This is a genomic window from Gordonia polyisoprenivorans NBRC 16320 = JCM 10675 (assembly GCF_000241325.1).
GTDB lineage: Bacteria > Actinomycetota > Actinomycetes > Mycobacteriales > Mycobacteriaceae > Gordonia > Gordonia polyisoprenivorans.
On sequence record NZ_BAEI01000044.1, the window covers coordinates 1 to 56,090 of the forward strand.

The window sequence follows — 56,090 nt, forward strand, 5'->3', positions numbered from 1 at the left end:
TCCGGGAACATCGCCACGACACCGGCCGGCGTTCGATCGCCCTTGTTCAGCCGGTCGGACGGTTCGACCATTCACAAGCCGCAGTTCACGTCGCGTAGCGGTCTCCTAGCAACCCGCCGCTTCAGCACTGCAACCTCGAACTATGACGCGCCGGCCGGGGAGCAGTGCTGGCCTGAGGATTCTGACAAGTTAGTGAGAACCCACAGGTGACAAGATCATGAGAAACCCCAGTTCGCGACTGACAAAGAGGATGAGATCCTACAAACGGGCGCGTTTGTGTGCCGACCCGGCCGATGTGTGTCCTGCAGGACACGCATTCCCGAAGTCGACCCACATTCAGGGATCGACCCGCCCTCCGACGCTGCTCGAGGCAGGTCGGGAAGGCCGACAGCGTGGAGGACTCACTTCCCGAACGCCCACCGGACCATCAGCGAGAGTTCCGTATTCCAGAACGCCCCACCGTGCGATCCGTCCCGCTCATGCATGACGACGTCCGCTCCGGCTCCGTGAAGTGCGGTCGCCCATCGCGCAGCGTTCTCGAGGAAGAACGATTCCGAGGTGCCCGCGACGAGATACACGCGCGGCAGTTGGACCGGCATGGTCACGGGCGGACGGTAACCGGCACCGGGCGACGCGCCGAGCGCCACGCCGTAGATCGACGGGTGCCGAAGCCCGAGAGCCAGCGCCAATTCGGCCCCGGCGGAGACTCCGAACACGGCAGTCCGCGCCGGCGGCAGGTCCACACCGAACCGCGACGCCACCCATCGTCGTACGTCGCCGACGAAGAACCTCTCATGCGCGGCGAACCGTTCCGGCGCGATCGGCGGCGAATACTCCTGCAGACGCACCGTTTCATCAGCCGATCGGTGCGTTCCGACCACCATGGTGGATTCGGCGGTGCCCGCGTCGAGCGCTTGCACCCGACGCCGGGTCGACTGACCATCGCCGGCGAAAACGATGGCCTCCGGCCTCGCCGGCGGGATATACACCGTGACGGGCCGACCACCATCGTAATCAAGTGTCTCGGTTGCGAATTCGCCAGCCATTGCAGCGTCGGTCGTCTCATCGTCCATCGTCACCCCTTGCCGGAGGCAAACGTGTGCGGACCTGGCGTCTGTGCGTCCTGCAGGACACACATCCCCGAAGTCGACACACATCCAGGAGATCGACGCGCCACCTCAAAACAACGTCCCCTGACCCGAACCCCGCGCGGAGCGTCGACGCGGGACCGGCGGAGGTGATACAGCAGGCCCATCCGCCATCTCCATACCGATCCAGCAGCACACCACGTCGCAGACGTAGTCGAGTTCCGCGGCCGTCAGCGCGCGTCCCGTCGCGATCCCGTGCAGTCGGTAAAGGCAACCCCGACAACAGGTTCCGGTGGCGTGCTGCGCACGGAACACCGGGTGACCACCCCACGGCGTCTGTTTTCCGTCGTTGCGCGGATATGCCGGGGCAAGTCGGGCACCCAGCAGATCGGCGGCGTGAATTCGAATGAGCTTCATGCCGTCTCGGGTGACGATGGCCTGCTCGTGGCGTCGCAGATGAAAGCGGGAGCGGAACCGATAGCCGGTGATCCGCTGCACGACGGCGCGGACCTCCTCGGTTGGCTGCTCATGCATGGGACCAGGTTAGAGGCGCGTGACGTCAATGGCTTCGGCTCGATGGTTGATCCGGCTCAGAACCGACGCGATATTGCCGTCACAATCTCCGATTGGCGTCAATTCGTCCGATCGGCAAAGCCTTCGGGCAACGCTCCCGGTGCCACCGAAATCACCGACTCGTCGTCGGCGCCGACGAATTCGAACAAGGTGATCCGGGCGAACTCGGGCACGACGAACATCGGATAGGTGGGCCCGGCGTCGCGCAGGGCGCGCATCTCGTCGAGGTGGTCGTTCTGGAACACGACGGTGGCGGAGCCGTTCTCCTCGACCCATCGTGGGAAGAAGATCGTTCCGTGCAGTCTGCGCTTTCCCGGCAGGACGTTGACGACGACGCTCGTTCCGGTTGGCTCGTTCCAGGACACCTTGTACACGTCGTCGTCGAGCTGCACGAGGTCGACGCGTTGATCCTTCACCCACCGACCACCCACCATCCCTGAATGAATGCGGTAGTCGATCGTCGACGCGTTCTTCACGTACATCTCGTACTGCCACCCATTGGCGTAGGTGTAGATGAAGCGATGCCCGACGAGTCCGGACAGGTCCTGGATCGGCTCGATGTTGCTCATGGTGCCGATTGTGCCCGCGTCCATCCAAGGCCCTTCCCACCCCGGGGACGACGCCTCCGAGTAAACGGACTAGAGTCCTGTTAGACCTATCGTTAGGAAGGTGAACCACCCATGCCTCGTACCTCGAAGAATTCCCGGGCACTCGATGCCGGCCTGCTGACCCTGCGCGTCGCGGTCGGGGCCACGCTGTTCGCCCACGGCACCCAGAAACTCGCCGGATGGTTCGGCGGCCCCGGCATCGACGGCACCGCCGCCGGGATGGAGAAGATGGGCTTCGAGCCGGCCAAGCCGTCGGCGGTGGCCGCCGGCATCAGTGAGGCCGCGGGCGGACTCGTCGTGCTCGGTGCGGGCACCCGGGTCGCGGCGGCCGTCGGCACCGCAGCGATGATCGCCGCCGCCGACGTCCACCGCCCGAGCGGATTCTTCTCGCAGAACGGCGGTTTCGAGTATCCCGCGGTTCTCGGATTGTCCTCTGCTGCAATCGTTCTGACCGGCCCGGGGCGCTACTCGCTGGACGCCGTCGTCAAGCACCCGCTCGCGCACGAGAAGGTCGGTGTCGCCGCGCTGCTGGCATCGGTCGGCGGCGCCTTCGGCGTCCTCTCACGCCGCAAGAAGGCTCTGGCCGCACAGTCGGCCTGAGCCCGCCATCAGATCACCGTGAACCGCACGGTGCACGTCACCGGCGCAACCGGCACCAACCCCTTGGGTTGAGCGCTGATCGACACGTCGAGCGGGCCCACCCCGGGGTGGAGGTAGAGCGTCGGCATGCTCGACATGTCGACGAAGGGCATCAGCAGCTGGTAGCGCTGAATCGTGTCGGAGAATCGTTGGGAGCCATGCTGTCCGGACACCGGATTGCGCCAGGTGAGTGTGCCGCTTGCCGAGTAGGGGGCGAGGAACGTCACCGGCTTGGTCAAGTACAGCGTCACGCTGTTGTGGACGATCGGCTTCTGGGTCTGCTGCACGCGGATTCCCACGCTGTAGGGCAAATCGACGATGTTGGGACTGACACCCTGACAAGTGCGGTCATCGAGCCGGCCGAGGGTGTCGTCGGCCGACGCGGTACCCGCGCCGATCAGCATTCCCGCCGCCGTGGCGACCGTGAGCGCTCCGGCTACCAGCCGGTTTCTCCATGTGCTGTTCATGTGCTGAGTATCGGCTGTGCCTTCACGATCGTTAACTCGACTAATCGAATCGTGATCCCGTCGTTCCCGAGACGCGACCCGACGACGGGAACCCCTACGGGATCGGCCAGTCGGTCGTGGCTCGCGCAGCCGCCACCACGTCGTCGGACAATTGCGACGGATCGACCCGCCGCGTCTTCTCCCACGCATGGTGCACGGGGCAACGCTGCACGCGCATCGGCCCGAACCGCGCGGCCTTGAACGAGCCCAACGGCCACCAGATCGTCGAGTAGTAGGCGCCTCGATCGCACCGGACGATCACCCTGTTCATCTCGACTCCGATCACCGAATATCCAAGGGTCGGTAAACCGCCGGAAAAGTGACCCCAAAGAGCTGGGTCGAATTGTCGCAGTTCTCCCAATCATTCTACGCCGCAATGCAATTGGTGAGAATAATCTCAGGCAATCCTTACCCCACGAAGGGCAGCCAAGGCATACCTTTCTTTCTCATGAACTGGGCTGACGCGGTGCCGAATCTGCTGATCGGACTCCGGGAAGGGCTCGAGGCCGGACTGGTCGTCAGCATCCTGCTCGCCGCCCTGCACAAGGCCAATGCCACCCTCCCCGCCGGACGGCAGGTATCGACCGCCGCGATCTGGCTCGGCGTCCTCGGTGCGGTCTCGCTGGCCGGCAGCTTCGCGGCGGTACTGACCTACTCCACCACCATCCTGTCGAGTTCGGCGCAGGAGGCGATCGGGGGCGCGCTCAGTGTGGTCGCGGTCGTTCTGGTGACCGGGATGATCTTCTGGATGCGCAAGACCGCACGGTCGCTGTCGGGGCAACTGCGCGGCGACGTCGAACGCGCGCTGGCCATCGGCGCGGGCGCGCTCACGCTGACCGCGTTCTTCGCCGTCGGTCGCGAGGGTCTCGAGACGACGCTGTTCCTGTGGACCGCGGTAAAGGCGTCGGGATCGACGGTGGCGCCGTTGATCGGCGCCGCCATCGGTATCGTCATCGCAATCACGTTGTGCTGGTTGCTCTATCGGCGAGCGATACACCTCGACCTCGGCAAGTTCTTCACCTGGACGGCACTGGCGCTCATCGTCATCGCGGCGGGCGTCCTCGCCTACGGCCTCGGCGACCTGCAGGATGCCGGACTCCTACCCGGAAGCTCGTGGGTCGCCTTCGACCTGTCGGCCCACATCGATCCCACCTCTTGGTGGGTGACGCTGATCAGCGGCACCACCGAGCTCACCCCCAAGATGACGGTCCTGCAGATCGTGGCCTGGGCCGTCTACCTCGTGGTGGTGCTGACGATGTTCTTGCGCGCCGACGCCGTTGTCCCGGCTGCCGCGAGCGCCCCTGAGGCGAACCTCGCCGCGCGCGACACCACCGAGCCGGCACGGCCACGATGGGAACGGTGGGCCCAGCAACGCACCCTGCCGGTTGCCCTGACACTGATCGCGGTTCCGGTGCTCGTCGCCGTCGTGGTCATCCTCGCCCTCCCCACTCCCACGTCGACCGACACCGCCGTGACGGTCACCGCGGACAGCTGTGCGCACGAATGGAATTCGGCGCATTCGGGTACCCAGAGCATCGACGTGGCGAACAAGTCCTCGCACGCCGGGGAGATCAACCTCGACGACGCGTCCGGCGGTGTCGTCGGTGAGATCGAGACACTGGGGCCGGGAACCACCGCAACGCTCACCGCCACGCTCGGGTCGGGGACGTACTCGTTCGTGTGTCTGATGCCGGGGGGCACCACCCGCAGCGCGGCGGTGACGGTGACCGGGCACGACGTCGCGAATGTCCTTGCCGTCAAACCGGTCACCATCGCCGACCTCACCGGCCCCAACAATGCCTATCAGGCGTATGCCGCGCAGACGCTGACGACCCTGGCAGGTGACGTCGCCGCCCTGCGTTCGGCGGTGGCATCCGGAGATCTCGCGGGCGCCCAAAAAGGTTGGCTGACGGCACAACTCGACTGGGAGCGGGTTGGCGCCTCCTACGACAGTTTCGGCGACAAGGGGCAGGCCGTCGACGGATTGCCCGATGGTCTTCCCGGCGGGGTGAACGATCCGGGGTTCACCGGACTGCACCGCGTCGAGTACGGCCTCTACCACGGTCAGGGACCGTCCCAGTTGCTGCCGGTGATCGACCAATTGACCACCGACATCGGCGTCGTCCGGCAGAGTCTGACGACCGACGACGAGGCCGGTGATCCGACCAACCTGCCGATCCGGGTCCACGAGATCCTCGAGGACGCCCAACGCGACCACCTCTCCGGGATCGACGATCTGGGCTCGCAGACCGCCTATGCGGCCACCTCCGCCGACACCCAGGTCACGCGCGTGGTGCTCGCCGAGGTCGCCCCGCTGGTGCAGGCTCGCGACCCCGGTTTGGTCGCCACCATCACCCGAGGTCTCGACACCCTCGACGCCGCGCTGAACACCACCCGCACCCCCAACGGCTGGCAGCCCAGCGACACGGTGACCCTGGCCCAACGTCAGCAGGTCAACGCCGCGCTGGGCGCCGTGCTGCAGTCGTTGTCCGACGAGCCCGGGCTGCTCGAGGTCCCGCCCAGCTCGTGACCGCCACCGACCTGATTCCTACTACCTTGTAGCGAGAGCCGAGAACCCCACATGCGCAAGCATTTCGACCCCAGCCCCTCCGCGGTGAACCGACGGAGTTTCCTGCGTGGCGCGGCCGCCGGGACCGCAGGTACCGCGTTGACCGCAGGGCTGATCGCCGGTGGCGTCGCCGCCGATGCACGCTCGGCGGACTCCGGTCCGTCCGAAAGTGATTCGTATCCTTTCCATTCCGAGCATCAGTCGGGAATCCTGACACCGGGCCCGGCCGACAAGCAGGCGTTCTCGGCCGTCGCCGCCTTCGACGTCGTCGACGGCACCTCGCGCGCCGACCTCGTCGATCTCATGAAGACGCTGACCACTCGTGCCCGCACCCTCACCGCAGGCGGCGCACCGACCGATTCCGGGGTGTCGGCACCGCCCGCGGATTCCGACGTGCTGGGCCCGCAGATGCCCGCCGACGGACTGACCACCACACTGGGTATGGGTGCGAGTCTGTTCGACGATCGGTTCGGTCTGGCGTCGTCGAAACCGGTGCAGCTCAAGCCGATGCGGGTGTTTCCCGATGACTCCCCGGATCCGGCGTGGATGCACGGCGACCTCTCGTTGCAACTGTGCGCCAATCACCCCGACACCATTCATCACGCGATCCGCGACATCACCCGTCACACCCGCGGCGCGATGCAGATCCGGTGGAAGATCGAGGGATACAACTCGCCGCCGCGCCCTTCGGGGACGGCACGGAACCTGTTGGGGTTCAAGGATGGTACCGCCAACCCGACCGGGTCCGAGGCGCAATCGCTGGTGTGGGTGGATGATCCGCGTGAACCGCGGTGGGCTCGGGGTGGCAGTTATCAGGTGGTGCGACTGATCCGGATGCTCGTCGAATTCTGGGACCGCGTGTCGATCAACGAGCAGGAGAACATGTTCGGCCGCCGCCGAGACACCGGTGCACCACTGGACGGCAACGCCGAGTTCGACACCCCGAACTACGCGGCCGACCCGAAGGGCACCGTCATCCCGCTCGACGCGCACATTCGCATCGCCAACCCTCGCACACCGGCCACCGAGAACCAGCGCCTCATCCGCCGCTCCTACAACTACGATCTGGGCGTCGACGCGAACGGCAACATCCAGGCCGGCCATGTCTTCCTCGCCTATCAGCAGGACGTGGTGCGCCAGTTCGAGACGATCCAGTTGCGCCTCGTCGGCGAGCCCCTCATCGACTACGTGCAGCCGTTCGGGGGTGGCTATTTCTTCGTGGTACCCGGTGTCCGCTCGGCCGACGACTGGTACGCCAGTGGCCTGCTGGCCTGACAGCGGTCAATTCCGCCGGTCGGTGATGGCTAGGATTGGTTGCACCACCATGGTCGTGTGCACACGGCCGTACCACCAGTACCTGCGGGGTGAGGATGCCGAAGTCACCGCAATCGGTCACCCCTGTCTCCACCGGGCTCGACCGCATATTCTCGCCCTGGCTACGCGTCGACGACCTCGATCCCGTCGGCCCGCTGTGGCGGGCCGCGCAGATCTTCCGGCTCGCATCCTTCTGCTATGCATTGGGCTTTCAGATCGTCGTGAACCACGACCTGGATCGGCCGGGCCTGACGTGGGCGTTGTTCGGCTTGTTGGCCGTCGCCAACATCTGGTGGGCGGCGGGCTATCTCGTGGGATTCGGCCGGCGCTGGTGGTTCGTGGCGTCGGAAGTCGCGGTCTCGGCGGTGATGATGCTGTCGACCTCCTACGTCGCCGACATGGCTTGGGTGGCGAACAACCAGACCTGGCCGACGACACTCTGGATGACCAATTGCGTTCTCTCCAGCGCACTTCTGGGCGGGCCCTGGTGGGGCCTGCTGGGCGGGGCCGCGGTGGGGTTGACCAACTTCTATGTGAAGGGCGAGATCATCCTCAACTTCGGCCGCAACGCCACCGCCTTGCTGCTGTTGATGACCGGCATGGCGATCGGGCTCGCCGCGTCGCGGGCGCGCGTCACCCATGAACGGCTGACCATCGCGATCCGCGCGGCCGCGCAGGCCGCCGAACGCGAACGCCTTGCCCGTGAGGTGCACGACGGCGTGCTGCAGGTGCTGGCACTGGTCGCCCGACGAGGCACCGAGATCGGTGGTGAGACAGCACAACTCGCGGCTCTGGCGGCCCAGCAGGAGCAGCGCCTGCGCCGGCTGATCGCAGCGCGGCCGGTCGACGGTGGCTCCGACGCGCAAACCGATCTCGCTGGAGCGCTGCAAGCCCTGGCCGCCGACGGGGTGTCGGTCAGCGCACCGCCCGATCCGGTTCCGCTACCGGCAACGGTTCTCGCCGAGGTCATGTCGGCCATCGACAACATCCTCACCAATTCCGCGCTGCACGCCGGGCCGGAGGCACACAGTTATGTCCTTCTCGAGGATCTCGACGACGAGGTGATCATCAGCGTCCGCGACACCGGGGTGGGGATCGCGCCGGGTCGGCTCGCGCAAGCGAGAAGTGAAGGCCGGATGGGTATCGATCGTTCGATCGTCGGACGCATCGAGCACCTCGGCGGCAGGGCACAACTACATTCGGCGCCGGGCATGGGAACCGAGTGGGAGCTGACGATCCCGGTGGAGAAAGGCCGACGGCGATGACAGTACGTGTGATGGTGGTCGACGATCACCCGATGTGGCGCGACGGGGTCGCCCGCGACCTGACCGACGAAGGGTTCGAGGTGGTCGCCACCGCCGATGGGGTGCGCGCGGCAACCGTCCGCGCCGCGGCGGTCCAGCCCGACGTGGTGCTGATGGACATGCAGATGCCCGACGGCAGTGGCGCGCAGGCGACCACCGAACTCCTCGCCGTCTGCCCGGGCGCCCGGGTGCTGGTGCTCTCGGCGTCCGACGAACGCGACGACGTCCTCGACGCCGTCAAGGCAGGTGCCACCGGTTATCTCGTGAAGAGCGCTCACCGCGACGAATTGGTGGCGGCGGTCCGCGCAACCGCCGAGGGGCAGGCCGTGTTCACGCCCGGCCTGGCCGGGTTGGTCCTCGGCGAGTATCGGCGGATCGCGCGCGATCCGGGCCCCGACACCCCCGTACTCACCGACCGGGAGACCCAGGTGCTGCGTGAGGTCGCCAAGGGTCTGTCGTCGAAGCAGATCGCCACGAGGCTGTCGATCAGCCCGCGTACCGTCGAGAACCACGTGGGCGCGACCCTGCGGAAACTACAGCTGGCCAACCGGGTCGAATTGGCCCGGTACGCCATCGAACACGGCCTCGACGACGACTGAACACCATCCGACCGAACGACGCCGACCAGGGCTCCTCCGCAGGTCAGCGGGCTTCACTCACGGCATCCGGGTAGATCTACTCAAGATCGGCAGCCTCCGGGCCAGCACAGTTGTCCCCATGAACCACACACCTGCCCCCGGCGGGCCCACGCCCGCCCCGAGTGACACGACGGTCACGGTCCTCGAGCGGATCAGCGGCCAGTTTGCCGACATCGCCCGCTCCATGACCTCCATCTCCGACGACATGACCACGTTGCAGAGCATCCTCGGTGCCGCGCCCGTCCCGCCGCAGCCGTCTCCTCAACCGGTTCCGCCGCAAGCCGTCCCGCCCTCGCCTCATCACCATCAGCCGATGCCTGCGCCCTATGCGATCCCCACCTATCAGCCGGTGCGGCCCGCACCGTACGCGATGCCGGCGGGACCGATGCCGGTCGGACCCATGCCGGTTGGGCCGATACCACCCCGTCCGCCCTATCCTCCGGCCGGCCATCGTCCACCGATACCACCGAGAAAGACGATGTCCGAACGGATCTCGCAGGCCGCTGAACGTGGACTCGTCGGCAAGCTCCTTGCCGCGGCCGGCGTCGGGATCACGTTGATCGGCGTGGTGCTGTTACTGGTTCTGGCCGCGCAGGCCGGTCTGCTCCGGCCGGAGCTACGGGTGGCCGGCGGCGCACTATTGGCTGTCGCACTCGTCGGCGTCGGTGCCGTTCTCGGCCGAGATGCCAGAAGGCGTTCGGGTGCTGCGGCTCTCGTTGCCACCGGCGTGGCCACCGCGCTGTTCGACGTGCTGGCGATCACCGCGATCTATCACTGGGTACCCGACTACGCCGCGCTCATTCTGGCGGCCGTCATTGCCGCAGGTGGTCTCGGGATCGCGCACTGGTGGGACAGCCAGGCACTGGCGTTGATGGTCGGAATCCCGCTGGTGGTGTTCGCGCCGTTCATCACCGGCGAGATCGACGACGTGCTCGTCGGTTTCTTGCTCGGTTACACCGCCGCCACTCTGTGGATTCAACTGGGACGCAACTGGATTGCGATGTTCGCAACCAATACGGCGGTCGCCACGCTCCCCCTGTGTTACGCGGTGGTCGAGGGCATGCTCACCTCCCCGGATGCTGTGCAGTGGTTCGTCGTCATCGCTCTGGGCCTCAACATGCTCCTTGCGACGGGCTCGGCGCTTGTCCTGCTTCGTAGTTCGACGCAACCGCTGATCGTGACGCTCGTCGCGAGCGCCACTTTGGTGCCGATGCTCGGGGCAACTCCGGTCGCAGGACCGATGGTCGCCTCGATCATGCTGGCGCTGACAGCCGTCGTTTTGGCGACTCTGGCGCTGGGTACCGACCACCTGCGCGGTGTCACATCCGCGGTACGGACGGTGTGGCTGGCGGCAGGTGCGGTTGCCACCTGCGGTGCGCTGATGGCCGGTCTCGACGGCCCCGGTCTCGTCATCGGGCTTGCCGGCGTCGGCTTCGTCGTCGCTGTTGGCGCTTGCGTCACAAATCAATTGGCGTTGCAGTTGCGGATCGTCGGCACCGTGTTCACCGGCCTCGCGCTGTTGGGGTCGATGTCCCTCGGAGCCATCGATCGCATGGTGCTCAGGAACTCGTTGTCAGCGACCACGCAGGCTCAGTTGGTGATCGTCGCGGCGGTATCGCTTGCCGCGGTCGCCACGCTGACCTGGTCGTGGGCCCGCGTTCGTCGCTGCGACGTGCCCACCATCGGGACCATCGGCAGCCTGATCTCTCTGGGACTGGTCACCGAGATCTGCGTCGGCCTCGGTGGCGCCATCAGTGGCGGCGCTGACAGCGGGTTCCGCGCGGGACACACCGTCGCGACCATCACATGGGTGCTGACCGCCGCAGCCGGCCTCATCTGGGCTCGTCGACTCCACGGCTCGTCCCGCACCCTCACGGTGACGGTGAGCCTGGTGATCGTCGCCGCCGCGGTCGCCAAGTTGTTCCTCTTCGACCTCGCCGCCCTCGACGGGCTGTTCCGGGTCATCGCCTTCATCGTCGTCGGATTGCTCCTGTTGACGCTCGGTGTGGTCTACGCACAGTCGTTGAACTCCGACGACGGCCGGGCGCATCCGAGGACCCCGTGACCGTCGTGGCCTCGCACTCAGCTGCCGGCCGCAACGATCTGCTCTGCCAGACCATCGAATTGGTGTCCACCCGAGGGATATTCATGGACGCGGCCCGACGGCAGCAGCGCAGCGTTGAGGGCGAGGTGATCGGCGCCGACGACCATGTCATCGCGGCAGTGGTGCAACGAGACGGCGATCGAGGGCTGCGGACTCGTGAGTGCGTATTCGGCGAGATCCCAGCCGTCGGGGCCCCAGTTGGGCATGGCCAACAACATCACCGACGCCGGGGTCGGTCGGGCCGTCTCCGCGAGAACCCGCAGCAGGATCGACGCTCCGAAGGAATGACCGACGACGACGTCATCGGCGCGCGTGCGCGAGAGCGCGATACGGACGGACTTCGCCCAGCTCTCGTAGGACATGTCGTCCGCAGGCATCCGCGGGTAACGCACCACCGCGTTGAGCGCGGCGCCGAGTTCGTCGGCGAGCGTGGCGTCGTCGACGAATCCGCCCGCTCCGTGCAGAAACAACAGTCGTCTGGTCATGATGGCCCCCTTGCGTCGGAGAGTTGCTCACGAGGTTGACCACCGGGACCGACAGAACTCATCGGCCCGTTTTCCCGACGGTTGAGAACTCCTTCCCCCCCGATGGTCAAGGGCTTTCATCACCCGACGCCTGGCCTTCCCCCGAAGGTCGAGCGCTTCCATCACCCGACGCTCGCCCCTTTCCCCGATGGTACGGATGACGGCCGTTTCCTGACCGATGTTCGACCGTTCCTCCCCGGTGGTCGAGGTGCGAGCCGCGTGCGGCGAGCCTCGAGACCCGGCGAGATGACAAGTATCGCAACCACATCGACGCCCACTTGACGCGCGCGGAAAGAGTTGTCCACAGATTTCTCGAGCCGCGCGATCGCCGCGCCGGTTTTGTCGGTACCCCTTCGTACACTTGTGCCCATAAGTTCGATCACCGATCGCGGGAGGGGGTATCTGATGTCGATTGTGTTGACGTTCACTGATCCGGATGCCGACGCTGCCGCGATCACATCGATGTCGCGCGACGAGCTCATCGAGACCGGCCCTGATCTGTTGCGCCAATCGCGTCAGCACGAGGCCCGGACGGTCCTGGCTGCCGCTGCGCTGGCGGAGCGGGTGTATCGCGAGCACCTCGCCGGGCGGTCCGAGACCGGCGTATGGGGGTCGGTGATCGAGCACGCCGACAAACTCGCACGCGCCGAAGTGTCTCTGCAGTTCAAGGTCTCCCGCAGCAAAGCCGGGAGTTGGGTGGCATTGGCGGATCTGTTGGAGAAGTTCCCGTTGATCCGTGCCGCCTACCTGAACGGGGACTTCTCCACGAACCGCGTCTCCATCATGGTGCGGGCTGCGCAGCGTGCCGGGGACATCGACACCGGCGACGACTCCGGGTTGACGTTCGAGGAAATCGTGTTGGATCACGGGTCCCGGGCGAGCACTGATCCGGTGTTGGCGCAACAGCTCGAGGCCGCGCTGATCTCCATGAGCCCCGACAGTGTGATCGAGGACCGCGAGACCATCACCGACCTGGTCGAGAACGTGACCATCACCCCCGATGTTGCGGGGCACTCCGACCTGGACGCGGTCGTGCCTGCGCATTATGGGGTGTTCCTCACAACCCAGATCGAGGCGCTGATCGATGAACGCACCTGCCGCAAGGACCCGCGACGCGTGGGATCACTGCGGGTGATCGCCCTTGGGGAGATCACCGGTGTGCCGGGAGCGCACCTCGACTGCGAATGCGGCTTGGAGAGTTGCGCCAAGGGCCGTTCTGTCGATAGGAACGACTCCGCCGAAACACCCGCTGACGCCGAGGACGCGCACGCGTGGGACGACCGTCTACCCGAACCCGCCGATGCCGACGCACCCGAACTCGATCCGGTGGAGCCCGTCGTCGAACCCGAGATCCCCGACCCAATGAATCCACCGACGCCGGATGAGGTGCCGGTGGCATTCGGACGTTCCCTGGTCGTACCCGGCGCACCCGTACTGACGGTGTTGAAGGACCCCGACGGGATTCTCGTACCCCGGTTGCAGGGATACGGGCCCATCGACCCCGACTACGCCACCACCCTCGCCGACGTGGCCAAGACCATCCACTACCCCGAATCCGCCCGGGCCGCGGGACCACTCATCCCGCAGATCTCCGACCGACCCCAAGCCCCACCGGCGGATCCGACCGGACACGGTGGTCACACCGTGCCACCACCTGGGGCATTGACCTATGCACCCAGCGCCACATTGCGCGCTGAGGTGCTGGCCAACGACGCCTGGTGCCGATTCCCGTACTGCGGCAGGCCGTCACACCTGTGCGACCTCGACCATTGGCGACCGTTCAACCACACCGACCCCGAAGCCGGAGGGTGGACGGTGCTCGGTGACCTGATCCCACTGTGCCGGGCCGATCACCAACGCAAACACCTCGCCGAATGGGTGCCGACGCTCTACACCGATCGGCGGGTGGAGTGGCGGAGTCGGTGGAGTGGGCAGGTGATTGTCACTTATCCGCGGTGACGACTTCTTTGTCTGTGGTGTGGAACCAGCTGCGGCTCACCGGGTCTCGAGGCTCCTCGGTGGCGCTCGTCGCACCTCGACCACCATGAAAAGGCACCTCGACCATCGGGGGACAGGGTCTCGCCCGCACAGTAATTAACGGGTTCGGGTCGTGGCGTCCTGGCATGCGGAGTTGACCGCGGGCATGACTTGCGGGCGGAAGCCGGTACCTTTCCGAATGGTCAGCAGCGCGACGAGACCACCTGCGGCGCAACACACTGCGGCGATGATCATGGCGACCTGGAATCCGCTTCCGAGTGGCTGGCCGGGTCCGGCGTCGAGGCCGGCGACTGCGGGTAGGACAGCGACTGCGAGGAGACCGGCGAGGCGGGCGACCGCATTGTTCACACCGGAGGCGGTGCCCGCACGGCTGTCGTCGACAGCGGCCAGTGCGGCGGAGGTCAACGGTGCCACCGTGATTGTCATACCGAGCCCGAACATCACCACCCCGGGCAACACACCCCCCAGATATCCAACTCCGGGTACGGCACGCGCCATCAGTCCCAAACCAACTGCGGCCACAAGGGGTCCCACGGTCATCGGAAGGCGAGGCCCGGTGCGCTGCGCGATCTTTCCCGACAGCGGCGACCCGAACAGCATGATCACCGTGCTCGGGAACATCGCAGCACCCGCTTCCAACGCCGAATACCCCATGCTCTGCTGCAACTGCAGGGCAAGCAGGAACAGCGCTCCACCGAGCGCGGCATAAACAAGCAGGGTCGTCAGGTTGGCTCCGGTGAACTGACGTGACCGAAACAGGCTCAGCGGCAACAACGGATCACGCACCCGCAGCTCGACGATCACGAAAACAACCAGCGCCGCGCACCCGACTCCGGCGGCGCCGACCGACAGCGCAGACCAGCCCCGGGCAGGTCCCTCGATGAGCGCGTAGATGACTCCTGCCAGCCCCAGAATCATGGTGCCGGCGCCGAGCACGTCGAGCCGTGCATGCTCGGTCTGATCACGCGACTCCGGAACATGGCGCAGCGCAATCCATATCGCTCCCGCCGCCAGCGGGACACTCAGATAGAACACCCCACGCCATGACACCGAATCGACGAGCCACCCGCCGACGAACGGCCCCAGCGCACTGGTGGCCCCGGACATCCCGGCCCACAGGCCGACCGCGGCACCTCGATCGTCGGGCGCGATCTCCGAGTTGATCAGCGCGAGACTACCCGGAACGACGGCGGCCGCTCCGACGCCCTGCACGAGACGGGCGACGACGAGCCACTCGATACTCGGGGCGAGTGCGCAACCCACCGACGCGACCGCGAACACCACGAGCCCGCCGACGAACACCGCCCGCCTGCCATATCGATCACCGGCCACCCCGCCCACCAGCAGCAACGCACTCAGGGTGAGCATGTACCCGTCCAGAACCCATTGCTGCCCACGCAGATCCGTGTCCAGATCACGCGCGATCGCCGGCAAGGCGACGTTGACGACGGTCCCGTCGAGGAACGCGACGCCGGAACCCAGGACGGCTGCGACGATCAGCCAGCGGCCGCGCGCCGACGCGGCGGCAAGCGTGCCCGACTGATCATCGTGGCCGTCGGAGGTCATCGGCCCTTACGCGCCCCGTAGTCGCCGGCAGCCAGTGCCCACAGCACCAGTACCGGTTGACCGAACAGGCGCCCCAATCGCTTGGCATCCGAATCGAGTCCGAAAGCGTCGATGTGCGCGACATATTGGTGGATGTTGCCCGGGAACACCGCGATGAAGAACAGCGCCGTGATGCCGGCAACGATCCGCCGGTACCTCGGCAAGGCGATGAGCGCCGCACCCAGACCGATCTCCACCACCCCGGACGCCAAGACGGTGGCATCCTTGCCGAGGGGTACCCAATCGGGCACCTGCGCCTGGAACTCGTTGCGCTGGAAGGTCATGTGTCCGATGCCGGCAAGCGCGAGAACAGCACCCAACGCGGTTCGGGCCACGGCACGGCCACGGGTCTGGGGCATCGGGGATGGGGCCGGCAGACTACTCGTCCAGATCATCGGTGGCCGTTTTCAGTCGTCGGCCAGTGAGAGCGTGACCTCGACGTTGCCGCGGGTCGCGTTCGAGTACGGGCACACCTGATGAGCCTTCTCGACGAGGTCGCGCGCGGCTGCGGCGTCCACCGCGGGCAGACTGATCTCCAGATCGACGGAAATGCCGAACTTCCCGGCGTCGTCGGAATCCAACGATACCCGCGCGCCCACAGCCGAATCCGTGACGTCGGCCTTCTCCGACCGTGCCACCATCCGCAGTGCACTGTGGAAACACGCCGCGTATCCGATCGCGAACAGTTCCTCGGGATTGGTGCCCTCGCCGCTTCCGCCGAGTTCCTTCGGCGTGGCCAGATCGAGATCGAGGCGGCCATCGGCGCTGCGCCCGTGCCCGTTTCGGCCGTCACCGGTGGCGAGCGCCTCGGCGGTATAGAGATGGTTCATGCTGATACTCCCTTGTTGTCGGACTTGTCGAGGTTGTTGAGCCTGTCGAGCTCTCCGATGAGGTTGTGGAGCAACGATCGGAGCGGAACGACGTCGTCGGGAACGAACTCCGGCTCCCCGGGCTGGTCGGCCGCCGCGGTCAGGCCCTCCAGCAGTGCCGCCAGAACGCAATCCGACCGCTCCCCCAGCGCCGTGCCGGCCGGCGTCAGTTCGACGATGATCGACCGCTCGTCCTCCGTCGAACGCCTGCGTTCGACGAGACCGGCCCCCTCGAGCCTGCGGACCAATGGCGACACGGTTCCGGAATCGAGGTGCAGACGTTCACAGAGCCGGCCGACCGCCACCGACCGTTCTTCCCACATCACCAGCATCACCAGATACTGCGGATAGGTCAGTCCGAGTTCTTGCAGCCCAGGCCGTTGCGCGGCGATGACCGCGCGCGAGGCGGCGTACAGCGCGAAGCACAGTTGGTCGTCGAGACGAGGAGTCGCCATGTGTCTGACCATAACCCTTAACTAGGTGCCACACAACTAGGTGTTGCACAACCTAGTTGCCAAAACCATTTTCACCCTCACTCGACCTCGACGCGTACCGCATCGGGATAGAAGGCCAGATGATCGGCGATCTCGGCCACCGCCCGATAGGGCTCGGCGTAGAACCACGCCTTATCCGGGACCTCGGTACCGTCGGCCTCGCGCAGACCGTGATAGCCGGCGTCGCCCTTGTACGGGCAGTAGGTGCTGTGCGCACTCGTGGTGAGCACGTCGGCGACGACGTCGTCGCGCGGAATGTACTGCACCGGTGGATAAGTGGCCTCCCGCAGCGTCATCGCGTGCGTGGTGTCGGCGATGAGTTGCTCGCCCAGCCACACCCGTACCCGGCCGGGCGTCGGTTCGACGGTGATCGGATGGGTGGCGTCCGGGGTGAGTCGTGGTCGGTCGCTCATGATGCCTCCTGTTGATGGTCGGTTATCTGTCTGTCTTCGAGAAGCCTTGCCGCAGTGCGCAGATCCGCGCCAAGCGCGGCGGGAGCGAGGACGCGGATGCCGAACAGTCCGGCAACGGCGACCAACGGCACGGTCAGATGGGCACGTGCCCGCACGAGCGTCGAATGTTCGCCCTGCGCCTCGAAGTCGAGACTCAACGCCGCATCGACCGGTCCCCACCGCCCGATCTCGCGCCACCGCTGCGCTCGGCGGCTCTCCACGACCTCCATGGTCGGCCGGACGAAGGGGACGGCGGTGACATCGATCCAACTCGAACCGGCCTCACCCGGTTCCCCCACATCGGCCTCGTCGGCGACCCGGAGCAGGCTGGCCTGCCATTCGGCGCGGCGGCCGGGATCGCTGAGATAGTCGTATGCGACCTCCGAGGCGACACCGAATTGCACTGTCACATCGGCGATCTGCAGACGGGCCGTCGACTTCATCCCGACGCCGTCAGAGTGCGGGCCAGGACTGCGGGCCCGAACTGCCCGCGGGGTAGTCCTCCAGCGGCACCTTGTTCGCCTCCCACGCGTCGATCACGGGTTGCACGATGCGCCAGCATTGTTCGGCCGCATCACCGCGGACCGCGAGGGTGGCGTCACCGTCGAGGATGCCCGAGAGCACCTCGGCGTAGGCCCGGACCGACCCGTGACCGAGGTCGGCGTCGAAGTCGATGGTTTTGACGGCGAACGGGTTGGTGCCGTCGTGGATGTTCAGCTGCACGTTCATCACATCCGGACCGAGCTTGAGCCGCAACACATTCGGTGCCACTTCGGTGCCGAACTGCGCGGGTAGATGACGCACCGGCCGGAACGTCAGCGCGATCTCCTTGACCGGCGGCGCCAGGGCCTTGCCGGAGCGCAGCGTGAACGGCACCCCATCCCAGCGCGCGGTGCGCACGCCGAACGTCGCCTCGGCCAGCGTCTCGGTGTGGCGTGCGGGATCGACGCCCTTCTCATCGACGTAGGACGGCAACTGCTTGCCGTCGACCTCTCCCGCGGTGTAGCGCGCCCGACGGGAATGGGCGACCGCGTCGTCGCCCCAGATCTGCACCGCACGCAGCGCCGCGCCCGTCGCATCTCGCAGGTCGCGTTCGCCGAGCGTCGCCGGCGAATCCATCGCCACCACGGCGAGCAATTGCAACAAGTGGCTCTGCACCATGTCCCGCAATGCGCCGGTGCCCTCGTAGAAATCGGCACGCCCCTCCAGCCCGAGATCCTCGTCATAGCGGATGACGACGGACTCGATGTGGTCGGCCGACCAGACCGGCTCGAACATCCGGTTCGCGAAGCGCACGCTGAGCAGATCGAGCAGCACCGACTGCCCGAGGAAGTGGTCGACGCGAAAGACCTGCTCCTCGGGGACGAGTTGGGTGAGCAATTGGTTCAGCGCGTGCGCACTGGCCTCGTCGGTGCCGAATGGCTTCTCCGGGGCGAGGATCGTTCCGTCCGGAATGTCCACATCCCGCAACGCTTCACACGATTTCTCGGTGACCGCCGGCGGCACCGCGAAGTACAGCACGGGACGTCCCTTGGCCTCGCCGAGGAGCCGCGACAGATCGTCGGAATCGGTCAGATCGCCCTGCCGGTAGACGGTTTCGTCGGCGAGAGCCAGGGCGCTGGGGCCGGCATCGTCGCCGAACGCCTCGCGTACCTCGCCGCGCCAGGTGTCGGCGTCACGCTCCGATCGACCGACCCCGATGAGATGCACCCGGCGATCCGGCTCCCGGTCGAGCAACTGCCCCAGGGCGGGCAACAGCAGCCGCTTGGTCAGATCACCGGTGGCTCCGAAGATGATCAGGGTGGTGTCCGTCATGGCTTCTCCTGGTGATCATGTCCGGTGAACACCGGACCGGTGGACGCAGCAGGCCTCGTCCGAAGCCTACTCACACCCGCGACCGCGCAGGTGTGGATGCGAGCTCGGGCGGGTACCCACCGCGGTAGCAATGCACGTCGAAGGAAAGGAGCTCGATGATGTCGGGCACGGAGCCGATCGATGACCTGTGCGCCACGATCTCCCATCTGGCCGACGGCGATCGGACCCGCACGCTGGCCGTCGCCGAATCGCTGACCGGAGGAAACATCGCCGCGGCGTTGAGTCGGGCGGAGAACTCGGGCGCGTGGTTCGCCGGTGGCATCGTCGCGTACCGCCCCGAGGTCAAACACGGGCTGCTCGAGGTACCGCCCGGGCCGGTCGTCTGCGCGGAGGCGGCGTCGGCGATGGCCACCTCGACGGCGCGTCTGCTCGGCGCCGACGTGGCGGTCGCGGTCACCGGTGAAGGAGGGCCGCAGCCGCAGGAGGACGAGCCGGGAACGGTGTGGTTCGGCGTGTTCAGCGGCGGCCACGCCGAGACGCGGCGTCGCCGATTCGAGGGCGAACCCGCCGAGATCGTCGAGGCCACCACCATCGAGGCGCTCCGATTGTTCGTGTCGACGCTGACCTGAGAGGCCCATGAGCCGGTCGAGTGAGGGCAGAATCGACGGATGACCACCCGCATCGAGGACCTCGGATTCGTCGGCGACTGCCGGACGGGGGCACTGATCTCCCGCACCGGACGCGTGAACTGGCTGTGCGTCCCACGATTCGATTCACCGTCGATCTTCGCGTCGCTGCTCGGCTCCCACGAACACGGAAGCTGGTCGCTGAAGCCCGCAGGCGACGCGACCCCGGTCAGCCGCCACTACGACGGCAACACGCTCATCCTGGTCACCCGGTGGGAAACCGAAACCGGTGTCGCCGAGGTCCACGACTTCATGCCCGTCGACGGCGGGCGCGTCGACCTGGTACGCCGCGTCGTCGGGATCACCGGCACAGTCGAGTTCACGACATCGCTGCGCATGCGCTTCGACTACGCCCGGTCGGTCCCCTGGGTACGTCAGGTCGGCGAGGACGAACCCGCCCTCCTGGCGATCGCCGGACCGGATGCCGTGATACTCCGCGGCGTCACCCTGCGCGCCACCGACCACGTCCACCGCGCAGGTTTCTCCGTCGACGCCGGCGAGCACCGCGACCTCGTCCTCACCTGGTATCACTCCTACCGGCCGCAACCCGCACCACTCGACGTCGACACCGCCCTCGAGACGACACGACAGTGGTGGACCGAGTGGGCGAGCCACATCGAACATCAAGGGCCGCACCGCGATCGGGTGGTCCGATCCCTGGTCACCCTGCGCGCACTGTCGAACCTCGACACCGGTGGCATCGTCGCCGCCGCCACCACTTCGCTACCGGAAATGCCTGGCGGGGAACGCAACTGGGACTACCGATATGTGTGGCTACGGGATGCGGCACTGACGCTGGACGTCCTGATCTGCCACGGCTTCCTGCATGTGGCCGATCATTGGCGCACCTGGTTGATGCGTGCGATCGCCGGTGACCCGAAACGGGTACAGATCCTCTACGGCATTGCCGGAGAACGTGATCTGCCCGAACGCGAGTTGCCGCTGCCCGGCTACGAGAACTCGACCCCGGTCCGGGTCGGCAACGCCGCCGTCGACCAGTTCCAGGCCGACACCATCGGCGAGGTGATGGTCGCGCTACACACCGCGCGGACGGCCGGACTCCCCGAGACGGATTTCTCCTGGCCCCTGCAACGGCACCTGCTCAAGCGCGTCGAGGCCTACCTCGACCAGCCCGACCAGGGCATCTGGGAGATGCGTGGCGAACCGAGGTTCTTCACCCATTCACGGGCCCAGGAGTGGGCGGCCTTCGACCGCGGCGTCAAGGCGATCGAGGACTTCGGCCTGACCGGCCCGCTGGACAAGTGGAAGCGGCACCGCGACGATCTGCGAGCCGAGATCGACAGCCGCATGGTCGATCCCGACGGCGGTTACTTCGTGCAATACGCGGGGACCGGCGAGGTCGACGCCGCACTCCTGCAACTGCCGCAGATCGGTTTCTGCGCGCCGGACGACCCGCGGATGCTGGCCTGCGTCGAGCGCATCGAACGCGACCTGATGCCCGACGGACTGGTGGCCCGCTATCGCTCCGAATCGGGCGTCGACGGCGTCTCGGGCACCGAACACCCCTTCCTGGCGTGCACGTTCTGGCTCGTCGAACAGTACGCCCGCAGCGGGCGCGTCGAGGACGCCGAGACACTGATGACCCGGGCCTGCGACACCGCCAGCGACCTCGGGTTGTTCTCCGAGGAATACGACCCGGGCGACCGGCGGCAGGTGGGCAACGTCCCTCAGGCCTTGTCGCACCTGGCCTTTGTGCGTGCCGCGGACGCCTTGGCAGGTGCGGTCGACTGAAAGTGCCCACGAAAGCTGCAGCAGACCATGATCATTGCTGCGGCACAGGCGAATTGACGAACCAGAGGATCTCTTCACGCATGCCGCGGCTGCGCCAGCCGTCGGCGGTGCGGACCATCGTGTGGTGGTAATAGCCGCCGCACGTACTCAGCTCGTCGAAGCCGGGTATCTGCATCGGGTTGTAGAACTGCGCGGTGACCGTGGCGGTGTCACCGCTGATGGTCGCGTCGATGTTCATCACGTAATGCATGGTCATCGGCAGTGCCGAGAGTCCCGCCTCCAACCACTCCACCACCTCGTCGACGGACCCGACGATCCCGAACGGCGATGAGCGGTAGTCGATCGTCGCGTCGGCGGTGAACAACGAGCGGTATCGCTCCCAGTCGCGGGTATCCACGGCCCTGGCGTACCCGGTCAACAGGTGCTGTATCTCCAGCGTGTCGGCCACGCGCTGCGCATCCATGGCGTCCGACGCTACCCGGCTCTCACGAACTGCGTTCCCGATCGTCGAACTCCTCGGCCGCGACGATCCGTGCCGCCACCTCCGCGACCGGGGTGTTGGACTCCTGGGAGAGGCGCCGGATGATCTCGAAGGCCCGGACCGCGTCCACGCGGAAGCGCTCCATGATCATGCCCTTCGCCTGCCCGATGAGGTCTCGGCTGGCCAGCGCGCTGCGGAACTGCTCGCCCCGGTGCGCGGTGTTGAGCGCTATCGCCGCATGCGTCGCGAGGGTCTCGGCCAGATCGCGGGCCTCCTCGTCGAAGGCGTGCGGGGTGCCGGAAAACAGATTGAGCGCACCGAGTTCGCGGCCGGACACATACAGCTGGATCGACAGATTGGACCGGATCGGGGTGCGTTCACGCACCGCCCGCATGAGTTCGGGCCACCGCGGCTCGGTCTCCACGTCGTCGATGCCGACGATCCGCTCGTTCCAGATGGCCTCGAAGCACGGGCCGTCGCCATACTCGTGCTGCAGCACGTCGAATTGGCGGGCGATCAGATCGGTCTCGGCCGTCGACTCGAGCGTGGGTGTACCCGCCGCATCACGCACGACCATGGTGAACCCGGCGTGGTCGACGTCGGGCAGGATCTGCACCGCCGATTCGGTGACGTGTCGGATGACGCGGTCCGGCCCGAACTCCGCCTCGGACACCCCGTGGACGGCGCGCGCGAGTTCGGCGATCTTCGCGTGGATGGATGCGCCGGAGTCCTCGGTGTGCGTCACCCTTCCCTGCGTACTCCCATTCACCCCCGTCCGCAGCCGACCGACGGGACCAAGGTCCCGAATCCGCGGCCGGTATCCGCAAAACGCCTGGACCGCACCACTGCGCGGCGGCAGCGAAGGTGACGCGGGTGGGGCAGGTGAGTAAGGTGATCATGCCCGAGCCCGCTGGCACTTCTACTGGATTCACGTGTGGAGGTTTCTCAGTGCTCGATGACGCCGGACGTGATGCTGCCTTCGACGCCACGGCTCGCGCCCACAACGTCGGGAGTTTCCGCTTCTTCTTCGCCACGCAGCGATGGGAATGGTCCGACGAGGTCGCCGCTCTACACGGCTACGCTCCCGGCGAGGTCGAGCCGACGACCGAACTGATGGTCGGTCACAAGCACCCCGACGATCGCGAGGACTTCGAGCGCCTCGTGGAGCGGATGCTCTCCGAGCACAGCCCGTTCTCCAGCCGACACCGCATCATCGACACGCGCGGCGTGCTCCATCACGTCGTGGTGATCGGGCATCCGCTCCTCGATGCGTCGGGGGTCGCAATCGGCACCGAGGGCGTCTACCTGGACATGGACGGGTGGGAGACGAACGTCGTCAAGGATCAGATCGACCACCACATCAACCGTTTCCGCGAGAGCCAGGGTGTCATCGAGCAGACGAAGGGAATGATCATGTTCGCCTACCGCGTCAGCGCCGAGCAGGCCTTCGAGGTACTCAAATGGCGATCGCAGACCACGAACGTGAAGGTCAGCAGCCTGTGCCGCAGCATCCTCACCGGCAGCCAGGCGATCGAGGTACCCGACGCCGTCCGGCAAGACTTCGACCACCTGCTACTCACCGCCCACGAGTCGGTCGACCCGGTCGAGTCCGAGGGGGCACAGGTGATCGAGCCATGAAGCCCGTGATCGAGCACAGCACGGCGAGCCCGGACCAGGTGTGGTCGGTCCTGTCCGACGGCTGGCTGTACTCGTCGTGGGTGGTCGGAGCCGCCCGCATCCGACAGGTCGACGCGGGGTGGCCGGCTGCCGGCACCCGTATCCACCACTCGGTTGGCGCGTGGCCCGCGCTGCTCGACGACAAGACCTGGGTTCGTCGCATCGACACCACGAGCCCGGACGCCACCACGCTCGAGTTGTCCGCGGCCGCATGGCCGTTCGGCAGGGCGCGCGTGGTCGTGACGGTCCGGCCCGACCCCGACGGCACACAGCTGGAGATGGTCGAGCACGCCGAGACCCCGCCCATGTCCTGGTTACCCGACGAGGTGCAGCACCTCGCCATGGCACCGCGGCTGCGCGAGTGCCTCCGCCGGCTGGCGTCGATGGCCGAAGGTGTCGATCGCAAGGCCTGACGCGCACCCGGCCAGGTCAGGTCCGCGTGAATGCTCTCGGGCCGAACATGTTTGACGCACCCCATGTTTGACGCACCGCCGACCTGGGCACGCTGACGGGAGACCATCAGCGACCAGGAGGAACAGATGCGAGCGGTGACATGGCAGGGCAAGCGCACGGTGTCGGTGGACGAGGTGCCCGACCCGAAGATCGAAGAACCCTCGGACGCGATCATCAAGGTCACCTCCACCAACATCTGCGGATCCGATCTGCACCTGTACGAGGTCCTCGGCGCCTTCATGACTCCCGGGGACATCCTCGGACACGAGGCGATGGGTGTCGTCGAGGAAGTCGGCGCCGACACCGGCGAACTGCGGGTCGGCGACCGTGTGGTGATCCCGTTCCAGATCTCGTGCGGCACCTGCCGCATGTGCGACGACCGGCTCTACACCCAATGTGAGACAACACAAGTCCGCGATCAGGGGATGGGTGCGGCACTGTTCGGCTACTCGAAGCTCTACGGGTCGGTGCCCGGCGGGCAGGCCGAGTACCTCCGTGTGCCGCAAGCACAGTTCACCCACATCAAGGTGCCCGACGACGCACCGGACTCCCGGTACGTCTACCTGTCCGACGTGCTGCCGACCGCCTGGCAGGGCGTGGAGTACGCGGGCATCCCCGACAACGGCACCGTCACGGTGCTCGGCCTCGGACCGATCGGTGACATGGCCGCCCGCATCGCCGCCCATCGGGGTGCGCGGGTGATCGCCGTCGACCGGGTACCCGAACGACTCGCCCGTGCCGAGGCCCGCGGCATCACCACCATCGACCTCGACGCCGTCGACGACGTGGCCGAAGCGGTCCGGGAACGGACCGACGGACGCGGCAGCGACTCGGTGATCGACGCCGTCGGCATGGAAGCCCATGGCTCGCCGGTCAATCAGATGGCCCAGCGTCTGGTCGGTCTGCTACCCGACGCGGTGGCCGAGCCACTCATGCAGCACGCCGGTGTGGACCGAATGGCCGCGTTCTACACCGCGATCGACGCCGTCCGCCGCGGTGGCACCATCTCGTTGAGCGGGGTGTATGGGGGCACGGCCGACCCGATCCCGATGCTCACGTTGTTCGACAAGCAGATTCAGCTCCGGATGGGTCAGGCGAATGTGAAACGCTGGGTTCCCGACATCTTGCCGCTCCTCGGCGACGATGACCCGCTGGGAGTGGATTCCTTTGCCACTCATGAACTCTCGCTCGACGAGGCGCCGCACGCCTACGACATCTTCCAGAACAAGCAGGACGGCGCGGTCAAGATCACCCTCAAGCCCTGACGGCACGCGACAATCGCGGTCACCCGGCGGAAGGAGCGTCCTCCTCGGGATCGGTCAGCTCCTCCCGCAGGGCCCGCAGGGTCCGGGAGAGCAGCCGCGACACGTGCATCTGCGAGATGCCGACCTCCGCGGCGATCTCGCTCTGCGACATCCCACGAAAGAAGCGCAGCGACAGGATGTTTCGTTCACGCTCGGGGAGTCGGGCCATCGCCGGGGCCAGCGTGACGTAATCCTCCACCGCAGCGAGGTGTTCGTCGTCGTCGCCGAGCGTGTCGCCGATCGACTGCCGCTGCTCGTCGGCCTCGGCATCGATGGAGATGGAGTTGTAGGCCGACCGGGCCATCAGACCGTCGATGACCTCGTCGACGGAGAGGTCGAGGAATTCGGCGAGTTCGCTGGGTCGCGGCGAACGCCCGAGGCGTTGCACCAGTTCGTCGGCGGCCCGGCCGATCCGCAGTGAGATCTCCTTGCTGCGACGCGGCACGCGCATACTCCACGTGCCGTCACGGAAATGGCGCCGGACCTCACCCATCACGGTCGGCACGGCGAACGACAGGAAATTCGCGCCGCGCTCGACGTCGAAGCGATCCACCGCGTTCACCAACCCGATCCGGGCGACCTGGACGAGATCGTCGAAGGCCTCCCCACGGTCGGCGAAACGGCGGGCCACATGCTCGGCCAGCGGCAGGCAGCGCTCGATCACCCGATCCCGCAGAACCGAACGATGGTCGGCGTCGGATTCGGCCCGCATCTCCGCCAGCATCGGGATGACGTCGGCGTACTCGTCATCACGGCGATCCTGTCCTTGCGTAGACGGCGACAAACAAATCCTCCATGGCCCGAGGTGGCGTTCTCGGACGATTGACCGGCAGATATGGCTCTCTTGTCACCGTACCCAGTTGCGCCGGACCCGAAACTCCCCTTGAAGACCTACCCGCCGGTCCGTACGGTTGGACACAGCGGTTCAGTCAAGCAGCTGCGAGCGGCGCGGACTGGACCATCTCCGTCTCGTCGCATCCTTTCACCGACTCCGATCTTTCACTGACTCCGATGTCACCTATGCGACGGAGGCCGCCATGAAACAGCTCGACACCAACATGACTTTCCATCCGGCGAACGACCCGGATGATTCAGCAGCGACGTACTCGGCGCCGCATCGTGATCGCGCGTCCACACCGATGGCCGTCGGACGGTCGTTCTGCGTGCAGCATCTCTCCGGCGCCATCGACATGCAGACCACCGCCGATTTCGCGGTGGCCCTCGACAGGGTGCTGGCCAAGCAGCCCGAGGGTGTGGTCCTCGACCTCACCGATGTCCGATTCCTCAGCGCATCCGGACTCGGGGTTCTGGTCGGTTTCCATGACGAGGCCGCTCACCAGGGCATTCCTGTCGCCGTGGTCGGCGGTACCCCGATCGCACGGCCGATCCGCGCATGCGCCGGGGAGACGGGTATCGACGTCTACGATTCGGTCGAGGCCGCCGGGTGGGCGGTGATCACCGCTGCCGCGTCTTACCGATCGTGACGGTGAGATCCCGGTGATCGGGACGATCGACACACTCGATGGTGTGCGCATCGGTGAGCGTGGTCACCACCCGCCACCCGAAACCTGTTGTGTCGATCTCGAATCCGGGGATCACCGGGCTCGCGGCGCGGGCCACCGCACCGGTCGGACCGACGGTCAGCGACAGGTGCACCCGCGCACCGGCAACGGCTGCGGAGATGAGCTGGGAGCAGATCTCGTCGATCGCGATCTTGACGTCGGTGACCTCGTCGACGGTCCAGTCGGCGAGGTACAGGGTGCGCTCGACGACCGACCGGATGATCGAGAGTCGGTCGGACTCCGCGCCGACGGCGAGCTCCACCGGTTCTCCGGAGGCGTCCAACAGGTCGACGATCACCGTCTGCCCGCCGCCACCACTCACGCCGCTGTCTGTCACTGATCCTCTCCTCACGATGGTTGGCTTCTGACTTGGTTCTTACCCATCCCTTCGCCGGGCAAAACCCCCGTTGTGCCGGCGGTCGTCTTCGGCCTGCCGGCGGGTGCGCTCCCGGTAGCCGTAGGTGGCGCGCAGGACGTCATCGTAGCTGTCGGCGCTCGACCCGATGGCGCCTGCGAACATTCCCAACGACGTCGCCAGCCACGCCAGGCTCAGGTAGTTCCACACGTCGACCGGCGCCCCCAGCGTCTGCGTCATGAACCCGGAGTCGATGACGATGACCGCGGCGAGCAGGGTCGCGGTGAACAATCCGAGATAGAGCACCGCCGCACTGAAGGCGACGGTGACCACGGTGGCGATGTTGTAGAGCCGCGCACGCCGCGCCGTCGTGCGGCGCGGGGTGTCCCACAGCCGATTGTTGACCACCAGCCAGACGGTCGCGAGAACCAGCGACAGCAGCGAGATGCCCAGCAGCCGCCACACGCTCAGCGCATCGGCCATCGACCAGATCGAGGTGAAGAACACCCCGAACGAGGCCGCGGCGGCCGCGGCCGCGGTCATGCCGGTGAGCGTGGGGATCAGCCGCCACGGCCGGTTGCCCCGAACCATGCCCAGTGTCAACCGCATTCGGCCGATTCGCCCGCCGTCGAGCAGTCGGTCGGTGCCTGCTGTCGGGTCGGTCGACCAGCGGCGCCCGCCCGGCTGGGGCTCTCGCCGACCACCGAGTCGGCCGGCGGCGAGGCCGATCGCGTCGATCAGTCGCCTCCGCGGGAACGGGCCGAAGGCCGGCGCGGAGATCACCGCCGACTCGCGCCCGGCGTCGACCTCGATCGACACCACATCGGGTGTGCGGGTACGACTCTCGGCGAATCTCGGTATCTCGGTGAGGAACACCACCGCTTCGGGGCCGAGTGTCTCGCCCGAGCGCACGGCCTCCAGGTTGGATTTGGGTTCCAGCTCCAGCGACGATTCGTCGGCCACCGTCAGCCCCGCGTACTCGAATGCGTTGGGCTCCAGAACGTCGCGGATCTCGTCCTCGGACTTCTCCACGATGGTGGCGGGCAAGCCGGGTTCGGCGATGATGCGTAAACCGGGTGCCTCGTCTGCTGCTCGTGTCATATGGTCCGGGGTACCCATCGCGAACGCGGGTCAATCGCGGCGTTCTACGGGTTTGACCTCGGCGTCCCCGGGTATCCCCGGACAGCGGGAAGTCTTCCCCACCATTCAGACGAGGAGACGGCTATGGCCATCTGCGACATGTGCGGCAACGAGTATCCGCGGGCGATGACGATCACGATCGGGACGGATCCGCACTCCGGCGGGGTCTTCGACAGCTTCGAATGTGCAATCGCCGCTCTCGCACCGCACTGCGGACACTGCCGGTGCCGCATCCTCGGGCACGGACTCGAGAGCGGCAACGACATCTTCTGCTGCGCGCACTGTGCACGCGAGGCCGGCCATCGTGGCCTGGTCGACCACATCGGGGCGGCCGACGGCGGGTCCGGGCGCTGGCGGGTGTTCGACGACCGTCATGCCGAATCTGTCGACTGACGGAATCGGGGAACTGACGTTGGAGCGCCCGCGCTATCGCGTGAATGGGTTGCCGTCGAAGCGTTCTCGCGTCACGAAGTCCTCGACGGGTTCCCGCCGTAGCCGGGTGAGTTGTTTGACCGGCTTGCCCAGCGGCAGCACCGCCGCCACCGCGTGGGTGTCGGGGATCGCCAGGAGTTCGCGGACGCCGGGTTCCTCGGTGACGGCCATCGTGGTGATCGTGCCGCCGAATCCGCGAGAACGTGCGGTGGTGAGGATGTTCCACACCAGCGGATAGATCGAGCCACCCGGGACCACGCCGATGCGGTCGAGGTCCTTGTCCATCGACGCCACGACCTCCAGGTTCACCGTCACCACCAGCAGCACCGGCGCAGCGGCGAGCGGGGCGACGAACTCGTCGACGCCTTCGGTGACGGCGAGGTCGGCGTCGGTGACCGCGCTGGGATGCACGACGTTCCACGGCATTTCGCCCGCGGCACGCTGGGCCAGGTAGCGGCGGGCACCGGTCTTGCTCACTTCGGCGATCGCCTGCTTGGTGTCCGGGTCTCGCACCACGATCACATGTGCGCCCTGGCGGTTACCGCCACTGGGCGCGAAGCGCGCGGTGTCGAGGATCTCCCACAGCACCTCGTCGGTCACCGGATCGTCGGTGAACTCGCGTGCGGCGAAAGTCGTGCGGATGACGTCGTCGAATTCCATGTCTCGATCCTCCCACCACGAATACGGCTTCCACGCGAGCGGGCTCCGGACCCGGAAAATCGGGGGTCGGAGCCCGCTCACGTGGTATCTGTATTCGGCAGCCGAGCTATACCTTCTGCTGCATCGACGAGCGCGCCGGATTGCCCTGCTCGGCCTTCTTCGGGTCGGGCTCGTCGGCCTTCTCGGTGACACCCTTCTTGATCTTGGCGCCCAGATCGGTGTCGACCCGGCTCCAGTACTCGAAGGCCCGGGCCAGCACGGGCTCGCTGACACCGTTGAGCAGGTGACCGACGATGTTGTCCACCAAGCGATCCCGGGCGGCGTCGTCGAGGACCTCGCGCACCATCGTGCCCGCCTGACCCCAGTCGTCGTCTTCGGGATGATCGACGTAGGCGCTGCGGATGATGTCGCCGTCGGCGGCCCACTGCGGCTCGGCCTGCCCGGCGAACGTCGCTGCCGGACCGCCCTTGGAGTTCGGCGCATACACCGGGTCGGTCACCGGATTGATCCGCATCGCACCGTCTTTGGAGTAGGTGTGTACCTCGTTGCGCGGGGCGTTGACCGGGATCTGCTTGTAGTTGGCGCCCAGACGGTGCCGGTGCGCGTCGGCGTAGGAGAACACCCGGCCCAGCAGCATCCGGTCGGGACTGAACCCGATGCCCGGCACCACGTTGTTCGGCTCGAAGGCGACCTGCTCGATCTGTGCGTGATTGTCGGTGGGGTTGGTGTGCAACGTCATCCGGCCCACCTCCTGCAACGGATAGTCGCCGTGCGGCCACACCTTGGTCAGGTCGAACGGATTGAACCGGTACGAGACGGCGTCGTCGTAAGGCATGATCTGCACCTTGAGCGTCCAGCTCGGATGGTCGCCGCCGGCGATGGACTCGAATAGATCCCGGGTATGGAAATCGGTGTCCGCCGCAGCCATCTGATCGCCCTCGTGCTGGGTGAAGAACTCGATGCCCTGATCACTGATGAAGTGGTACTTGACCCAGGACTTCACACCCTGCGCATTGACCCACAGGTAGGTGTGCGAGCTGTAGCCGTTCATGTGCCGCCACGTCTTCGGGATGCCCCGGTCACCCATCAGCCAGGTGACCTGGTGGGCCGACTCCGGCGAGAGGGTCCAGAAGTCCCACTGCATGTCGTGGTCTCGAAGGTTGTTGTCGGCGCGACGTTTCTGCGACCGGATGAAGTGCTGGAACTTCATCGGGTCCTTGACGAAGAAGACCGGCGTGTTGTTGCCGACCATGTCGTAGATACCCTCGTCGGTATAGAACTTGAGCGCGAAACCCCTTGGGTCACGCCAGGTGTCGGGGCTGCCACGCTCCCCCGCCACGGTGGAGAACCGGGCCACCATCTCGGTTTTCACCCCTGGCTGGAACAACCCGGCGCACGTGTACGCCGAGACGTCCTCGGTGGTCTCGAAGGTGCCGAAGGCACCGCTGCCCTTGGCGTGTGGCTGTCGCTCCGGGATGCGTTCCCGGTTGAACTGGGCCATCTGCTCGATCAGATAGTGATCGTGCAACACGATCGGCCCGCCGGCGCCGACGGTCAGCGAATGTTCGTCGCTGCCCGCCGGGGCCCCGGAATCACGGGTGGTGTAGAAATCGTTGTTCTCGGACATATCGCCTCCAACGGCCTTGAGCCGGATTGATTGTGTCCATCGCCGACGCCGGGCTGTGGCGCCGGCTCGCATCGCAAAGGCGAGCGCGAGGGTGCCAGGCTTCTCGAGCACCACTGCTTCGAGGGTAGCCGCTCGCCGGGCGCCGATGTCCAGGTCGGTGTCAGAACAGCAGCGGACCGAGCGCCGAGGAGAGCCCCTTCGCCGCGTCGACCAGCGAACGGATCGCGTCGAGCCGGGTGGAGACGCCGCCGATCATCACCGCGCCGCGGACGTCGCCGTCGGCGTCGAGGATCGGCACGGCGACGTGGGCGTGGTCGCAGACGAGCTCACCGTCGTCGATCGCGACATCGGTCCGGCGGATCTGTGCGATCTCATCGCCGAGGCGGGTGAGGTCGATGATCGTTGCCGGGGTGATCGGTGCCGGTGAGGCGCCGACCACCTCCCGCCACTCCGACAGCGACGCGAGCAGGATCTTGCCCGGCGCCGACGCGTGCGGATAGCGCATGAGTTCGCCGATACCGGTCAGCGGGTGGTCGGGGTCTGGGTCGAGGATTCGCAGCGTGGTGGGCCGGAAGTAGACCAGGTGCACCGCGAAACGCACCGATGACCGGAACTCGTCGATCAGCTCCCGCGCCCGCGCGGGCACCGGTGGTGGCAGCACCCCCGACAGCATCGTCGAGAGCCGGGCACCCAGCGCGAAGCCGCGCAGGTCGGCGGTCCGTACCAGGTATTCGTCGGCGACCAGTCCGTTGAGCAGCCGGTAGGTGCTGGCCTGCGGGAAGCCCAGATGACGGGCGATCTCGCTGCCGGTGGTGCCCAGCCCCAGATCGGCGACCGCCTCGATGATCTGCAGCGCCCGAGCCACCGAATCAGCACGGTCGGGTCGTCCTATCGCCACGGGTGCACCTGCCGCGTCATCGCAGGGTCACCGTGAGGATGTCGTCGCGGCTCGTGGCGTCGAAGACACCGACGCGGCCGAATCGGGTTGGCGCGCATCGTGCGACCACCGCCACCGCGACAACGACAACGATCATCGAGATCACATAGATCGCGCACAGCACCCGCCCGCTGCCGACGTCGGTGGTGAAGCCGGTGACGAGGAGCACCACGAGGATCGTCGCCGTCACCGCACCCAGCACGGTGATCGCGCGGCTCGCCTCGCCGATCCGACGCAACATCGCCGGCGCCGCCAGGCACGCGGTGAGGTAACTGCCCATGTAGCCCAGCGCGCTCAGCGTCAAGAAGTCGCGGATGCCGGTCTGCGGGTTGCCGCCGCACCACAGGAAGATCAGCGGCCCGGCGACGACGGCGCCCATCGCGCACACCGTCGCGAACGCCGGGGTGTGGAACCGCCGGTGCGCCCGGCCGAAACCGGCGGGCACGACCTGCTCGCGGCCAAGCGTGAACAGCACCCGGACCAGTGCATTCACCGAGGCCAGCGCGCAGGCGAAGAAGGAGGTCGCGATGCCGAGGTCGAGGATCACCGACGCGACGCGGGTGCCTTCGGACAGGAACAGGGCGGCCAGTGGGGTGGGACTCTCCCGGATGCGCTCGGGGGCGCCGGCCATCGCCACCGACTGCGAGGTGACCGCGAGCAGATAGATCACCGCAGCGGCCGGCGGCGTCCACATCAGGGTGCGGGGAACGCTGCGGAAGGGCCGCCGGGCCTCGGCGGAGAGGGTGGTCGCGGATTCGAATCCGACGAATGCGCTGACCGCGACGACGATGTTGAGACCCATCGAGCCGGGGTCGATGTGCGAGGTGAAGGCCGCCGAATATCCGGCACCGCGGTGAGTGATCCCCAACCACAGCATCAGACCGACCATGATGACGACGGCGACGATCTCGATGCCGAGGATTGCCGTTGCCGAGACCTTGACCCCGCGCACCATCAATACCGTCATCACCGCCGCCGACGCGACGACGATGACACACATCGCGATCACCGACGGCGCGGCGGCCACGCCGAGGCTGACCGCGATATGGCTCAGATATAGCCCGACGGCGAGCAATCCGGCCATGCTCACCGAGCCGTAGCCGAGGATCGCCGACCACGCCGTCGGTAGCGCCACACGAGGTCCGAACCCTTGGGCCACATAGGAATACAGCCCGCCGACCACCGCCAGTCGCTGGGCCATCGGCCGGATGCACGCAGCGACGAGCATGATGACGACGGCGGCCGCGGCGAAGGCGAGCACGCCACCGGAACCACTGATCGCCGCGATCACGAACAGGGGCGTCACCGCCGACGTGCCGGCCGGGGCGATGGCCGCGACCGATTGCGCGAAGACGGGTATGAAGGGGAGTTGACGACGCGTGAGCCCCCGGACGGGCGACTCGTCGGCGACGAGTGGCGATCCGGTGGCGCGACGGCGAGAGATCGACGAGGACATGGCGCCCTCCACGGTGGCCGAGAGCGCGTTTCCGCGCGTCGTTTTCATGTTTCATCCGTGTTAACCAGCGTGAGAATGTCGGCGTCTGTGATTCTCGACATGCCTTACATGGGCGCCATTGTGACGTGACACACACCTCGTAGCGTCGATTCTCGTTCCCTTCCCGGCGAGACCGACGCCGATCTCGCCGCCCACCGAAAGAGGCGCCCATGAGCACCACCGAACACGGTCGCGTCGCCGACGCCACCGCTGCCACCACCGACTACCTGGACAAACGCCGACTCGCGACGGGCACCGCCGGGTGGGTGCTGCTCGCCGGGCTCGGCGTCAGCTACGTCATCAGCGGTGACTACTCCGGCTGGAACTTCGGCCTGGCCCAGGGCGGTTTCGGAGGTCTCGCGATCGCCGCGGTCATCATCGCCGCGATGTATCTGGCGATGGTGCTGGGCATGGCCGAAATGAGTTCGGCACTGCCCGCGGCCGGCGGCGGATACACCTTCGCCCGTCGTGCGCTCGGGCCGTGGGGCGGGATGGCCACCGGCACCGCTGTGCTCATCGAGTACGCGATCGCCCCGGCGGCCATCGCGACCTTCATCGGGTCCTACGTCGAATCGCTGCATCTGTTCGGCATCACCGACGGATGGTGGGTGTACCTCGCCGCGTACGCACTGTTCATCGGCATCCACCTCGCCGGCGTCGGCGAAGCACTCAAGGTGATGTTCGTGATCACCGCGATCGCATTGCTCGGGCTACTGATCTTCGCGATCGCGGCGCTCGGCGACTTCTCGTGGGCCAACCTGACCAACATCGCGCCCACCGACGCCGCAGGTGCGAGTTCGTTCCTCCCGCACGGATTTCTGGGCATCTGGTCGGCGATCCCGTTCGCGATCTGGTTCTTCCTCGCGGTCGAGGGTGTCCCGCTGGCCGCCGAGGAAGCCAAGGACCCGGCCCGCAACGTGCCGCGCGGCATCATCGCGGCGATGTGCGCGCTGATGTTCACCTGCGCGCTGGTCTTGTTCCTGGTGTCGGGAGCCGGTGGCGCCGAGGCCATGCAGGATTCGGGTAACCCGCTGGTCGAGGCGCTGGGCAGCGGCGCGGCGCACACCGTCGTCAACTACATCGGCCTCGCCGGCCTGATCGCGAGCTTCTTCTCCATCATCTACGCCTACTCCCGGCAGCTGTTCGCGCTGTCGCGCGCCGGCTATCTGCCGAAGTCGTTGTCGGTCACCAACTCTCGCAAGGCGCCGACGCTGGCGTTGATCGTGCCCGGCGTCATCGGATTCGGCCTGTCACTGACCGGTGAGGGCGCGATGCTGCTGAACATGGCGGTCTTCGGGGCCGCGCTGAGCTACGTGCTGATGATGATCAGTCACATCGTGCTACGTGTGCGCGAACCGCAGCTGCCACGCCCCTACCGCACGCCGGGCGGCATCGTCACCACCTCGTTCGCCCTCGTCGTCGCCGTCCTCGCGGTCATCGCGACCTTCCTCGTCGACATCACCGCCGCCACCGGCTGTCTGATCGTGTTCGCGGTGATCATGGGCTATTTTGGCTTCTACAGCCGCAAGCGGCTCGTCTTCGCCACCGCCGACGAAGAGTTCCAGGCCATCGCCGACGCCGAAGAAGGACTCTCGTGACCTACCGTCAGACATTGCGCGGACAGACCTACACCTTCGCCGACCTCGTCGAGGTGCTGGCCAAGGCCACGCCCGCACGCTCGGGCGACGAGCTGGCCGGGTGCGCCGCGGAGTCCGACGCCGAGCGCGCCGCCGCCGCCTGGGTGCTCGCCGACCTCCCGCTGACGGTATTCCTCGAACAGATGGTGGTGCCGTATGAGTCCGACGAGGTCACCCGGCTGATCATCGACACCCACGACCGCGAGGCCTTCGCGCCGGTGTCACACCTGACCGTCGGCGGCCTGCGCGACTGGTTGCTCGAACAGGTCGGTGATCCGGAAGGACCACGCCGGCTGCGTGCCGTCTCACCCGGGCTGACACCGGAAATGGTTGCGGCGGTGAGCAAACTGATGCGCAACCAGGACCTGATCGCCGTCGCCCGTCGCGTCGAGGTGATCTCGGCGTTCCGCACGACCATCGGATTGCCGGGCCGCCTGGCGACGCGGCTACAGCCCAACCATCCGACCGACGATCCGCGCGGCATCGCCGCCGGACTGCTCGACGGATTGCTGCTCGGTTGCGGTGACGCGGTGGTCGGGATCAACCCGGCAACCGACTCACCGCACGCCACCGCCACCCTGCTGAGATTGCTCGACGAGATCCGCACCCGCTTCGACATTCCGATGCAGTCGTGTGTGCTCTCGCACGTGACCACCACCATCGGGCTCATCGAGGAAGGCGCGCCGGTCGACCTGGTCTTCCAGTCCATCGCCGGAACCGAGGGCGCCAACCGCGGATTCGGTGTCGACCTCGCCGTGCTGCGCGAAGCCGACGAGGCCGGACGATCGTTGGGGCGCGGCACGGTCGGCGACAACGTCATGTACCTGGAAACCGGTCAGGGATCGGCACTTTCGGCGGGGGCGCACCTGGGCACCGGCGGCCGGCCGGTTGATCAGCAGACCCTGGAGACCCGCTCGTATGCGGTGGCCCGGGCGCTGGACCCGCTCCTGGTCAACACCGTCGTCGGATTCATCGGGCCGGAATACCTGTTCGACGGCAAACAGATCATCCGCGCCGGCCTCGAGGATCACTTCTGCGGCAAGCTCCTCGGCCTGCCGATGGGTGTGGACGTCTGCTACACGAACCATGCCGAGGCCGATCAGAACGACATGGACACCCTGCTGAGTCTGCTCGGCCTGGCGGGCTGCCCGTTCGTCATCACCGTGCCCGGCGCCGACGACATCATGCTGGGCTATCAGAGCCTGTCGTTTCACGACGTGCTCTACCTGCGCGAGGTCATGGGACTGCGCGCCGCACCGGAATTCGAGGCGTGGATGCAGACCATCGGCATGGCCGACGAGGGCGGACGGGTCACCCCCCTCGATCCGCACACCTCACCGCTGCGCGGACTGGCCGCCTCATGAGCACCGGCAACACCCCCGCCCACGACCCGTGGGACCTGATGCGGCGCACCACACAGGCGCGAATCGGTTTGCGGCGCAGCGGATACACCCTCTCGACGCGCGACGTCCTCACCTTCCAGGCCGATCACGCCGCCGCCCGCGACGCCGTCCACACCCCGATGGACATCGACACCGTCGGCAAGGGACTGCGGGAGTTGGGTTTCGGCGAACCGATCGCGGTGACCAGCCGGGCCTCCTCCCGCGCCGAATACCTGCGGCGGCCCGACCTCGGCCGGATGCCCGCGGATCTGTCATCGATCGAGTCGTCGGGCGCCGACATCGGCATCGTCATCGCCGACGGACTGTCGGCGACCGCCGTCGACACCCACGCCGTCGCCCTCATCGACGCCCTGACGTCGGCTCTGACACCGCAATTCACCGTCGCGCCACCGGTTCTCGCCTCCCAGGCCCGGGTGGCCCTCGGCGACCACATCGGTGAGGCACTCGGTGTGGAGATGCTGATCGTCATCATCGGCGAACGGCCGGGCCTGTCGGTGGCCGACAGTCTCGGTATCTACCTCACCTATGCGCCCGAGCCGGGTCGGCGTGACTCCGAACGCAATTGCATCTCCAACATCCACCCACCCGACGGTCTCGGGTACGCCGACGCCGCCCGGATCGTCGCGGCGCTGGTCGCCGGCGCCCGGCAACTCGGCGCGTCGGGTGTCGCCCTGAAGGACACCTCCGCGGGTGAGGCCGCGGTGGCTGCGGCGGAGCAGTCGGGGCTCACCTGAGGCACGCCGGGCGTGTGTGCCGACAGTCTTCACACGATTGCACCGAACGCCTCGTCGGCGACCTCCAGTGTTCGGACGATGTCGTCGGAGGTGAGGGCGGCGTTGATGAAGTGGTTGTGGTGGGAGGTGAGAAACACCCCGCGTCGAACACATTCGGCGATCCAGCGTTGATGCAACATCAACGACGGATCGTCGGCGATGCGAAGGTAGAACAGCGCGGGCTCGCCGGAGGCGACAAGGGTCAGACCGTGACCGGCGGCGACGTCGACGAGACCTTCGGTCAGAGAAGTGCCGAGTTCCCGGAACAACGCAGGCGCATCGAGTTCTTTGAGCTTGGCGATGGTTGCCATACCGGCGGCGAACGGGACCGCACTCATCCAGTAGCTACCGGTGTAGGTGATGCTGCTGACCGCCGACCGCAAGCTCTCCCGGCCGCACAGGGCGGACACGTTGTAGCCGTTGGCAATCGCCTTGCAGAAACAGATGAGGTCGGCAGAAAAGCCGTAGTGATGGTCACTGCCGGCGAGGTCGAGACGAAAGCCGGCGCGCACGTCGTCGACGATGAGCACCACTCCGTGTTCGTCACAGAGTGCACGAACCGCGGCCCAAAACCCAGGCGCTGGTAGCTCGTTGTCGGCGAAGTTCCCGTGTTGGTACGGCTGTGCAATGAGGGCGGCAATCTCACCGCGATGTTCGACGAAAGTCTCTCTGAGCGAGTCGATGTCGTTCCACTTGACCTCGATGTTGCCACCGACATCCTGCGGCAGGACGCCGGGATAGTCGAGCTTCTGTGCCCACGGGTCGACGCCGTGATAGTAGCCGGAGAAGAAGACGATTCGGCGGCGTGCGGTGGCGGCGCGCGCGGTCATGATCGCCAGCGTCGTCACATCGCCACCGTTCTTGGCGAAGAATGCCCAGTCGGCGCTCGCGACGGTGTCGACCATCACCTCGGCGAAGTCGACGAGCGCCACCGACGGAACCGAGACGGTATCTTCCTTGCGCGCTTGGACATCGGCTGCGGCAGCAACATCGGGATCACCGTAACCCAGGACGTTGGGACCGTATCCGCACATGTAGTCGATGAATTCATTGCCGTCGAGGTCCCAGAATCGGGTGCCCTGGGCATGTGAGGAGAACTTCGGGAAGGCCGATCGCGGGATGTGCATGCCCTCGGTGGGCGACAGGTGGCCGTAGACACCTCCGGGAATCACCTTGGCGGCACGGGCAAATGCGGCGTCGCTCGCCGCGTATGTGTAAGGGCGGCTGGGGGATTGGATGTCGGTCATGTGACGATCATGGCTCCAGGTAGGCCCCGACACGGTCGAGGATGCGGTTGAGGTTGTCGATGAGCGGGATCAGTCCGTACATGGCTATGCGGCCGTCGCCAACGCAGGCCAACGACGATTCGCGCCCGGCGAGCACGTCGCCGACCACGGTCAGGTCGGCGAAACGCAAGACCGCGGTCGGGCGGGCAGAGGTGACGTCGGTGCGTCGCATGTACGACGAGGCGACCCGGAATCGATAGGTGTATTCGTCACCGATCTGCATGTCGATGCGCCCGTCGGACATATGCGCCGCCGAGAATCGGCCGCTATCATCATGATTGGCAACAACGGTGAGTGCGCCGGCCACCACCTCGAGGGTCAGCAACGTGGAGATCTCCCGGAACCGCGGGTCGGCGAGACGCTGAGGGTCGGGTCTCAGATACTCACCGAGAAGGTTGGTCAGCGGTGTGAACACCGTGGTGAGGAATCGTAGCCCGCGCGGTCCGGCGGCCGGGATGGGCGACGAATCACCGGCGACGACCGCGTTGAGATGGCAGGCTGAGGTGAAGAACAACGTGGGACCGCCTGCGCCCCAACCAGGTCGGATACCGCCGCTCCCGAAGGTGTAGCGCGCGTTCAGTCCGCCGGGCGCCCGGAGTGTCAACGTGGTGTCCGAGCGCATGGGCGACAGGATGTCGCGGGCGTCGGGCACCAATTCGACCAGGGTCGGCAGTGCCCCGAACACGGCGTCGAGGTTGATCTCGGCGCGGACGCGCTCGTCGACGTCGATCAGCATGGGCGGCCATCCTTTTCTCGAGGGCCGCTGCCGGCCCGGGTGGTCGATCGGGCGCCGACGGTCAGCACCAGCCGACGCGGGGCACATCGGGCGGCGAACGCCTGGATCCGGTTGCCGAGGCCGACGGTGACCACCGGCCCGGACGTGGTGTCGAGCGCGGCGAATGCGGCATCGACGACCTCCTCAACGGTGCCGAGCCGACCGACCTTGAACTGTTCGGAGCCCGAAGCCTCGAAGAACTCGGTGGCGGTCGGCCCGGGGCAGAGAGCCAGGACGCGCAGACCGCTTCCGCGGCTCTCCTCCCAGATGGCCGAGGTCAGCGACGTCACGAAAGCTTTGCAGGCGGCATAGACGGCGAGATTGGGCACCGGTTGGTGGCCGGCGGTACTTGACACGGTGATCAGTGCGCCTGCCGGACCGGCCGCCAGCAACGAGGGCAGGAGGTGGCGGGTGAGCAGTGCCGGCGCCACCACATCAACCGTCATCTCCTCGAGGATCCGATCGGCGTCCTCGTCGACGAACCGACCGGCCGTGCCGAAACCCGCGCAGTTCACCAGGATTCCGATCTCGAGGCCAACCTCGCGAAGATGTGCGGCGAGCGCGCCCGGCGCGGCAGGGTCGGCCAGATCGGCGAGTACGACGGCCGCCGACACCCCGAATCGACGCTCGAGACTCTCGGCGAGGGCGCGCAGTCGCTCGACCCGACGCGCGACGAGCACGACGTTGTGGCCGTTCCTGGCGAACCGTTCGGCAAAGCCCTTGCCAATACCCGAGCTGGCGCCGGTGACCAGCGCCGTCGGCGCATCTGCGCTCACAGCTCCCGCTTCCCGGAGACAGCGTGCAGTCACACACATCCCCAATTTCTGGACAAATGACTCGTTCGGCTGGCGACGCTGCCGCAGAATTCTCGAGTTTCATCGACGTAAACACTGAAACTTCCCACTTGCGGCGTCGACTTCCCGCACTCTTAATGGGAGTAACCGGGACATTAGTCCAGACTCTGGAGTCCGGCAAGGTTTCGGCGTCCACCACGCCACGGCGCCGGTGATAATTGACCCGCACACCGACAGGGGGACCAGGCATGCAGATCACGCCGACAGGACCGGGCACGGTCGAGGGACTGCCCTCACTGCGGGTCCGCAAGACCGCGGTGGCCTGCGGATACGCCGCACAGGGACTCGGTTACGCCGCGGTCATGACGGCGTTGCCGACCTTCCAGGACACCTGGGGAATCGACGACCAGGGCGTCGCGGTGATCCTGCTCGGCACGTGCGTCATGGCCGGAATCGGCTCGGTGGCCGCCGACCTGATCTCGGTACGCCGGGGCAGCCGGGTCGCGGTCTGCACCGCCCTGACGGTGCAGGTGGCGGCGATTGCGACGATGGCCTTCGCGCCCGTGTTCGCCGCGTTCATCGCGGCGGTGGTGGTCTACGGCATCGGCCTGGGCACCATGGACGCCGCCGCGAACATGCAGGGCACCATGCTCGAAGCCCGCACGGCCACACCCCATCTCGGACGCTTCTATGCCGCCTATACCGCGGCGGCCGCCCTCGGTGCGCTGGCCATGAGCGCTTTCCTGTCCACCGCGGCGGGCGCGATCGGAGCGCTGCTGACCGCCGGCGCGATCCAACTCGCGGTTGCGGTGTTCGGCGTCGTCGGCCTCGATCCGTCCCGGGAGGCGGTCCACGCCCAGCGTGATACCGAGCAGTCACCCGCGCCGGATGCGGAGCGAATTGCGTTGCCGCGCCGCGCGATCTGGCTCGTCGGTGCCACGCTGATGGCGATCTACATGCTCGACTCCGCGGTGTCGACGTGGAGCACCGTCTACCTCACCAACGCCTTCGACAACCTCGCCCACCTCGCCCCGCTGGGGTATGCGCTCTATCAGGTCACCACCCTGCTGTCGCGCCTGGTGACCGACCGCCTGGAAATACGGGTGGGCATCACCCGTCTGGCCCTGGCAGCGATCGGCATCGGCGTCGCCGGCTGTGTGGTGATCGCCGCCGTCCCGGCCTTCGCCGGGGCGATCGTGGGCCTGGCCATCGCCGGCATCGGCGGCGGCATCCTGATCCCCGTGACCTTCGCCGCGGCCGGACGCATCCTGCCCGCACGCCGGGACGAGGTCATCGCACGGGTGAACCTCTTCAACTACGCGGGCGTCATCCTGGGCGCGGTGATCATCGGCGCCATCGCATCGGGCTCCGGGATCGGTCTCGGGTTCCTGATCCCCGCGGCCGGTCTCGTCGCGGTCATCCCACTGGCGCGACGCATCGACTCGACGCGCTGGCGTCCGGCCCCGAGCGCGGTGTGATGACCAGCCACCAGACCACCGAGCGGGGCGTCCGCGGACGCAGCCGTCAGCGTCGGCAGAAGCTGCTCGACGCGACCATCGAGATCATGGCCGAACAGGGGCTCGCCGCCGTCACCCACCGGGCGGTGGCCGCCGCGGCCGGATTACCGGCCTCGTCGACGAGCTACTTCTTCGAATCGATCGACGAGCTCATGGCCGAAGCGGTGACCGAGGCGATGGACCGCGAGGTCGCCCGGCTCGGCGCACTCGAGGGCGCGTTCGGTGACGGTCCCGCGTCGGCGGGCCGGTTGATCGGCAGCTTCGTCGACTTCATCCGCAGCGAACACGACCCGCACACCGTCGCCCAGTTCGAAATCTACCTCTACGCCTCGCGCAAGCCGGAGCTGCGCGAACGGGTCGTCACGATCATCGAGGCCACCCGCGAGATCGCCCGCCGAGCGCTGAATGCCGCAGGTGTCGAGAACCCGCTGGCCGCCGACGCCATGCTCGCGATGATCGACGGATTCTCGCTGCATCGCATCGCCGATCCCGACAGCACCGACGTCGAGGGCCTACTCCTCGGTCTCCGCGCGCTCCTCGTCGGGCTGTCGGCACTCGAGGTGGTCGGCGATTCCGATCCTCCGGGTCAGCGCTGATCAAGACCCTCCGGGTCAGCGCTGATCAAGACCCTCCGGGTCAGCGCTGATCAAGACCCTCCGGGTCAGCGCTGATCCAGGTACGCCCGGATCATGTCCTCCAACTCGGCCAGCAACGCCGTGTCCGGGGTGGTCGCACCGTCCTCACCCACCGCACTGAACGCCTCGTGCATCACCGCGTCGGCCGCGGCGAACACGGTGCGCGCCACCGTCATATCGCATCCGGTCAGTCCACACGCCTGCATCAGCTCGCACACCTTGACCGCCATCCGTGCCTTGTGCGCACGGCTGGGTCCACCGGGCAGCCGCGCGATGGACCGCACGATCTGCACGCTGCGTTCGTCGGTGTAGATCCCCGCGATGTGACCGATCACCTCGGCGACCGGGTCGGCGATCTCCTCGACCTCGATGCGATCGATGACGTCGTCCATCAGGTTCTCGATGCGCTCGTGGTAGCGGGCGACGAGGGCGGCGGCGATCGCGTCACGGTCGGGCAGATACTGATGCAGGGCGCCGACCGAGAGCCCCGCCTCCTCGGCCACCCTGGTCAGGGTCAGCGCGTCGACACCCTCGCGCACCGCGATCCGGTCGGCGGCCGCGAGGGCCTTGCTGACCTTCTCGCGTGATCGCGACTGGGTGGGCGTGCGCTTCAGGGGTACCGACGAAAGATCGTCTGTCGGCGGAGCGGCCGGAGCCGGCTCGTCTGGAGCGGAATACACCGGCCCACCATATCCGCCGAACGTCGAGCGACACACAACCAAACTTGCCTTTGGTTTTCCGTCCACTCACGCTGTTGTGCGTGACAGTCGACACCACCGTTCTGCGCGAACGCGTCGCCGCAATGTCCCGCCACCTCGGCGAACGCGGGCTCTTCATCGGTACCGCGGGCAACGTCAGTGCCCGGGTCGACGGGGTGGTGGCCATCACCGCATCCGGGATCGATCTCACCTCCGCAGACGCCGACGAGGTCACCGTCGTCGACCTCGACGGCGCGGTACTCGACGGTCATCTGTCGCCGAGTTCCGAGGTGGATCTGCATCTCGGGGTGTACCGGCAGCCGCAGTTCGCGGGCCTGTCCGGGGTGGTGCACACCCACTCCCGATTCGCGACGGCGCTGTCCATCGTGTGCACCGAGTTGCCGGTGATCCACTATCAACAGCTCTCCCTCGGCGGATCGCTGCGTGTCGCGCCGTTCGAGACCTTCGGCACCCCCGAGCTCGCCACGGCGGTGCACTCGGCGCTGAGCGGACGCCTCGCGGCACTGATGGCCAATCATGGTGCGGTGGCTCTCGGCAACGATCTCGCCGCCGCCGCCGACAACGCGCTGCTCCTCGAGTGGTTGTGTGAGATCTATTGGCGCGCACATGCCATCGGTGCGCCCCGTACTCTGAACGAGTCCCAGCAGCACGGCGTCATCGAGCATGCGCTGCGCATCGGATACGGCGGCACGAAGGAGATCGGATGACCGCAACACCCGGGCGTCAACTGGCCACCGGTCGCACCGCCGACATCTTCGAGTGGGATCCCGACCGGGTCGTCAAGGTGTTCACCGGGGCCCTCGACGACGCCGCCATCGCCACCGAGGTCCGCGATTCGATCGAGGCGAATACGTTGGGCATCACCCCGATTCGCTGTCACGGCCCCGCTGCGCTCGACGACGGGCGGGTCGGAATCGTCTTCGATCGTCTCCACGGGGTGGCCCTCACCACCGTCGCCGAACGACGCCCCTACCGCATCCCGGCGGTGGCCCGGATGCTCGCCGCCGAGCACGCCCGCATCCACGCCGCCCGCAGCGACGTCTTCCCCGATGTGCGGGAGGTGGCCGTCTCGCTGCTCGACACCGCTCCGTTGTCCGACCTCGACGACCCCGAACGCGACGTGCTGCGCCGTCGAATCCGCGCACTGCCGAGTGGTGATTCGGTGCTGCACCTGGACTTCCATCCGCTCAACGTGTTCGAACACGACGGCGGACTGGCCACGATCGACTGGCAGTCGGCAGCGCTCGGCGACCCCGCCGCCGACGTCGCCGCGACGTCCTTGCTGTTCACCGAAGCCGAATTGTTCCCCGGTATCTCGGCGCTGCAACGCGTTGTCTACCAATCGGTTCGGCGGGTGATGTTGCGGTTCTACCTCGCCGAGTACCAACGTCGCACCGGCATCGGACCCGAGCGGATCGAACCGTGGATGACCACTGCCCGCATCCTGCGTCTGGGTTGGCTCAACGTCGAGAGCGAACGTACCGATCTACTCGCCCGCATCCGGGCCGACCTCGGCGGGGCCGATCCTTCCGGGACCGGCCGATGAGTCCCGCACCCCGGTTGCGGCGCAACGACTTCGGCGGTCGCACGACGACGGTCGACGTCCTGGTCATCGGTGGCGGCATCACCGGTGCGGCGATCGCCTATGAAGCGGCGAGCCGCGGACTCGACGTCGCGCTCGTCGAACGGTCCGATTTCGGCGGTGCGACGTCGGCGGCGACGGGCAAACTGATCCACGGCGGACTGCGATACCTCAAGCAGTTCGATATCCGGCTGGTGCGCGAATCCCTGGCGGAGCGGCGGACCCTGATGTCGATCGCCCCGAACCTGGTCTCACCGATCCCGATGGTGCTGCCCGATCCCGGCATCGTCGAACGCCTCGGACTGACTACCTACGACCTCCTCTCGGCCGACCGCAACCGGATCGGCGATCCGACCAAACACATTCCGCGCCATCGCATTCTCGATCACGACGAGCTCGCCGCGCGCGGCCTGGCCGACCTGCATTCCGGCGCCCTGTTCCACGACGCGATGATGGCCTTCCCCGAACGCCTCACCCTGGCCTTCCTGCGCAGTGCCGCCGAGCACGGGGCCCTTGTCGCCAATGGTGTTGCGGTGCAAACGATCATCGGTGGCGGTGGACGTGTGGTCGGGGCGCACATCTGCGATCGGCTGACCGGGGAGGTCGGTGAGGTGCGCGCCCGCGTCACCGTCAACGCGACCGGGCCGTGGGCGCGCGACGTGCTAGCGGGCAGTCCGCTCACCGAAACCCTCGCCGGACCACCGCCGACGGTCCGGTCCGAAGGCATCTATCTCGTCACCCGTGAACTGTCGACGACGATGGTGCTCACCGTTTCCGGGCACGGACATTTCAGTTTCGCGCCGTGGCGTGGGCTCTCACTGATCGGGCCGACCGAGACCCCGTACCGGGGCGCGGTCGAGGACTGGCGACTGACTCGCGCGTCGATCGAGACCTTCCTCGACGCGATCAACTCCGCATCGATGGTCCCGGTCCGGCTCGATCTCGACGACGTCGTCGCGGCCTACGGCGGCTTGCGACCACTGACCGAGCAGAACGGCGAGGACACCTACAACGCCAGTCGCGCTTCGGAACTCGTCGACCACCGCAGGGACGGACTCGCCGGCATCGTCACCGCGACGGGCGGCAAGTACACCAATTCGCGGGCCTTCGCACAGAAGGCGGTCACCACGCTGAGCGAGCGTGAGGGACTGTCGGTACGCCGGAGTTCCAGCGCGTCAACACTTCTCGCGGGCTGCCTACCCACCGGCGAGCACGTCCGGCAGGCCGGCGGGCTCGATGCACGGACGGTCGCGATCGTCGAGCAGATCTTTGGCAGCGACGCCGACGACGTGCTGGCGCGGGCGATCGAGCGCCCGGACCTGGCGCGCACGGTCACCCACGACGGCATCCCCCTGGCGGCCGTGGCCCACTCCGCGCGACACGAATCGCCTCGCACCCTGCTCGATCTGCTACTGCGACGCACCGGTATCGGGACGGTGGGTCGGCCCGCCGACGACGACCTCACCGAGATGGCACAGATCGCCGGCGCCGAGCTCGGATGGGACGCGGCGCGGATCACCCGAGAGATCGCCGATGCGCGCGCCGGCCTGGGCGTCCCGGTGGATTGACTGGGTCGTCGGGAATAGGCCCTGGTGGGTCGGCCTTGACAGGGATATGAGTACACACGAGATCACTCTCGAGAACTTCGGAGCCACCGTCGAACAGGACGGCATCGTGCTCCTCGATTTCTGGGCCGGCTGGTGCGGGCCCTGCCGCCAATTCGCGCCGGTCTTCGACAAGGCCGCCCAAGCCCACCCCGACATCACCTTCGGCAAGATCGACACCGAGGCGCAGCAGCAGCTCGCCGGGAGCCTGGGTATCCGTTCGATCCCCACGCTGATGGCCTTCCGCGACGGCGTCCTCGTCTTCAATCAGCCCGGCGCGCTACCCGCAGCGCAGTTCGAGCAACTCATCGACGCCGTGGAGGGCCTCGACATGGACGAGGTCCGCGCCGAGATCGCGAAGTCGGAGTCGGATCAGGCCTCGTCCTGACCGCTCTCCACAGTCGGCGCGAGGTAGGCGACGATGGCGTCGGCGAGTCCGCGACGCGCGACGTCGAGGTCGCTGTAGCTGCCGAGTTGTTTCTCCGAGACCAGCCCCCGCATTGCGCCGGGTAAGAAGGCGGCCACCGCCGTCACACGCTGTGGGTCGATCGTGAGATCGCCGAATGCGTTCTGGCAGGCGGTGTTCCACTGCGGCGCCCACGAGCGCAGTTCGGTGGCGGTCTGCGGGTAGAGGCGTTCGAGTTCTGCGGACTCGCGCGGCAGAGCGGCGCGCAGGGTCTCGATCGCGCGCGAGTCCGGCGCGGTGAGTCCCTCGTACATCAGGTCGACGATGGCGTGAACACGCTCGCGCAGCGAGGTGTGGTGGTCGAAGGCGCGCACCGGTAGGGTGCCCCGGCGCTCCGCGGTACGGCGCAACACCGCCGCCCAGAGTCCGTCGATGTCGCCGAACTGGTATTTGACCGCTCCCCAGGTCGCCCCGATGTCCTTGGCGATGCGGTTGCCCGAGACCGATCCCGGATCACCGGTGGCCAACGACGCCACCGCGGCGTCGAGCATCGCGTCGCGTGTGGCCTGTCCCCGCTTGTTGGGGCGACGCACCGCAGCCTCTGTCATGATCTGGAGCCTACTGCGCGAGGCTTTTCGTAGAACCCTCTTGTATTTTTTCGTAGAGGGTTCTACTTTTCTGGTGGGAATATCGCTCGCGACAGCCCGCGGGCGAGGCGAACTGCCGGAAGGACCCGAGGTGGCCAAGACTCCGTTGTCGATGGAACCGACCGGCTGGTTCCAGGTCGCGTGGTCGGCGGAGATCGAGGTCGGCGCGGTTGTCCGGATGACCTATTTCGGCCAGGAGATGGTCGCGTGGCGGTCGGCGTCGGGCCGGGTCTCGGTCTTCGACGCCTACTGCGAACATCTCGGCGCCCACCTCGGATACGGCGGACATGTCGAGGGCGAGAACCTCGAGTGCCCGTTTCACGGCTGGCAGTGGAACAGCGAAGGGCGCAACGTGTGCATCCCGTACGAGGCGCGCCCGAACAAGGGCCGCCGTATCCGTAGTCACCCGGTCGTCGAGCGCAACGAGTCGATCTGGATCTGGTACGACAAGCACGGTCGCGCACCGTATTTCGAGGTGCCCGACATCTTCACCGCGTTCGGGGACGACGCCGACGCCGCGCGTCGCTACTATCCGCCGGTGCCCGCGGCGATCCGCTGTTGGCGCGGGCTCGAGCTGCACCCGCAGTACGTGCTGGAGAACGGCGTCGATTTCGCGCATTTCCTCTTCGTGCACAAGACACCGTTCATGCCGGAGTTCACCCGGCACGACTTCGACGGCCCGGTGTCCTATGTCGACTTCACCATCGCGTTCGAGGAGGGTAAGACCCTCGAGAATGCCGGCAGCGGAGTCTATTCCATCAACGCCGGGCTCGGCTGCTCGGTGACGAGGTCCTGGGGCATGATCGAGAACCGGACGATGCCCGCGGTCACCCCGGTCGACGAGCACACCTGCGACGTCCGGTTCACCGTGTGGATCGGCCGCAAACCCGGCGAGGAGAACGCCACCGGGATGACCCCCTACGGGCAGACGATGGCCGACCTGGTCATCGAGCAGTTCGCCGCCGACGTCGAGATCTGGTCGCACCAGCGCTACTCCGACCCACCGGCGTTGTCCCGCAAGGAGTTCGCCGGGTTCACCGCCCTTCGACGCTGGGCTGAGCAGTTCTACCCCGACGGCGAGGATCTGGGAACCGACCCACGCATGCCGCACAGTGGGGCCATCGTTCCGTTGCATCCGTCCGCGCACGTGACCAGCGCCTGATCCCCGACACCACACCACGGCGAGAGGTAATCCCGATGAGCCTTCCCATCCGCGTATTCCAGGTCGCCACCGGCAATCTGGGCACCGAGACCATCAGCCGCATCCAGCGCCACCCGGATCTCGAGCTCGTCGGGCTGCACTGCTACACCGAGGACAAGATCGGCCGCGACGCCGGTGAGATCGTCGGGATGGAACCGATCGGAGTGCGCGCCACCGGGTCCGTCGCGGAGATCATCGCCGCGCGCCCGGACGTGGTGACCTTTCACGGTGTCTTCCCCGACGAAGACCTCTACGTGGCGGTCCTCGAAGCGGGGATCGACGTCGTGACCACCGCCGACTGGATCACCGGCTACCACCGCGACACCAACCACCCGCATCCATCGGGGCGACGCGTCAGCGAGGTGATCGCCGATGCTTGCGCACGTGGCGGGGCAACCTTCTACGGGACCGGGATGAATCCGGGGCTTTGTCAGATCCTCGGCATCGTCAATTCCGCCGACGTCGCCGACATCGAGAACATCACCGTGACCGAGTCGGTCGACGTGTCCTGCCATCACTCCGCGCAGACCTGGCGAGAAGTGGGTTACGGCCTGCCCGTGGATGATCCGCGTCTGCCGGACATGTTGTACAAATACACCGCGGTCTTCGCCGACTCGGTGTATCTGATGGCCGACGCCTTCGACCTCCCACTCGACGAGGTCACGTTCGGCTATGAGCTCGGCGCCTGCACCAAGGACGTCGATCTCGGCTGGTATCAGCTACCGAAGGGATCGTTGGGCGGCAGCTACATCCGGTATCAGGGCATGGTCGGCGGGGTCCCGCGTGTGGAGTCCCACCTCGAGTGGCAGATGACGCCGCACACCGATCCCTCGTGGGACATCAAGGGCTGCTACCTGACTCAGATCCAGGGCGATCCCTGTGTCTACAACAAGCACATGATCTTCCCGCGGCCCGGCGTCGATCTCTCCGATCCGCAGAATTTCGCGTCGATCGGGATGACGGTCACCGGAATGCCCGCGCTGCATGCGATCCGCACGGTCGTCGCCGCGCCGCCCGGTATCGTCACCAGCGCCGACCTGCCACTGCGTGCGTTCGCCGGACGCTTCGCCGGTTGAGCCTCGCGCGCAGGCATCGTCAGACAGCGACATGCCCCGATCCTCACCGAGGATCGGGGCATGTCGCGTGATGTTCTACTTGACGCCGCTGAAGATGTACTGCAGCACAGCGAGCACGGTGTCGTTGGATTGGATCGCGTTCCACAAGATGTTGTCGATCATGATGGCTCCCCCTTTCACGTGAGACAGGACCACAGAATACAGAACAAACCTGACAGTTGAACCCCGGACTGTAACGTCGAGCAGCGATCAGGTCGTCACCGATATGTCGTCACCAATCGGGGCCTTCCCGTTCCGGACGTACACCGTGGTAGATCCCACGCCGCACGATGACCGGCCAGAGCACTCTCTCGACCGCCCACGCGGGGAACCGGAACGCGCGGCCGTTCGGCGCGAACACCTGCAGACCGTCGCTCTGCGGGCCGAGAACCGACCCCCACCGTCGGGGTGGCGGCCGATAGGTCCGCAGCCGGCCGCCCCGTAGGTGGGCACGGACGTTGTGGGCGACCAGCCGGTCGGCGCGATTGCGTGCCGACGACCTCAGCGGATCGGTGGCGGCGACGTCGCCGACAGCGAAGATGTTCGGATACAACGGGTTCTGCAGGGTCGGCGTCACCTGCACGAAGCCGTCGTCGTCGAGCAGCGCAGTCGGCAGTCCGTCGGTGTTGGGGGCGGTGCGGCCGACCGCCCACACCACGAGGTCGGCCTGCGCCGGGGGCTGGCCGGTGGACCAGTGCACGGTGCCTGCGTCGAGTCGGGTCGTGTCGACGTCGTCGAGGACGGCGCGATGGTCGGGGTGCAGTCGAACACCAGCGCGTTCGAGACGTTCACCGACGGTGCGCCAGGTGCGCGGATGATGCGTCCGCAACGGCGATGGACCGGGAAAATACAAGTCCACCTTGGTATCCGGGCTGTGGGCGGCAATGTTGGCGGCCGCACTGACCGCCGACGCCCCGCCGCCGACGACGATCACCGAACGCGCCTGGCGGACCTGCCGATGATGGTCGGCCAATTCCGCGGACACCTGCCCCTCGTCGCGGAACCGAGTGGTCCGCCAGAATCCGTTGGTGACACCGGTCGCGATGACCAGGGCGTCATACGACTCGTCGAGGGTCGTGCCGTCGGGCCGGGCGACGGTGAGTCGCCGCACGTCGGGGTCCAGTGACGTGATGCGTCCGTGCACGATCGTGGCGGCGTCGAGCGCGCGATATCGCCGGTAGGGCAACGCATATTCGTGTGCCCACGCCTCGGGACGGGTCAACCGCATGCCGAGTTCCTGCCCGCTGATCAGACCCGGTGCGACGGTGATCCCGACGACGTCGGCGCGACGTGCGAGGTGGATCGCAGTGAGGGTGCCGGTGTCGCCGAGCCCGGCGATCACCACCCGTGGTCTGCTCACGCCGGATCGGTCTGCACGGTCGGTCGTGGTGGCCAGGGCACGAACTTCGACACCCGGCCGATCACTCTCGCATAGTCGGGGCGCCGGTCGAGGCTGCGCCGTTCCATCATCGGAATGCTGGCGCCGAGGAACATCGCCAGCATCACCACCGCGCCGACGAACATCCACCACGCATCGGAAGGAGCCGCCGCCACCCCGAACAACGCCAGCGAAAGCCAGAATCCGAACTCGCCGAAGTAATTCGGGTGTCGCGACCACGACCACACCCCGCGATCCATGACCGCTCCGGGCGAGGCCGTCGCAACGAACGCATGCAGCTGACGATCGGCGACGGTCTCGAGACCAAGTGCGGCCACCCCGACCACCAGCGCGACCGCGGTCAGCCACGGCGCCTCGGTATCGGGTTGGCGCACTGCGATGTAGGCGGGCATCAGCGCGAGGAACACCTGCAGCGTCGGGATCAGATGAATCGCGGTGAGATCGACGACGATCTCGCCGCGCCCGGCCTGATCGCGCAACATCGGGTACCGCCAGTCCTCATGGTGGAGTCCGGGAAACCCCTTGGCCCAGTTGACCGTCAGCCGGATCGACCATGCCACGACCAGCGCGGTGAGCAGCCAGCAGTGCACCGCCCCGATTCCCGCGTCGCCGTCGACCCACCACCACACCACCAGCAGCGGCGGGATCACACTCCAATACGCGTCGTAGAAGCTCGAATTGTGGTGTGCCCGACTGAAGATGAAGATCACCAGCGTCGCGAGGACGTCGGCGATCAACGCGTCCAACCATGGCATCGACACGTGCGGACCCCACAAGAGCCAGACCAGACCGACCGCGATCGCGAGGGTGTAGGCGATTCCGATACGCAGGAAGCCGGCTGATCGAGTCATCGGTCTGATCGTACGGGCGCACCCCGACGAGCATGCCCGAAACCAGCTCATTCGGGATCGCGAGGAGCCCTGACCTCACCGACCACGGTTTCGTAGAAACCGTTGACCAGGGTTGTCATGGCGTGGACAAAACCCTTGTCCGAGGATCGCTTGGACCCCATCGGTAGCTCGAGTGTCACCGTGAACTCGCGGATGTCCTTTCCGGGCGGCGGGAGAATCGCATCCGTGCTGTCCCGAAGTCCTTCGAGTAGCGCGGACGCCGACTCGGTCCGGCTGCCCAACTGATGAGCTGTGACGCGCACACCAGGGGGCGCCTTGTCCAGCTGTCGGATGAGCCAATTCACTTTCGTGGACGGCCTGCCTGCGCGTGGGGCAGGCACTCGTGTCGAGCAGCTGATCCTCTCGCGGGCCAGGTTGGCGTGATAGACGATCGGTGAGACCGCTCCCGACACGCGCAGGGTGCCGAACAGCTCGCCGGAGTCCGCGAGTTGCTTGGCCCGGCTGACAGCGTCGACGTGGGCGGCCGCCGGGCGGGCGATAACCTCGTGGCCGGTCAGTGAACTGAGCTGAAACGCCAGGTGTTTCCCCAATTGATCGAACCGGCGACATACGTCCGCGGTGGCGGCATCGCCCGAGGACAGCGTGCTGTTCTTCACGCCTTCCCGGACCTTCACCCAATGCTTGCCCATGTCGTCGAAAACACACATGCCCGACCGCTGGTCACACCCGTAGCGGAGATACTCGGCGAGAACACGCGCACGCGTGCGGTCATCGACCCCGACGTGTGCGCTCACGACGGAAGCCTCGGCCAAGACCTGCTCCCACGAGAGGTGCCGCAATGCGACCGTGCGGAGCTGACGCGCGTCAACCGTCACCGGCAGGTCATCGGCGGTCGGCATGATGTCGCAACTGATCGTGATCACCGCATCAAAACCCTTGGCCCTGGCCAACTTCACGTAGGCCTCGACCTGATCGGCCTTCAACACCCCCTTGGCGGTCTTCACCTCCACCAACGCGGTCCACTGCTTGTCGCCGCGGGTCACCCGGATCAGTCCGTCCGGTCTGAGGTCCTGGTTCGCGTGGTTGAATCGGACCTCGGTGAAACACTCGATCTTGCCCCGGGGTCCCCCGGCCTGACCGACAATGCGTTTGCCGAACTCGGGGACGATCTCCATCACGGCCAGCGTCACCGCGGTAGCCCTCGTCTCCTGCTCGGTGGCCGAAGATGCTTTCTCGGCCGGGAACATTCGTGCCGACGTCCACCCCTCTGCGGTCGCCGATTCCAGGAGATACGGCGAGTGCCTGGTACGCCAGTCCGGAGAAATCCGAGCAACTCGCTTGCGCCGACGAATACTCACCTTGTTCTCGTCGTGGACGACCGAGCTCTCGGCGGAGGGCTCGACCAGCGCCGATGCCTTGTCCGTCTCGTCGGCGGCCTCCTGTGGATCGTCGACCTCAACCCCGAAATCGGTGACGAGAGCCGCCAACCCGTCCCGATATCCCTGGCCGACGGCGCGCAGCTTCCATCCACTGTCATGTCGGTACAGTTCGCCGACGATGAGCGCACGTTCCTCTGTGAACCCGTCGAGTTCACTCCGGATGATCGGTGTCGAATTCGCCTGATCGCCACCGAGATCCACGTCGATGTCCAGCGAACCGGCCAGACCGAAGTGCTCCCCCGACTCGGCATCGACGCTGGCAGCGATGACGACTCGGTCGACGTGGTCCGGAAGCCGAGCGATATCCAGTGCCACCGCCCCGGCCGGATTCGTGGCATCGTCCGACGAGTCCGTCTCCGGTCGGTCGACCAGGAGGCGTACGGCGCCGTCGATTCCCACCGGCTGGTTGTAGAAGACGAGATCGTCACCGGACTGCACGCTTCCCGCCGAGCCCAATACGAGCACACTCGCGTCCACCGCCGTGAGAGCGCTTGGCGGCGATACCCTGATCGTCACTTCCAGCGTGGGGTCGGGGTCACCGAAGAAGTCTGCGACCCGAACATTTGCACCTTTTGCCAGAAGATGTGTCGGCATTGCGACAATTTAGCCGCATCCCGGTCGTCACGGTGCCCCCCGATCGATCTACAGATCGACATGCACCCCGGTGAGCTTCTCCGCGCACTCCCACAGCTGCCGGCCCAGTACGGGGTCGGTGGCCTTCTCGGCCAACGGGATCTGGACCGGCGGGCCGCTGAACCCGATGGCGCCGCGCGGGCCGTAGTACTGACCGCCGAGCACCGCCGGATCGGTGGCGGCACGCACGGTGATGAGCGCCCCGCCGGAGGCCTCCATGATGAAGGTGCGCCGCAGCCAGCGCAGTGACGGTGTGGTGAACAGCCACTGCAGGAGTGCGTTCTGATCGCGCATGACACCGGACTGTGTGGCGCCGGGATGCGCGGCGACCGACAGCGCGCGCTGCCCGGCGCGGGTGAGTCTCCGCTGCAATTCGACCGCGTACACCAGCTGGGCGAATTTGGCGCGGGAGTATGCACGTGCGGCGGTGAACCCGCGGTCCATGGTCAGGTCGTCGAAGTCGATCAGGCCCGCGCGATACACCTTGGAACCGACTGTCACGAAGCGCCCCGCCTCGGCGGCCGTCACCGCGCCGAGCAACAACCCGTTGAGCGCGTAATGACCGAGGAAGTTGGTGCCGAAGTCCATCTCGAAGCCGTCCACGGTGAGTTCGCGGCGCTGACGCATCAGGCCCGCGTTGTCGACGACGAGGTCGATGACGGGATACTCGGCGCAGAGCTTGTCCGCGCACTCCCGAACCGACGCGAGATCGCTGAGGTCGAGGCGCGCGACGTCGAGGTCGGCGTCGGGCACGCTTGCCGCGATGGCCTCACGAGCGTCGGCGGCAGACCGCGGATTGCGGCAGGCCAACACCACCCGCGCACCCAATCCGGCGAGCTGACGTGCGGTTTCCAACCCGATCCCGGAGTTGGCGCCGGTCACCACCGCCACCCGTCCGTGCTGCGAGGGGGCATCCGCCAGACCCCAACCTCTACCGCGCATCGTTGCCCCTCCTGACCTGTGGTGTGCCCTTTGGGTATCACACAGCCGAAATGTCGGTGTCGGATGGGCGGTTCCGACACGATGGCGACACAATGTGGAGGTGCCCACCGAGCGCGTACCCCCGTCGCCGTCGCGTGTCGCGCGAGTGCGGTCGACGCTCGCGTACGCGGTCGTGGCCCTGTGCGTCGTGCTCGGACTCGCGGCCTGCGCGGGCACCCATGATGCGGCGCCACCCCCGGTGCCCGTGGCACCCGCCGGACTCCGGATTCAGCGCATCGACTACCCGGTGCCCCACGCCGATCCGACTCAGAACTGGATGGATCTGTATCTCCCCGACCATCAGCACCTGGGCCGGATACCGCTGGTGATCCTGATCCACGGTGGCGGATGGGGCAAGACCATCGGCGCAGGCAGCTTCAACGTCTTCGCCGCCACCGTCGCCGACCGCGGCGTGGCCGTACTCAACGTCGAGTACCGCCGTGTGGGCAGCGGCGGTGGCTGGCCGACCACGTTCTCCGACGTCGCCGCGGCCGTCAACGACATCCCGGTCGTGGCCCGGGACTACCCGATCATCGATGCGCGACGATCTGTGGTCGTCGGTCACTCGGCCGGCGCCCAGCTCGCGGTGTGGACCGCCACCCGCGACTACCGCAGCGTCGACGCCCTCGGCGTACCGGTGAGATATCGGCCCGCGGTGGCGATGTCGATCGCCGGGCCGCTCGACATGCGTCGTGCCGCAGCGCTCGGCGACCGCAATGTGGTGCGGGTGCTCGGCGGCCCGCCGCAGCGGGTGCCGCGTCGGTACTCCGCTGTCGATCCGATCCAGAATCTCGACCCGCAGGTCCCGGTGATCGGGCTCGTCGGCAGCCTCGACACCACCGTGCCGGCGATTCTCACCCAGGACTACGTCACCGCCGACACCGCGGTCGGCGGCAATGCCCGACTCATAGTCTTTGCCGGACAAACCCATTCGTCGATCGTTTCGCCGTCGTCAAGAACCTTCGATCGCCTCGTTGACGAAATCGTCGCCGCCGTCGGCCTGACGGCACCGGCGCACGACGATCGTTGATC

Annotated in this window: 57 protein-coding genes; 26 read left to right on the forward strand and 31 right to left on the reverse strand. The window is 66.9% G+C overall.

All coding sequences use genetic code 11. The annotated features are described in order from the left end of the window. Positions 1-401: 401 nt before the first annotated feature. From GOPIP_RS12060 to GOPIP_RS12070, 3 genes are all read right to left on the reverse strand, one after another. Positions 402-1,073, reverse strand: a complete 672-nt coding sequence (locus tag GOPIP_RS12060; protein ID WP_006369932.1) for an alpha/beta hydrolase — start codon at positions 1,071-1,073, stop codon at positions 402-404. A 105-nt stretch (positions 1,074-1,178) separates the two neighbouring features. After that, entirely contained in the window at positions 1,179-1,622 is a 444-nt protein-coding gene (locus GOPIP_RS12065; protein WP_006369933.1) for a DUF4186 domain-containing protein, read from the reverse strand. 98 nt (positions 1,623-1,720) lie between these two features. Next, the gene (locus tag GOPIP_RS12070; RefSeq protein WP_170320198.1) at positions 1,721-2,230 is read right to left on the reverse strand and encodes a phenolic acid decarboxylase; all 510 of its coding nucleotides are present in this window, start codon (positions 2,228-2,230) and stop codon (positions 1,721-1,723) included. Positions 2,231-2,341: 111 nt separating this feature from the next. Between GOPIP_RS12070 and GOPIP_RS12075 the strand changes: the two genes are divergently transcribed. Continuing rightward, the gene (locus GOPIP_RS12075) at positions 2,342-2,869 is read left to right on the forward strand and encodes a DoxX family protein (RefSeq protein ID WP_006369935.1); all 528 of its coding nucleotides are present in this window, start codon (positions 2,342-2,344) and stop codon (positions 2,867-2,869) included. Between the two features lie 8 nt (positions 2,870-2,877). On the opposite strand, the gene GOPIP_RS12080 is transcribed toward GOPIP_RS12075, so the two are convergent. Next, positions 2,878-3,375, reverse strand: a complete 498-nt coding sequence (locus tag GOPIP_RS12080) for a hypothetical protein (protein ID WP_020173278.1) — start codon at positions 3,373-3,375, stop codon at positions 2,878-2,880. A 94-nt stretch (positions 3,376-3,469) separates the two neighbouring features. After that, positions 3,470-3,685, reverse strand: coding sequence for a hypothetical protein (locus GOPIP_RS12085; RefSeq protein ID WP_006369937.1), 216 nt, complete (start codon positions 3,683-3,685; stop codon positions 3,470-3,472). A 177-nt stretch (positions 3,686-3,862) separates the two neighbouring features. Here GOPIP_RS12085 and efeU point away from each other — a divergent pair, with 177 nt between their 5' ends. From efeU to GOPIP_RS12110, 5 genes are all read left to right on the forward strand, one after another. Continuing rightward, the gene (gene efeU, locus GOPIP_RS12090) at positions 3,863-5,944 is read left to right on the forward strand and encodes an iron uptake transporter permease EfeU (RefSeq protein WP_035727868.1); all 2,082 of its coding nucleotides are present in this window, start codon (positions 3,863-3,865) and stop codon (positions 5,942-5,944) included. 51 nt (positions 5,945-5,995) lie between these two features. Beyond that, positions 5,996-7,258 (forward strand): iron uptake transporter deferrochelatase/peroxidase subunit, encoded by a 1,263-nt coding sequence (efeB, locus tag GOPIP_RS12095; protein ID WP_006369939.1) that lies wholly within the window; start codon positions 5,996-5,998, stop codon positions 7,256-7,258. 95 nt (positions 7,259-7,353) lie between these two features. Further along, the gene (gene macS, locus GOPIP_RS12100; protein WP_006369940.1) at positions 7,354-8,562 is read left to right on the forward strand and encodes a MacS family sensor histidine kinase; all 1,209 of its coding nucleotides are present in this window, start codon (positions 7,354-7,356) and stop codon (positions 8,560-8,562) included. Further along, positions 8,559-9,200: a response regulator gene (locus GOPIP_RS12105; protein WP_006369941.1), complete on the forward strand. Its 642-nt coding sequence runs from the start codon at positions 8,559-8,561 to the stop codon at positions 9,198-9,200. Before macS ends, GOPIP_RS12105 begins: the two co-directional genes overlap by 4 nt. Before the next feature lie 118 nt (positions 9,201-9,318). Further along, positions 9,319-11,304: a DUF2339 domain-containing protein gene (locus GOPIP_RS12110; RefSeq protein WP_006369942.1), complete on the forward strand. Its 1,986-nt coding sequence runs from the start codon at positions 9,319-9,321 to the stop codon at positions 11,302-11,304. Between the two features lie 17 nt (positions 11,305-11,321). On the opposite strand, the gene GOPIP_RS12115 is transcribed toward GOPIP_RS12110, so the two are convergent. Then, on the reverse strand, positions 11,322-11,828 hold the full coding sequence (locus GOPIP_RS12115; RefSeq protein WP_006369943.1) for an alpha/beta fold hydrolase: 507 nt from the start codon (positions 11,826-11,828) through the stop codon (positions 11,322-11,324). A 444-nt stretch (positions 11,829-12,272) separates the two neighbouring features. Between GOPIP_RS12115 and GOPIP_RS12120 the strand changes: the two genes are divergently transcribed. Beyond that, positions 12,273-13,826 (forward strand): HNH endonuclease signature motif containing protein, encoded by a 1,554-nt coding sequence (locus GOPIP_RS12120; protein ID WP_006369944.1) that lies wholly within the window; start codon positions 12,273-12,275, stop codon positions 13,824-13,826. A gap of 135 nt (positions 13,827-13,961) precedes the next feature. On the opposite strand, the gene GOPIP_RS12125 is transcribed toward GOPIP_RS12120, so the two are convergent. The 7 genes from GOPIP_RS12125 to GOPIP_RS12155 form a co-directional block, all read right to left on the reverse strand. Continuing rightward, positions 13,962-15,431, reverse strand: a complete 1,470-nt coding sequence (locus tag GOPIP_RS12125) for a DHA2 family efflux MFS transporter permease subunit (protein WP_006369945.1) — start codon at positions 15,429-15,431, stop codon at positions 13,962-13,964. Continuing rightward, positions 15,428-15,829, reverse strand: coding sequence for a DoxX family protein (locus GOPIP_RS12130; protein ID WP_020173272.1), 402 nt, complete (start codon positions 15,827-15,829; stop codon positions 15,428-15,430). The genes GOPIP_RS12125 and GOPIP_RS12130 overlap by 4 nt, the downstream gene beginning before the upstream one ends. A gap of 48 nt (positions 15,830-15,877) precedes the next feature. Further along, positions 15,878-16,300: an organic hydroperoxide resistance protein gene (locus GOPIP_RS12135; protein ID WP_006369947.1), complete on the reverse strand. Its 423-nt coding sequence runs from the start codon at positions 16,298-16,300 to the stop codon at positions 15,878-15,880. After that, positions 16,297-16,794, reverse strand: a complete 498-nt coding sequence (locus GOPIP_RS12140) for a MarR family winged helix-turn-helix transcriptional regulator (protein WP_014361767.1) — start codon at positions 16,792-16,794, stop codon at positions 16,297-16,299. Before GOPIP_RS12140 ends, GOPIP_RS12135 begins: the two co-directional genes overlap by 4 nt. 77 nt (positions 16,795-16,871) lie before the next feature. Continuing rightward, complete coding sequence (locus tag GOPIP_RS12145) at positions 16,872-17,246, reverse strand: DUF427 domain-containing protein (RefSeq protein WP_006369949.1); 375 nt, start codon at positions 17,244-17,246, stop codon at positions 16,872-16,874. Next, positions 17,243-17,728, reverse strand: a complete 486-nt coding sequence (locus GOPIP_RS12150) for an SRPBCC family protein (protein ID WP_006369950.1) — start codon at positions 17,726-17,728, stop codon at positions 17,243-17,245. Before GOPIP_RS12150 ends, GOPIP_RS12145 begins: the two co-directional genes overlap by 4 nt. A 10-nt stretch (positions 17,729-17,738) precedes the next feature. Beyond that, complete coding sequence (locus GOPIP_RS12155; protein ID WP_006369951.1) at positions 17,739-19,100, reverse strand: glucose-6-phosphate dehydrogenase; 1,362 nt, start codon at positions 19,098-19,100, stop codon at positions 17,739-17,741. A gap of 155 nt (positions 19,101-19,255) precedes the next feature. Between GOPIP_RS12155 and GOPIP_RS12160 the strand changes: the two genes are divergently transcribed. Both GOPIP_RS12160 and GOPIP_RS12165 read left to right on the forward strand, forming a co-directional pair. After that, the gene (locus GOPIP_RS12160) at positions 19,256-19,729 is read left to right on the forward strand and encodes a CinA family protein (RefSeq protein WP_006369952.1); all 474 of its coding nucleotides are present in this window, start codon (positions 19,256-19,258) and stop codon (positions 19,727-19,729) included. 39 nt (positions 19,730-19,768) lie between these two features. Next, on the forward strand, positions 19,769-21,538 hold the full coding sequence (locus tag GOPIP_RS12165) for a glycoside hydrolase family 15 protein (RefSeq protein ID WP_006369953.1): 1,770 nt from the start codon (positions 19,769-19,771) through the stop codon (positions 21,536-21,538). Between the two features lie 31 nt (positions 21,539-21,569). Here GOPIP_RS12165 and GOPIP_RS12170 read toward each other — a convergent pair whose 3' ends face one another. Together GOPIP_RS12170 and GOPIP_RS12175 are read right to left on the reverse strand one after the other, a co-directional pair. Next, positions 21,570-22,001, reverse strand: a complete 432-nt coding sequence (locus GOPIP_RS12170; protein ID WP_006369954.1) for a nuclear transport factor 2 family protein — start codon at positions 21,999-22,001, stop codon at positions 21,570-21,572. 22 nt (positions 22,002-22,023) lie between these two features. Beyond that, complete coding sequence (locus GOPIP_RS12175) at positions 22,024-22,764, reverse strand: GAF and ANTAR domain-containing protein (protein WP_006369955.1); 741 nt, start codon at positions 22,762-22,764, stop codon at positions 22,024-22,026. A 203-nt stretch (positions 22,765-22,967) separates the two neighbouring features. Between GOPIP_RS12175 and GOPIP_RS12180 the strand changes: the two genes are divergently transcribed. From GOPIP_RS12180 to GOPIP_RS12190, 3 genes are all read left to right on the forward strand, one after another. Then, positions 22,968-23,657, forward strand: coding sequence for a PAS and ANTAR domain-containing protein (locus tag GOPIP_RS12180; protein WP_006369956.1), 690 nt, complete (start codon positions 22,968-22,970; stop codon positions 23,655-23,657). Continuing rightward, positions 23,654-24,109 carry an SRPBCC family protein gene (locus GOPIP_RS12185; protein ID WP_006369957.1) on the forward strand — a complete coding sequence of 152 codons (456 nt, stop codon included), beginning with the start codon at positions 23,654-23,656 and terminating at the stop codon, positions 24,107-24,109. The genes GOPIP_RS12180 and GOPIP_RS12185 overlap by 4 nt, the downstream gene beginning before the upstream one ends. A 126-nt stretch (positions 24,110-24,235) precedes the next feature. Then, positions 24,236-25,414, forward strand: a complete 1,179-nt coding sequence (locus GOPIP_RS12190; protein ID WP_006369958.1) for a zinc-dependent alcohol dehydrogenase — start codon at positions 24,236-24,238, stop codon at positions 25,412-25,414. A 19-nt stretch (positions 25,415-25,433) separates the two neighbouring features. Here the strand turns inward: GOPIP_RS12190 and GOPIP_RS12195 are convergent, their stop codons facing one another. After that, positions 25,434-26,177 carry a SigB/SigF/SigG family RNA polymerase sigma factor gene (locus GOPIP_RS12195; RefSeq protein ID WP_006369959.1) on the reverse strand — a complete coding sequence of 248 codons (744 nt, stop codon included), beginning with the start codon at positions 26,175-26,177 and terminating at the stop codon, positions 25,434-25,436. Between the two features lie 313 nt (positions 26,178-26,490). Here GOPIP_RS12195 and GOPIP_RS12200 point away from each other — a divergent pair, with 313 nt between their 5' ends. Beyond that, positions 26,491-26,937 (forward strand): STAS domain-containing protein, encoded by a 447-nt coding sequence (locus GOPIP_RS12200; protein ID WP_006369960.1) that lies wholly within the window; start codon positions 26,491-26,493, stop codon positions 26,935-26,937. On the opposite strand, the gene GOPIP_RS12205 is transcribed toward GOPIP_RS12200, so the two are convergent. Both GOPIP_RS12205 and GOPIP_RS12210 read right to left on the reverse strand, forming a co-directional pair. Further along, positions 26,909-27,352: an anti-sigma factor gene (locus tag GOPIP_RS12205; protein WP_006369961.1), complete on the reverse strand. Its 444-nt coding sequence runs from the start codon at positions 27,350-27,352 to the stop codon at positions 26,909-26,911. The two genes, GOPIP_RS12200 and GOPIP_RS12205, sit on opposite strands and share 29 nt — an antisense overlap. Positions 27,353-27,391: 39 nt before the next feature. After that, positions 27,392-28,471, reverse strand: a complete 1,080-nt coding sequence (locus tag GOPIP_RS12210; protein ID WP_035727875.1) for a hypothetical protein — start codon at positions 28,469-28,471, stop codon at positions 27,392-27,394. Between the two features lie 123 nt (positions 28,472-28,594). On the opposite strand from GOPIP_RS12210, the gene GOPIP_RS12215 reads away from it, so the two are divergent. Further along, positions 28,595-28,903 (forward strand): metallothionein, encoded by a 309-nt coding sequence (locus tag GOPIP_RS12215; protein ID WP_006369963.1) that lies wholly within the window; start codon positions 28,595-28,597, stop codon positions 28,901-28,903. Positions 28,904-28,936: 33 nt separating this feature from the next. On the opposite strand, the gene GOPIP_RS12220 is transcribed toward GOPIP_RS12215, so the two are convergent. From GOPIP_RS12220 to GOPIP_RS12235, 4 genes are all read right to left on the reverse strand, one after another. Beyond that, the gene (locus tag GOPIP_RS12220) at positions 28,937-29,602 is read right to left on the reverse strand and encodes a nitroreductase family protein (protein WP_006369964.1); all 666 of its coding nucleotides are present in this window, start codon (positions 29,600-29,602) and stop codon (positions 28,937-28,939) included. A 106-nt stretch (positions 29,603-29,708) separates the two neighbouring features. Continuing rightward, positions 29,709-31,229 (reverse strand): catalase, encoded by a 1,521-nt coding sequence (locus GOPIP_RS12225; RefSeq protein WP_006369965.1) that lies wholly within the window; start codon positions 31,227-31,229, stop codon positions 29,709-29,711. A gap of 160 nt (positions 31,230-31,389) precedes the next feature. Then, entirely contained in the window at positions 31,390-32,127 is a 738-nt protein-coding gene (locus GOPIP_RS12230) for an IclR family transcriptional regulator (RefSeq protein WP_006369966.1), read from the reverse strand. A 16-nt stretch (positions 32,128-32,143) separates the two neighbouring features. Continuing rightward, positions 32,144-33,670, reverse strand: a complete 1,527-nt coding sequence (locus GOPIP_RS12235) for an APC family permease (RefSeq protein ID WP_006369967.1) — start codon at positions 33,668-33,670, stop codon at positions 32,144-32,146. Between the two features lie 161 nt (positions 33,671-33,831). Here GOPIP_RS12235 and eat point away from each other — a divergent pair, with 161 nt between their 5' ends. The 3 genes from eat to eutC are packed head-to-tail and all read left to right on the forward strand — an operon-like array spanning position 33,832 to position 37,435. Continuing rightward, complete coding sequence (eat, locus tag GOPIP_RS12240; protein ID WP_006369968.1) at positions 33,832-35,259, forward strand: ethanolamine permease; 1,428 nt, start codon at positions 33,832-33,834, stop codon at positions 35,257-35,259. Continuing rightward, complete coding sequence (locus GOPIP_RS12245) at positions 35,256-36,662, forward strand: ethanolamine ammonia-lyase subunit EutB (RefSeq protein WP_006369969.1); 1,407 nt, start codon at positions 35,256-35,258, stop codon at positions 36,660-36,662. The genes eat and GOPIP_RS12245 overlap by 4 nt, the downstream gene beginning before the upstream one ends. Beyond that, positions 36,659-37,435, forward strand: coding sequence for an ethanolamine ammonia-lyase subunit EutC (gene eutC / locus GOPIP_RS12250; RefSeq protein ID WP_006369970.1), 777 nt, complete (start codon positions 36,659-36,661; stop codon positions 37,433-37,435). Before GOPIP_RS12245 ends, eutC begins: the two co-directional genes overlap by 4 nt. A 29-nt stretch (positions 37,436-37,464) precedes the next feature. Here the strand turns inward: eutC and GOPIP_RS12255 are convergent, their stop codons facing one another. The 3 genes from GOPIP_RS12255 to GOPIP_RS12265 are packed head-to-tail and all read right to left on the reverse strand — an operon-like array spanning position 37,465 to position 40,311. Then, positions 37,465-38,721, reverse strand: a complete 1,257-nt coding sequence (locus GOPIP_RS12255; RefSeq protein ID WP_006369971.1) for an aminotransferase class III-fold pyridoxal phosphate-dependent enzyme — start codon at positions 38,719-38,721, stop codon at positions 37,465-37,467. Between the two features lie 7 nt (positions 38,722-38,728). Further along, positions 38,729-39,496, reverse strand: coding sequence for a hypothetical protein (locus GOPIP_RS12260; protein ID WP_006369972.1), 768 nt, complete (start codon positions 39,494-39,496; stop codon positions 38,729-38,731). Beyond that, entirely contained in the window at positions 39,490-40,311 is an 822-nt protein-coding gene (locus tag GOPIP_RS12265; protein WP_035727878.1) for an SDR family NAD(P)-dependent oxidoreductase, read from the reverse strand. Before GOPIP_RS12265 ends, GOPIP_RS12260 begins: the two co-directional genes overlap by 7 nt. Before the next feature lie 266 nt (positions 40,312-40,577). On the opposite strand from GOPIP_RS12265, the gene GOPIP_RS12270 reads away from it, so the two are divergent. Then, on the forward strand, positions 40,578-41,807 hold the full coding sequence (locus GOPIP_RS12270) for an MFS transporter (RefSeq protein WP_006369974.1): 1,230 nt from the start codon (positions 40,578-40,580) through the stop codon (positions 41,805-41,807). After that, positions 41,807-42,442, forward strand: a complete 636-nt coding sequence (locus GOPIP_RS12275; RefSeq protein ID WP_006369975.1) for a TetR/AcrR family transcriptional regulator — start codon at positions 41,807-41,809, stop codon at positions 42,440-42,442. Before GOPIP_RS12270 ends, GOPIP_RS12275 begins: the two co-directional genes overlap by 1 nt. Positions 42,443-42,507: 65 nt before the next feature. On the opposite strand, the gene GOPIP_RS12280 is transcribed toward GOPIP_RS12275, so the two are convergent. Then, a complete protein-coding gene (locus tag GOPIP_RS12280) occupies positions 42,508-43,161 on the reverse strand; it encodes a TetR family transcriptional regulator (protein WP_006369976.1) in 654 nt (217 codons plus the stop codon). Positions 43,162-43,241: 80 nt separating this feature from the next. Here GOPIP_RS12280 and GOPIP_RS12285 point away from each other — a divergent pair, with 80 nt between their 5' ends. From GOPIP_RS12285 to trxA, 4 genes are read left to right on the forward strand one after another with little or no spacing between them, the layout of a single operon-like run. Then, positions 43,242-43,907 (forward strand): class II aldolase/adducin family protein, encoded by a 666-nt coding sequence (locus tag GOPIP_RS12285; RefSeq protein ID WP_020173253.1) that lies wholly within the window; start codon positions 43,242-43,244, stop codon positions 43,905-43,907. Further along, positions 43,904-44,746, forward strand: coding sequence for a phosphotransferase family protein (locus GOPIP_RS12290; protein ID WP_006369978.1), 843 nt, complete (start codon positions 43,904-43,906; stop codon positions 44,744-44,746). The genes GOPIP_RS12285 and GOPIP_RS12290 overlap by 4 nt, the downstream gene beginning before the upstream one ends. Beyond that, a complete protein-coding gene (locus tag GOPIP_RS12295; protein ID WP_006369979.1) occupies positions 44,743-46,350 on the forward strand; it encodes a glycerol-3-phosphate dehydrogenase/oxidase in 1,608 nt (535 codons plus the stop codon). The genes GOPIP_RS12290 and GOPIP_RS12295 overlap by 4 nt, the downstream gene beginning before the upstream one ends. Before the next feature lie 46 nt (positions 46,351-46,396). Then, positions 46,397-46,774, forward strand: a complete 378-nt coding sequence (trxA, locus tag GOPIP_RS12300; RefSeq protein WP_014361789.1) for a thioredoxin — start codon at positions 46,397-46,399, stop codon at positions 46,772-46,774. Here trxA and GOPIP_RS12305 read toward each other — a convergent pair. After that, complete coding sequence (locus GOPIP_RS12305) at positions 46,759-47,400, reverse strand: TetR/AcrR family transcriptional regulator (protein ID WP_006369981.1); 642 nt, start codon at positions 47,398-47,400, stop codon at positions 46,759-46,761. The two genes, trxA and GOPIP_RS12305, sit on opposite strands and share 16 nt — an antisense overlap. A 130-nt stretch (positions 47,401-47,530) precedes the next feature. On the opposite strand from GOPIP_RS12305, the gene GOPIP_RS12310 reads away from it, so the two are divergent. Together GOPIP_RS12310 and GOPIP_RS12315 are read left to right on the forward strand one after the other, a co-directional pair. Then, entirely contained in the window at positions 47,531-48,601 is a 1,071-nt protein-coding gene (locus GOPIP_RS12310) for a Rieske 2Fe-2S domain-containing protein (RefSeq protein ID WP_006369982.1), read from the forward strand. Between the two features lie 35 nt (positions 48,602-48,636). Next, the gene (locus tag GOPIP_RS12315; RefSeq protein ID WP_006369983.1) at positions 48,637-49,716 is read left to right on the forward strand and encodes an NAD(P)H-dependent amine dehydrogenase family protein; all 1,080 of its coding nucleotides are present in this window, start codon (positions 48,637-48,639) and stop codon (positions 49,714-49,716) included. Positions 49,717-49,987: 271 nt separating this feature from the next. On the opposite strand, the gene GOPIP_RS12320 is transcribed toward GOPIP_RS12315, so the two are convergent. Genes GOPIP_RS12320 through GOPIP_RS12335 form a run of 4 tightly spaced genes read right to left on the reverse strand, consistent with a single transcriptional unit; the run spans position 49,988 to position 55,019 of the window. Then, entirely contained in the window at positions 49,988-51,115 is a 1,128-nt protein-coding gene (locus tag GOPIP_RS12320; RefSeq protein WP_035727881.1) for an FAD-dependent oxidoreductase, read from the reverse strand. Then, complete coding sequence (locus tag GOPIP_RS12325; RefSeq protein ID WP_006369985.1) at positions 51,112-52,005, reverse strand: DUF1295 domain-containing protein; 894 nt, start codon at positions 52,003-52,005, stop codon at positions 51,112-51,114. Before GOPIP_RS12325 ends, GOPIP_RS12320 begins: the two co-directional genes overlap by 4 nt. Positions 52,006-52,052: 47 nt before the next feature. Further along, complete coding sequence (locus tag GOPIP_RS12330) at positions 52,053-54,038, reverse strand: TerD family protein (RefSeq protein ID WP_006369986.1); 1,986 nt, start codon at positions 54,036-54,038, stop codon at positions 52,053-52,055. A gap of 48 nt (positions 54,039-54,086) precedes the next feature. Beyond that, positions 54,087-55,019, reverse strand: a complete 933-nt coding sequence (locus tag GOPIP_RS12335; RefSeq protein WP_006369987.1) for an oxidoreductase — start codon at positions 55,017-55,019, stop codon at positions 54,087-54,089. 100 nt (positions 55,020-55,119) lie between these two features. On the opposite strand from GOPIP_RS12335, the gene GOPIP_RS12340 reads away from it, so the two are divergent. Continuing rightward, positions 55,120-56,088, forward strand: coding sequence for an alpha/beta hydrolase family protein (locus GOPIP_RS12340; RefSeq protein WP_244421145.1), 969 nt, complete (start codon positions 55,120-55,122; stop codon positions 56,086-56,088). Positions 56,089-56,090: the final 2 nt, after the last annotated feature.

Coding starts and splice junctions, on each gene's coding strand:
- GOPIP_RS12070 (WP_170320198.1), bottom strand. CDS start 2,230: ATGAGCAACATCGAGCCGATCCAGGACCTGTCCGGACTCGTCGGGCAT.
- GOPIP_RS12110 (WP_006369942.1), top strand. CDS start 9,319: ATGAACCACACACCTGCCCCCGGCGGGCCCACGCCCGCCCCGAGTGAC.
- GOPIP_RS12150 (WP_006369950.1), bottom strand. CDS start 17,728: ATGAAGTCGACGGCCCGTCTGCAGATCGCCGATGTGACAGTGCAATTC.
- GOPIP_RS12260 (WP_006369972.1), bottom strand. CDS start 39,496: ATGCTGATCGACGTCGACGAGCGCGTCCGCGCCGAGATCAACCTCGAC.
- GOPIP_RS12335 (WP_006369987.1), bottom strand. CDS start 55,019: ATGCGCGGTAGAGGTTGGGGTCTGGCGGATGCCCCCTCGCAGCACGGA.
- GOPIP_RS12295 (WP_006369979.1), top strand. CDS start 44,743: ATGAGTCCCGCACCCCGGTTGCGGCGCAACGACTTCGGCGGTCGCACG.
- macS (WP_006369940.1), top strand. CDS start 7,354: ATGCCGAAGTCACCGCAATCGGTCACCCCTGTCTCCACCGGGCTCGAC.
- trxA (WP_014361789.1), top strand. CDS start 46,397: ATGAGTACACACGAGATCACTCTCGAGAACTTCGGAGCCACCGTCGAA.
- GOPIP_RS12115 (WP_006369943.1), bottom strand. CDS start 11,828: ATGACCAGACGACTGTTGTTTCTGCACGGAGCGGGCGGATTCGTCGAC.
- GOPIP_RS12080 (WP_020173278.1), bottom strand. CDS start 3,375: ATGAACAGCACATGGAGAAACCGGCTGGTAGCCGGAGCGCTCACGGTC.
- GOPIP_RS12210 (WP_035727875.1), bottom strand. CDS start 28,471: ATGACACGAGCAGCAGACGAGGCACCCGGTTTACGCATCATCGCCGAA.
- GOPIP_RS12085 (WP_006369937.1), bottom strand. CDS start 3,685: ATGAACAGGGTGATCGTCCGGTGCGATCGAGGCGCCTACTACTCGACG.
- GOPIP_RS12125 (WP_006369945.1), bottom strand. CDS start 15,431: ATGACCTCCGACGGCCACGATGATCAGTCGGGCACGCTTGCCGCCGCG.
- GOPIP_RS12215 (WP_006369963.1), top strand. CDS start 28,595: ATGGCCATCTGCGACATGTGCGGCAACGAGTATCCGCGGGCGATGACG.
- GOPIP_RS12225 (WP_006369965.1), bottom strand. CDS start 31,229: ATGTCCGAGAACAACGATTTCTACACCACCCGTGATTCCGGGGCCCCG.
- GOPIP_RS12075 (WP_006369935.1), top strand. CDS start 2,342: ATGCCTCGTACCTCGAAGAATTCCCGGGCACTCGATGCCGGCCTGCTG.
- GOPIP_RS12220 (WP_006369964.1), bottom strand. CDS start 29,602: ATGGAATTCGACGACGTCATCCGCACGACTTTCGCCGCACGCGAGTTC.
- GOPIP_RS12155 (WP_006369951.1), bottom strand. CDS start 19,100: ATGACGGACACCACCCTGATCATCTTCGGAGCCACCGGTGATCTGACC.
- GOPIP_RS12165 (WP_006369953.1), top strand. CDS start 19,769: ATGACCACCCGCATCGAGGACCTCGGATTCGTCGGCGACTGCCGGACG.
- GOPIP_RS12160 (WP_006369952.1), top strand. CDS start 19,256: ATGATGTCGGGCACGGAGCCGATCGATGACCTGTGCGCCACGATCTCC.
- GOPIP_RS12315 (WP_006369983.1), top strand. CDS start 48,637: ATGAGCCTTCCCATCCGCGTATTCCAGGTCGCCACCGGCAATCTGGGC.
- GOPIP_RS12140 (WP_014361767.1), bottom strand. CDS start 16,794: ATGGCGACTCCTCGTCTCGACGACCAACTGTGCTTCGCGCTGTACGCC.
- GOPIP_RS12195 (WP_006369959.1), bottom strand. CDS start 26,177: ATGCTGGCGGAGATGCGGGCCGAATCCGACGCCGACCATCGTTCGGTT.
- GOPIP_RS12145 (WP_006369949.1), bottom strand. CDS start 17,246: ATGAGCGACCGACCACGACTCACCCCGGACGCCACCCATCCGATCACC.
- GOPIP_RS12270 (WP_006369974.1), top strand. CDS start 40,578: ATGCAGATCACGCCGACAGGACCGGGCACGGTCGAGGGACTGCCCTCA.
- GOPIP_RS12290 (WP_006369978.1), top strand. CDS start 43,904: ATGACCGCAACACCCGGGCGTCAACTGGCCACCGGTCGCACCGCCGAC.
- GOPIP_RS12120 (WP_006369944.1), top strand. CDS start 12,273: ATGTCGATTGTGTTGACGTTCACTGATCCGGATGCCGACGCTGCCGCG.
- GOPIP_RS12275 (WP_006369975.1), top strand. CDS start 41,807: ATGACCAGCCACCAGACCACCGAGCGGGGCGTCCGCGGACGCAGCCGT.
- GOPIP_RS12060 (WP_006369932.1), bottom strand. CDS start 1,073: ATGGACGATGAGACGACCGACGCTGCAATGGCTGGCGAATTCGCAACC.
- GOPIP_RS12200 (WP_006369960.1), top strand. CDS start 26,491: ATGAAACAGCTCGACACCAACATGACTTTCCATCCGGCGAACGACCCG.
- GOPIP_RS12170 (WP_006369954.1), bottom strand. CDS start 22,001: ATGGATGCGCAGCGCGTGGCCGACACGCTGGAGATACAGCACCTGTTG.
- GOPIP_RS12065 (WP_006369933.1), bottom strand. CDS start 1,622: ATGCATGAGCAGCCAACCGAGGAGGTCCGCGCCGTCGTGCAGCGGATC.
- GOPIP_RS12305 (WP_006369981.1), bottom strand. CDS start 47,400: ATGACAGAGGCTGCGGTGCGTCGCCCCAACAAGCGGGGACAGGCCACA.
- GOPIP_RS12185 (WP_006369957.1), top strand. CDS start 23,654: ATGAAGCCCGTGATCGAGCACAGCACGGCGAGCCCGGACCAGGTGTGG.
- efeU (WP_035727868.1), top strand. CDS start 3,863: ATGAACTGGGCTGACGCGGTGCCGAATCTGCTGATCGGACTCCGGGAA.
- GOPIP_RS12190 (WP_006369958.1), top strand. CDS start 24,236: ATGCGAGCGGTGACATGGCAGGGCAAGCGCACGGTGTCGGTGGACGAG.
- GOPIP_RS12255 (WP_006369971.1), bottom strand. CDS start 38,721: ATGACCGACATCCAATCCCCCAGCCGCCCTTACACATACGCGGCGAGC.
- eat (WP_006369968.1), top strand. CDS start 33,832: ATGAGCACCACCGAACACGGTCGCGTCGCCGACGCCACCGCTGCCACC.
- GOPIP_RS12130 (WP_020173272.1), bottom strand. CDS start 15,829: ATGCCCCAGACCCGTGGCCGTGCCGTGGCCCGAACCGCGTTGGGTGCT.
- efeB (WP_006369939.1), top strand. CDS start 5,996: ATGCGCAAGCATTTCGACCCCAGCCCCTCCGCGGTGAACCGACGGAGT.
- GOPIP_RS12325 (WP_006369985.1), bottom strand. CDS start 52,005: ATGACTCGATCAGCCGGCTTCCTGCGTATCGGAATCGCCTACACCCTC.
- GOPIP_RS12105 (WP_006369941.1), top strand. CDS start 8,559: ATGACAGTACGTGTGATGGTGGTCGACGATCACCCGATGTGGCGCGAC.
- GOPIP_RS12330 (WP_006369986.1), bottom strand. CDS start 54,038: ATGCCGACACATCTTCTGGCAAAAGGTGCAAATGTTCGGGTCGCAGAC.
- GOPIP_RS12235 (WP_006369967.1), bottom strand. CDS start 33,670: ATGAAAACGACGCGCGGAAACGCGCTCTCGGCCACCGTGGAGGGCGCC.
- GOPIP_RS12135 (WP_006369947.1), bottom strand. CDS start 16,300: ATGAACCATCTCTATACCGCCGAGGCGCTCGCCACCGGTGACGGCCGA.
- eutC (WP_006369970.1), top strand. CDS start 36,659: ATGAGCACCGGCAACACCCCCGCCCACGACCCGTGGGACCTGATGCGG.